Raw genomic sequence first — 56,541 nt, 5'->3', positions numbered from 1 at the left:
CATCGGCGCTACCATCATCGTCGGCTCCGGCCTCTACGCACTTTACCGCGAACGCATCGTTGGCCGTCGGCAGACTGCCGCCGAAAGCGCTGGACCGGACATGGCGCCGGACGGCATATAGGCCGGATGGATCGGAGCATTGCAGGGATCATTCTGGCGGGCGGCCAGTCGCGCCGCATGGGCGGCGGCGACAAGCCCCTGCTTTCGCTCGGCAGCAACAGGCTGATCGATCACATAGCCGCGCGATTGATGCCGCAGGTTGAAACTCTGGCACTCAATGCCAATGGCGACCCGGCACGGTTTGCCGGCATCGATCTGCCGGTGCTGGCCGATACGGTGCCGGGCTATGGCGGGCCTCTGGCCGGCATTCTCACCGGCCTCGAATGGGCGGCAACGAACACGGCATGCCGGTCGCTGGCGAGCGCAGCCGGCGACACCCCATTCTTCCCCCTCGATTTCGTCGAACGGCTGGCCGTCGCCGCCCGCGCCCAGCCGGGCGCGATCGCCGTCGCCAGTTCCGGCGGCAGATGGCACCCGACCTTTGCGCTGTGGCCGGTCGGCCTGCGCGAGAGCTTGCGTGATTTTCTGGCCGACGAGGGCAACCGCCGGGTTTCGACCTTCATGGAGCGGCACGGTTTCGTCGCGGTGGATTTCCCGATGCTGAAAGCCGGCGGCCAGCGGATCGACCCGTTCTTCAACGTCAACACGCCGGACGATCTTGCGGCGGCGGAGCGACTGTTGCAAAGCCTTCAACGATGAGACGCGTATTCGGCATCACCGGCTGGAAGAACTCCGGCAAGACGACACTGACCGAAAAGCTGGTCGCCGAACTGGTGCGCCGCGGCTGGACAGTCTCGACCGTGAAGCACGCCCACCATGACTTCGACATCGACAAGCCGGGTGCCGACAGCTTTCGTCATCGCCAGGCCGGCGCCACGGAGGTGGCGGTCGTGTCCGGTCGACGCTGGGCGCTTATGCACGAACTGCGCGACGAGGACGAGCCGTCGCTGGATGCCATCCTGGCGCGGCTGGCTCCGAGCGACATCGTGCTGGTCGAAGGCTACAAGCGCGAAGCCCACCAGAAGATCGAGGCGAGACGGCTCGAGGCCAAGGACCGGACGCCGCTTTCGGCCAATGACCCGCACATCGTCGCAGTGGCGGCCGACTTCACCGTCGAAGGCGAAAACCTGCCCGTCTTCGACCTCGACGACACCAAAGCGATAGCCGAGTTCATCGAACGCCACACCGGCCTTGTCGCCTAAATCAGGTAACGCAACGGCAGTTGGCGATTGTCGTTTCCCGTTGTTTTGCAGTTGCTTTTCTCGGAAAGAGTGGGAGTATCCGGCCAGCGGGCGGTCGACAGCTCCGCCCACAAAGAGCCGCACGGAACAGCGGCCATGATATGAGAGGATCATCATGCGTATTGCACTGCGTATTGCGCTTGCCGCTTCGGCCGCGCTGCTGACACTTGGCGTCGCCCAGGCTCAGGAAAAGACCCTGCGGATCGGCACCGAAGGCGCGTACCCTCCCTTCAACAACCTGACGTCGGACGGCCAGCTGGTCGGCTTCGACATCGACATCGCCAAAGCGCTTTGCGACGAGATGAAGGTGAAGTGCACCTTCGTCGCGCAGGACTGGGACGGCATCATCCCGGCGCTGCAGGCCGGCAAGTTCGACGCCATCGTCGCCTCGATGTCGATCACGCCTGAGCGTCAGGAGAAGGTCGACTTCACCCACAAATACTACAACACCCCGTCGGCGATCGCAGTGCCGAAGGATTCACCGCTCAAGGGCGTGACCAAGGAAGATCTCGCCGGCAAGTCGATCGGCGTCGCCACCACGACGACGCATTTCAACTATGCCTCCAAGACCTACACCGACAGCACGATCAAGGGCTATCCGAGCAGCCCCGAGGAGCAGGCCGACCTCGCCAACGGCCGCCTCGACGCCATCGAGGACGATATCGTGGTGCTGCAGCAGTGGCTGGATTCGCCTGACGGCGCCTGCTGCAAGATCCTCGGCCAGCCGTCGCCGCAGCCGGTCGAGATCTTCGGGCCTGGCGCCGGCATCGCCGTGCGCAAGGGCGAGACCGATCTGGTCAACAAGTTGAATGCCGCGATCGACGCCATCCGCAAGAATGGAAAGTACAAGGAAATCAACGACAAGTACTTCAAGTTCGACGTCTACGGCGCCGAATCCTGATAGCTCAGGCCAGGGCGGTGAGGAAATCCTCGCCGCCCTTCCTTCATTCCGGGATCGCCACGGAGACCCGACCCGTCAATGCCAGCCCAGAGCATATGGACACTTCTCAGTTGGGGACCGGACGGCTGGCTTGACGACATCGCCTCTGGCGTGCTGGTCACGATCGCACTGGCGCTCGCCACATTGCCGATCGGCCTGGTGATCGGCTTTTTCGTCGCCTTCGCCAAGCAGCACGAGGAGCCGTCGCTGCGCCTGGCGGCCAATATCTACACCACCGTGTTTCGAGGCCTGCCGGAACTGGTGACGCTGTTTCTGTTCTTCTTCGGCATGCCGATCCTGCTGCAGCACCTTATACGCCTGTTCTGGCCCGACACGACGGTCGACGTGAACAGCTTTCTTGCCGGCCTGATCGTGCTCTCGCTGATCTTCTCGTCCTACACCAGCGAGGTCTTCCTTTCCGCCTTTCGCGCCATCCCCAAGGGCCAGTATGAGGGCGGCTACGCCATCGGCCTTTCGAAATGGCAGACCATGTTCAAGGTGATACTGCCGCAATTGCTGCGCATCGCCTTTCCCGGCCTTGAGAATTGCTGGCTGATCCTGCTCAAGGACACCTCGCTGGTCTCGGTCGTCAATCTCGCGGAAACCCTGCGCAATGCCGGGGTCGCGGCCCGCGTCACCAAGCATTCCTTCCTCTTCTACAGCGTCGCGGCGCTGATCTTCCTTGTGCTGGCCATTCTGTCGTCGATCGCCACCGGCTTCATTCTGCGTTCGCTGTCACGGAGGACGGCGCGATGAGCGTCAGCCAGGCCATCGTCGTCGAGCGGCCGCCGCCCCAGGCGCGCGGCTGGCCGCGCGCTCGCATCGTCGGTTACGCGCTCGTGGCCATGTGGGCCCTCTTCGGCCTCGGCATCGTTGCCTATCTGGTCACTGCCTGGAACCCCGAGTTCTTCGCCAGATACGCGCCGGCCTATCTGCAGGGACTGGGAACGACGCTTGCCCTGGTGATCATTTCGATGATCGCCGGCGCGATCTTGTCGCTTCCCGTCACCTACGCCCGCATGTCGAAGAGCCAGCTGCTCTCCGGGCTGGCCTACTGCTATGTCTATTTCTTCCGCGGCACCCCGCTGCTGGTGCAGGTCTATCTGGTCTATTACGGCGTCGGCTCGTTCCGGCCGCAGCTCGAAACCGTCGGCCTCTGGTGGTTCTTCCGCGAGGCGTTCTATTGCGGCGTGTTCGCCTTCGCGCTCAACACCGCCGCCTACCAGGCCGAGATCCTTCGCGGCGCCATCGAGAGCGTGCCGAGGGGCCAATGGGAGGGCGCAGCCTCGCTTGGTCTGCACCGGCTGCAGACGCTGCGCAAGATCATCCTGCCGCAGGCGATCGTCGTGGCCTTGAGACCCTACGGCAACGAGCTCGTCCTGATGATCAAGGCGTCGGCGATCGTCGCCATCATCACCGTCTACGACCTGATGGGCAACGCCAAGCTCGCCTATGCCAGGTCCTTCGACATCCAGGCCTATATCTGGGTGGCGATCGTCTACCTGGTGATGGTCGAGATCCTGCGCCACGGCGTCGAATGGATCGAGAGGCGCATCACCATCCATCTGCACCGATAGAAGCTTCCGGTCCGCGCCAGGCGATGCGGCTTTCCGCGCCTTGACGAATCCGCTGCAGGGCATAGAGCTTCCGCAACTGAAAATTCGTTCTCGGAAGGTGGCCTATGGCATCGGTTGCATTTCTCGGTCTCGGCGTCATGGGCTACCCGATGGCCGGGCACCTGAAGAACAAGGGCGGCCACCTCGTCACCGTCTACAACCGCACCGCCGCAAAAGCCGAGCAGTGGGTCGCACAGCATGGCGGCAAACTGGCGCTGACGCCGGCCGAAGCGGCCGAGGGCATGGACTTCGTCTTCTCCTGCGTCGGCAATGACGACGATCTGCGCTCGGTGACGACCGGCGCAAACGGCGCCTTCGCCGCGATGAAGAAGGGCTCCGTGTTCGTCGACAACACCACGGCCTCTGCAGAGGTCGCGCGGGAATTGGCCGAAGCCGCTGAAAAGGCCGGCTTTTCCTTCCTCGACGCGCCGGTGTCGGGCGGCCAGGCCGGCGCCGAGAACGGCGTCCTGACGGTGATGGTTGGCGGCGAGCAGGCTGCCTTCGACAAGGCCAAGCCCATCATCGACGCCTATGCCCGAATGGTCGGGCTGATGGGGTCGGCGGGCGCTGGCCAGCTCACCAAGATGATCAACCAGATCACCATTGCGGGGCTGGTCCAGGGACTGGCCGAAGGCATCCATTTCGGCAAGAAGGCAGGCCTCGACATCGAGAAAGTCATCGAGGTGATCTCCAAGGGCGCCGCCGGCTCCTGGCAGATGGACAACCGCCACAAGACGATGAATGCGGGAAAATACGATTTCGGCTTTGCCGTCGATTGGATGCGCAAGGATCTCGGCATCTGCCTGGCCGAAGCCAATCGCAACGGCGCCAAGCTGCCGGTGACGGCGCTCGTCGATCAGTTCTACAAGGATGTGCAGGAAATGGGCGGCAGGCGCTGGGACACGTCCTCGCTGCTGGCTCGTCTCGAAAGATAAAGGGCGATGTCCCTGCCCGATCCGAACTGGAGCGCCGACGATATCGTCGCCCACCTGCGCGCGATCGGCAAAGCGGAAAACCGCGCCGGAATGGCGCGGTTCGGCATCACGACCACGACCGCGTTAGGCGTCGGCAATTCTGATCTGCGGCCGCTGGCGCGCAAGCTGAAGAAGAACCACGACCGGGCGCTGCTGCTTTGGGCCAGCGGCATCCGCGAGGCCCGGCTGATGGGTGCCTTCACCGGCGACCCGAAAAAGCTCACCGTCGAGCAATGCCGGCGCTGGGCCGCCGATTTCGACAGCTGGGAGGTCGTCGACAGCGTTGCTGACCTGTTTGCGGAAACGCCCTTCTGGCGCGAATTGATCGACGAGTTCGCCGAGGACGAGCGCGAATTCGTCCGCCGCACCGCCTTTGCCATGCTGGCTTGGGCCGCGGTGCATCTGAAGAAGGAGCCGGACGCGACCTTTCTTTCCTGTCTGCCGCTGATCGAAAAGCATTCTCGCGATCCGCGCAATTTCGTCCGCAAAGCGGTCAACTGGGCGCTGCGGCAGATCGGCAAGCGCTCGCTGGCGTTGCACGCCCCTGCCCTTGCGCTCGCCGAAGAACTGGCGGCATCGTCCGACAAGACGGCGCGCTGGATCGGCAAGGATGCGGTCAAGGAAATGACAGATCCCAAACAGCTCGAGCGGCTCGCTGCCAGAAAAACTTGATCTCGACCGCATCCGCTTCATCGAAGCGACGCCGACGATGCCGTGGACCATGCCTTCGCCGCAGGCGCGACTGCCATTGAGGCCTATCCGGTCGACGAGGCCTCGCCCAGCTACAGGTTCATGGGCTTTCGCGAGATGTTTTCGGCGCGTGGCTTCCAGGAAACTGGCATGGCGGGATCGCGCCGGCACGTGATGCGGCTGGAGCATTGAGCCTGGAACGGTAACGCCGCTTTTACTCGATTCCGGAAATCGAGTGGCGGAGGATGGAGCGACCATGACAAACCATTTCAAACCACGGGCGATGCTGGCGGCCGTGCTGGTCCTCGCGTCCACCGGAGCCGATGCCGCGGCCGACGTCGCACATATCTTCTGGAAGGATCTGCGCCCGAAGACACAGGCTATCGCGGAAGACTCCAATCTGCCGATGATCGCGGCAAAACTGCCGGACCACGGCGAGACGCTGTCGCTCAACCTCCAAGACAAGACCATTCAATTGGCCGGCTATGCTTTGCCGGTCGATCGCGACGGCGACCTCGTCTACCAGTTCCTGCTGGTGCCTTGGACCGGCGCCTGCAGCCATATGCCGACGCCGCCGCCGAACCAGATCGTGCTGGTCACGCCGGCGCAACCTTACAGAGTATCGGAGGCCTACCAGCCGGTCTCGGTTACCGGCGTGCTGAAGCCCGGCATGGAGAAGAGCCAGCTCTTCATCCTCGACGGCGTGCTGATCGTCCAGTCAGGCTACACGGTGCGCAAGGCCGAGGTGGCGAGCGTCGAGACCGTGCCTGATGCCGTCGCGCCACCCATCAATTCTCCTTGGAATTTCCTGAATAAAAGCAAGAAGTAAGACTTATCACCTCGTGCAGCCCTTACGCCGCATTTGCGCCCGACTCCTTGTCCAGGATCATGTAGTCGAGCGGCATCTCGGTCGTGTACTTGATCTGCTCCATTGCGAAAGACGACGACACATCGCGGATCTCGATCTTGGCGATCAGCCGCTTGTAGAAAGCGTCATACGCGGCGATGTCGGGCACCACCACGCGCAAGAGATAATCGACGTCGCCGCTCATCCGGTAAAATTCGACCACCTCGGGAAATTCCTGGATGACTTCGGAGAAGCGCCGTAGCCATTCGTGGCTGTGCGAATTGGTGCGGATCGACACGAAGACGGTGACGCGGACATTGACCTTCTCATGGTCGAGGATGGCCACGCGCCGCTTGATGACGCCCTCTTCCTCGAGCTTCTGGATGCGCCGCCAGCACGGCGTGGTCGACAGGCCGACTTTCTTCGCGACGTCGGCGACCGCGAGTGTCGCGTCCTCCTGAAGAAGGCGCAGAATTTTTCGGTCAAGGCGATCCATTTCGGGGCTCCAGAGGAATGGTTTGGCTATATTCCCTTTTATTGGGGCTGTTCACAAGAAAGAAATTCTGCTCAACGCGGTAAAAGCGAGTGATTTCTTGCAGAGCCACTAATCAAGGCGATAGCGGATTTCCGACCTCAGGAACGGCAGCAAATCCATTTCAAACCATGGATTCTTCTTCAGCCAGCCGGTGTTCCGCCATGATGGATGCGGCAGCGGCAGGACCTTCGGCGCGGCTGCGGCGTGCCATAGGGCGCGCCAGTCCTTCACCGTGTCGGTTAGCGAGGTCCGGCGTGCAGGGCCCATGTGCCAGGCTTGGGCGTAGCCGCCGATCGTCAGCACCAGATCGATCTGCGGCATCAGTGCCATGAGCTCGGCCCGCCAGGCCGGCGCACACTCGCGGCGCGGCGGCAGGTCGGCGCCCTTGGCGTCCTGCCCTGGAAAACAGAAACCCATCGGCACGATGGCGAATTTGTCGATGTCGTAGAACTCCTCGCTGCTGACGCCGAGCCAGCTTCGCAGCCGGTCGCCCGAAGCGTCGGTGAACGGCATCCCCGAAACGTGCACCTTGGTGCCCGGCGCCTGGCCGGCGAGCAGGATGCGGGCCCGCGATGACGGCCTGAGCACGGGGCGCGGTTCATGCGGCAGGGGCCGGCCGCGCGGATGCTCGGCGCAGATGCGGCAGCTCTGTACCCTTGCGGCCAGGCGCGCCAGTTCTTCCTTCATTCCAGGCGGCCGGTCCACGCTTTCACTCAGGCAGCGGCGCTCGGCCGGCTGGAGATCGCGGCGTGCCAGCGCTGCACATTGGTGCATTCCTCCGGCAGCTTGATACGCGCCGGTTTCATGAAATCGATGGCGATCAGCCCGGTGATGTCGGCGACCGAATAATGATCGCCAGCGGCGAATTCCCTGTCCGCCAGTTCGCGGTCGAGTTGATGCAGGAACTCGATTGCCTTGGGCTTGTTGGCTTCGCCCCATTCGGGGATCTGCGGCACCTCCCAATCCTTCATCGCCGGATGGATGTGCCGGAAGGCGGCGGCCACACAACTCAGCAGGTTGAACTCCATGCGCCTTTGCCACATCTCGACCTTCGCCTTGCCGAGCGCGCCCTGCCCGAACAAGGCAGGATCCGGATGCAGTTCCTCGAAGTAGCGGCAGATGGCGATGGATTCGGTGATGATCGTGCCGTCGTCGAGTTCCAGGACCGGCAGACGCCGCAGCGGATTGCGCGAAGCCACGGCTTCTGCGCGATGCTCCAGTGCGCGCATGTCGATGGGCACCAGCGGCACCGTCAATCCTTTTTCCGCTAGGAAGACCCGAACGCGCCTCGGATTGGGCGCGCGACCGCCATCGAACAGCTTCATTCCATTCTCCCGATTTTCCAACCGATCATAGGGCGTGCCACGAAGCATCACCACAGCCGGAAGAGTTCACGCAGCGAATCGCCGAGCGAAGCCAGCAGGCCGTGCTTCCTTTCGATCCGGTGGTGATGACTGTCGCGCCAGTCCTGCGGCGCCTCGAACGTGCCGGCCCAGATACCGACCTTGGCCGCCCTCGCGACAGCCTGCTCGGCCTCGAAGTCGCCATAGGCGACGGCCCATCCAGCCTGCACCTGAGCCCGGTTCAAATCGGTCTCTCCCGCCTTGCAATCGCCGAGCAGCCGGCCGTAGCGATCGCGCTGCCAGCCGCTGCAGGATACCGGCCTATCAGCGATAAGACGCACGAGAGCCTGCCTCGCCAGCATGCCGCAGAGATAGTCGGCGCCGTCCTTGCGGCAGACCTGCGTATACTCCGGCGCATCGATGCCCCGCATACGGATGCGCACCGCCCCCAGCGTGATCGAATCGCCATCATTGACGATCGCCGCGCCCTCCTCCCTGCGCAACTCGAAACGATCGATCCGAGCCGCCACCAGGATGAGCAGGCCAAGCACAAGTACGGTCAACCCGTAGTCCAGCAGCCTTTGCCGAAGGCTCCGCGGCTGGCTAGGCGCGTAGCGCCGGCGCGGCCCTCGCGACCAGGAACGGCTCATATGGCAAACAGTCTCTTAATCATTCGAACGTAGCTTAACGAATTGAAATCGCTGCGCGCAGAATTGAACTTTTGATGCCTTTGCTACGCTCGGACACAGCGGACAAATTCATTGTGGATCGCAGGAGACCGCACCGCAACAGCGACGTTGCGCGCGCGGTGCGTAGGACGCGTGACCGTCTCTCGCAGCAGGCGGGCAGCCCCGACTTCGACCGGGAACTGCTGAAGCTCCACGCTCGCGCCATGGTGGTGAGCGCTGCAGCCATCCCGCTTCTGGTGCTTGCGATCGCGACGGTCGGCCTGTTCGCCGGCCTGGGCAGGCAGATCCCCGTCTGGGCCTTGCTCACGCTGGTCTGCTACACGGCCGTCGCCTTCCTGGCGCGCCGTGTGGAACGGACGGAAGCATCGGCAATCGCCCCCTCCCGGACGCGCCGGGAATTCCTGATCGGTCATTTCCTCTGTGGACTGTGCTGGGCCTGGTTCGCATGGCTGGGTTGCGGCGCATGCCAGGTCGACCAGTTCCAGGTGATCAAGGCCATGCTGCTGTTGGTCGCCATGGCCATCACGGCGGTGATGGCGTCCTCCCTGGGCGGCGTCATGGTGGCGACCTTTGCCATACCGGTAGGCGTCTATGCCTATGCCGTGGCAGGGCTGTGGTTGCCGATCGGATCGGTGATGGCAGCGCTGCTGATCGTCGCCCTGCCCTTCTTCGCCTATGTCGCGCGCCAGCTGAACCAGTCGTCATGGATGCTGCTTTCCTTCCGCTCGGAGAAGGATGCGCTTGTCGCCGAGGTGGAGACGGCGAAGTCGATGTCTGACGAGGCGCGCCGGCGCGCGGAGGATGCCAATCTGGCCAAGTCGCGCTTTCTTGCCTCGATGAGCCATGAACTGAGGACCCCGCTGAACGCCATACTCGGCTTCTCGGAAGTGATGGCCAATGAGGTGCTGGGCCCCATGAACAATCCGACCTATCGCGAATACGCACGCGACGTCCACGAATCGGGCCAGCACCTGCTCGACCTGATCAACGAGATCCTCGACCTGTCGCGCATCGAGGCCGGCCGCTATCAGCTGAACGAGGAACCGGTGATGCTGGTGACGGTGGTCGAGGATTGCTGCCACATGATGGAACTCAGGGCCCGCAACAAGGATATCCGCGTCGTCCAGGAATTCGAGACGACCCTGCCGCGCCTGCTCGCCGACGAGCGGGCCGTGCGGCAGATCACGCTCAACCTGTTGTCCAACGCGATCAAGTTCACCCCGTCGGGAGGCGAAGTGCGGGTGCGTGTCGGCTGGACAGCGGGCGGCGGCCAGTATGTCTCGGTCAAGGACAATGGTCCCGGCATACCGCAGGAGGAAATCCCGGTGGTGCTTTCCGCCTTCGGGCAGGGCTCGATCGCCATCAAGAGCGCGGAGCAAGGTACCGGCCTTGGCCTGCCGATCGTCCAGGGTCTGCTCGCCATGCATGGCGGCGAATTCGAGCTGAACTCCAAGTTGCGCGAAGGTACCGAGGCCATCGCCACCTTCCCGTTGAGCCGGGTGATGGAGGAATTGCCGGCACTGCCGACCAAAGCGGTGGCAGCGCGCCGGCGCTAGCGTTGGAAACTTCCCCTACCGCACAGCAGCCGCCATGCCGGAACTGGTGAGCGCGGCGGCCTTCACCAGGCCCGCGGCAAGCGCGGCCCCCACCCCTTCGCCGTGGCTGACCCCGAGATCGAGCAGAGGTCGCAGCCCGAGCCGGTCAGCAGCTTTCGCATGGCCGGGTTCGGGCGACAGGCTGGCGAGCAGGCAATGGTCGAGCGCGGCCGGATTGCCGGCATGCAGGACCGCCGCCGCAGCGGTCGCGGCAAATCCGTCGAGCAGCACCGGAATCTTCTCCATGCGGGCTGCCAGGATGGCGCCGCAGATCGCCGCGAACTCGCGCCCCCCGACCCGGCGCAGCGCCTCGAAGGGATCGGCGATACCGGCACGATGGAGAGCCAGCCCACGGTCGACCACGTTAGTCTTGTGCGCCATCATCGCCGCGTCGGCCCCGGATCCCGGCCCGACCCAGTCGACGCCCTTGCCGCCGAACAGAGCCGCGCAAAGCGCCGCGGCGATCGTCGAATTGCCGACGCCGAGATCGCCCAGACAAAGCAGATCGGAACCGCCGGCAACGGCCTCCATGCCGAAGGCCATGGTTGCGGCACAGCCGCGCTCGGCGAGCGCCGCCTCTTCCGTGATGTCCCCGGTCGGAACGTCCAAGGCTAGATCGAACACCTTCAGCCCTAGGTCGTTGGCGATACAGATCTGATTGATGGCAGCGCCACCGGCGGCGCAGAGTTCGACGGCATTGGCGGTCGCCGCCACCGGCCGCGGCGAGATGGCGTGACGGACGGCGCCATGATTGCCGGCAAAGATCGCGACCAGCGGGCGGTTGACCGCCGGCGGCGCCCGCCCGCTCCAGGTGGCGAGCCAGGCGGCGATATCCTCGACGCGGCCGAGCGAAGCTTTCGGTTTGTCGGCCTTGCCGAACAGCACGTGCACGCGCCGCTCGGCCGCGCCGTCGGCCGGCGGCAGTTTCGAAAGCAGGCTGCGGAAATCATCGAAGGGCGTCGGGCTGGTCATGTTCATCGCGGCTGTTTGAGAAGGTCGCGACGGGATAGCCGCCTTCTCCAATCGACACAACCGTTCGGAATGCCGCGAAATCGCCGCTTGGCGACGCTTCGCGGAGGGCTTGCATTGGCTGCGCCGTTGCACCATGTGGAGTGAAGCCGCGAGCAAAGCATGAGCGCCATCGAGTCTCCCTGCATCCTGGTCTGTTCGATCGACATGAAAACTGGCTTCTGCTTCGGTTGCGGCCGCACGCGCGATGAAATCGCCGGCTGGATCGCGATGACCCCGGAAAGCCGGCGAGCGGTCCTGGCCGATCTGCCGGCCAGGCTCGAAACCGTCGAGCGGAGGCCGCGCCGGGAAACGCGGCGCGCCCGCATGGCGCGTGAGCGCGACGCTCTGTCATGACACGGGACGCATCATGAACCGGCTGTTCTGGATCGTGATGGCAGTGATCGGCATCGCGGTGGTGCTGCTGATGCTCAATGATTCGTCCGGCCGTACCCTGGGGTTCGCCAACGACGATTTCGGCCGGCTGATCTGGCTTGGTGCGCTCGGCACGCTGATCGGCGCCAGCTTTCTGCGTTCGGGCAGGCCGCTGGGCGACATGGCGCGCAGTCTCGGCGTCTGGGCGGCTATCGTGCTGGCCCTGATCGCCGGCTATCAATACCGCTATGAGTTGCAGGATGTGGCCAGCCGCGTCACCGCTGGTTTGGTTCCCGGCAGTCCTCTGGCGCTCGGGGTGGACAATGGCCGCGCCACGGTCGCCCTCGAGAAGGCCGACAACGGCCATTTCGAAGCCCGCGTCCTGATCAATGGCACCCCTGTGCGGGCAGTGGTCGACACCGGCGCGACCACCACGGTGCTGACGGCCGAGGACGCCCAGGCGGTCGGGTTCAACCCGGCGGCGCTTGATTTCACCACGCTGGTATCCACCGCCAATGGCATGGCGCGCGCCGCCACCGTCAAGACCGACGAACTGGCGATCGGTGGCATCGTGCGCAAAGGCATGCCGGTCATGATTGCCGCACCCGGCATGCTGGAGCGAAGCCTGCTCGGCATGAATTTCATCGGCTCGCTGTCGGGTTTCGACGTGCGCGGCGACCGAATGATCCTGCGGGACTGACTCCCGATTTGCCTCAGGCGGCCTCGGCTTCCGCCGCCGCAGAATCGATCGCCGCGAAGGCTTTCTTGAGCACCTGCGGCCCGGCACCCGGCCTGGTCGCATCGGTGGACAGGATCTGCCGATAGCGGCGCGCGCCCGGCAGGCCATGGAATAGCCCGACCATATGGCGCGTGACATGGCCGAGCCTGCCGCCTGCCTCGATATGCCGTGCCGCGTAACCGGCCATGGCCTCGATCAGCGCTGCATAATCGAACGCGACGGACGCCTCGCCGTAGAACGCGGCATCGATACCGGCAAGCACGCCCGGCGTATGGTAGGCGGCGCGGCCGAGCATGGCACCATCGACATGGCCGAGATGCATCGAAACTTCTTCCAGCGTTTGAATACCGCCATTGATGCCGATGAATTCGTTAGGCTTTCTGTCCTTCAGACGATAGACGCGCGGATAATCGAGCGGTGGGATCTCGCGGTTTTCCTTCGGGCTCAGCCCCTCCAGCCACGCCTTGCGGGCGTGGACCCAAAGCGCATCGGCACCCGCCGCGAAAACGCCGTCGGCGAGCATATCGAGCGCAGGTTCGGGATCCTGGTCGTCGACGCCGATGCGGCATTTCACCGTGACGGGGATTTTCACCGCCGCCTTCATCGCCGCGACGCATTCGGCAACCAGCGCCGGCGTCTTCATCAGGCAGGCGCCGAACGTGCCCGACTGGACGCGATCCGACGGACAGCCGACATTGAGATTGATCTCGTCATAGCCAAAGCCCTCGCCGATCGCCGCCGCCTCGGCCAGTTTTCCCGCGTCGGAGCCGCCGAGTTGCAGCGCCACCGGATGCTCCGCATCGTCGAATCCAAGCAGCCGCTGGCGCGCACCATGAATGACCGCGTCCGCCACCACCATCTCGGTGTAGAGCAGCGCGCGGCGCGTCAACTGACGGTGGAAGAACCGGCAATGCCGGTCTGTCCAGTCCATCATGGGTGCTATGGCAAGCGTAGTCTGCATCGGCTTCAAAGTTCTTTCCCAGCGCCTCCCGGTCAACGACCAGGCGCCTGACCTATCATATTCTCGTTTGTTTTCAGACAGTTTCCCTTGAGCTGGGACAAAGGTCTCACACCCAAGGGACCATTTCTGCCTCACGCATTTTTCAGGAAATCAATAGTTCGCGTTGAATTTTCCACAAGTTGGAGTAAACTTTTTGTGCTCATATCGTGAGCTGTGTGGGGCGGTTTACCCAAAGTTCGTTGCGTTTTCTACGGACGGTGTTCGCATGTCGACGGTGGTTGTCGCGGACCCGCGCGGCGTGTATCTCGCCGGTCTGGGCTGGGTGTTGCGTAAGGCCGGACACGACGTTGTCGCCGAGTGTCATCGCGTTGTTGACGTGCTTCCCCCTGTGGCACGCCACCGGCCCGATATTGCTATCCTCGGCCTGGACATTGCGGACCCGCAAACGACGAGTCTCTCCGCCACGTTGAGGGCCAGCCATAGCGGTATCGGCATAATCTTCATCCTGCAGCCCAGCAGCGGCCTCAACGTTGAGGAAATACGGGCGCTCGACGTCGACGGGCTGCTGTTCGACGGCATAAGCAATCGCTTTCTTCTCGATTGCGTCAACGCGGTGGCCAGCGGCAAGAGGTGGATCGACAACAAGATCGTCCAGCATCTGCTCATGCCGCGGGCGCAACCTCAGACGACATCGAGGCTTACGGGGCGCGAGACCGAAATCGCCGACCTCGTCTCGCGCGGCTTGCGCAACAAGACCATTGCCAAGCAACTGCATGTGTCCGAAGGCACGGTGAAGATGCATCTGCATCATGTCTACACCAAGCTCAACCTCGGCAGCCGTGCGGAACTGGCCTGGGCGGCGCACCGCAAGAGCGCCGGCCACACGGCAACAGATCTGATCTGATCGATCGCCCCTTCCCTGGGTCGCCAAGCTCAATCAAGCCATTACTGGAGTCTTGCCTGGCGATCCACCCGGATCACCGACCTGCGCAAGCCGACAATATCGAAGGATATATACCGTTCGATCAGGCACGGCATTGATCGAAATACTATCCAACCGTGAATGGACGCGCCCGCTTCCCCGACAGAACAATAGAGGATCAAGGCCGCATTCAGTGCGCGACGCTCCGTGCATGGACCACTCAGGACCGATCTTGAGCGCGGGCGCACCTCAAGGGGGAATTTGAGCGACCGGCCAGTCATTCGATGGGGAGCACAACAATGGCTATCACCTTCATTCTCAACGACGAAGCCGTCAACGATCAGACTGCTGGTTTGCAAACCGCGGACGGCGCCGACGGCTTTACCGACACCGACGTGGCGTACACTTCTCTCTCAGCAGCGTTCCGGACTTATCTGGAGACCACCCTGGGGTTAAACCCCGCGTTCCCGACCAATGTCGGCGTCGCGACCAAGACGAACTCGGTCACCGTCAACGCTACCTCTGGTTCACAGCTCGCCGGCACCACGTTCACCGACAGCAACGGTGGCGCCCTCAACGGCGACGACAGCCTGCTCAACACAGCCGACGGCAAGGATATCCTGCTCTTCGCTGATGGGAACGACACCGTGATCGGCAGATACGACAGCGATGGCAACGGCAGCGCCGACGCGATCGCCTTCGTCATCTTCAAGCAGGACGTGGTGAACGCCGGCGCGACCAGCGACCAGGTTACCTTCCATATCGTCACCTACGTTCCGATCTTCCATAACAACAGCACCGACCCGGATGACGCGGTCGATCTCGGCAACACCCTCAAGCTCGCGGCGAGCGAGACGCTGAACTTCGGCTTTGCCGGGGCACCGTCGGGCAGCAACTTGTTCATGACCTTCGGCGATCCAAACTCCACCCAGATCGTGGTGATTGGGAAAAACCCGCTCAATCAATCCCAGGGCGGGAACATCACGACCAAGGATGTGCTCAACATCAGCCAGGCCGGAAGCACCACCTCGTTCGGCGTCAACGGCAACCAGATCAACCCCAACGAAGGCGCGTTCATCACCTACGTCACGGGCGCGGACACGAACTTCCTCGTGCCCAATCTGGACCAGAACGAGGCCGACGTCGAAGCCAACATCGCCTTCACGAACGTCGTCAATGCAACCGGGGCGTCGTTCACCGTCAACCAAACCAATCCGGGCGTCGGACCCGTCACCGTCAAGATCACGGCCTTCACCACCGCCGCGGAGCCGGGGGTGAATTTTGTCGACGGGCTCACCAACGACACCCAAGTCAACATCACATCGGCCTCGGTCACCGACTTCGTCGTCAAGACAGGCAATACGCAATTTACTCCGGTTGCCACGGTCAACGCCGACGGTACGTTGACGATCACCGGCCTGAGCACCGGCGATAAGGTGACGTGGACGACGACCTCTACCCACGACCGCGTGCTGATCGAAAACATCAGCAACGCGGATACCGATGCCACCAATGACAACAATACTTTCGACATTGGCGGTTTCGGTATCGTGACATCCAGCGGCTCCTCGACCTTCGTCGGCCAACAGATCGTCATCGAGGACGATGGGCCGACGGCAGGCATCGTGCAAGGCGCCCCCACAGTGGCCCATGACGAGACCGCCGGCAATCAGGGCGATGCCGACGACACCACCGCCGCGGGCGTTATCAGTCTGTTCGCCGGTGTCAGCAATGTCAGCACCGATCTGAGCCCAACCGGGTACGCACAGGACGCAAGCGCGGTCGTGAGTTCAACCGGGAGTTCCACGGGCACAGATGGCGGAACGATAGCATTCTCGCTGGATGTGTCCGCCTCAGGAGTTGATTCAGGCCTCGATACGACCGCGGGCGTAAGCATCTTCCTGTTCAAGGAAGGTAACCTGGTGGTCGGCCGCATCGGCGGAGCCGGAGGGCAGGCAGCCTTCGCGGTGGCCATCAACAGCACCACCGGGGTCGTCAGCGTGGCGCAATACGCTTCGATCCATCATCCGACTCCGGGCGGCAGTTACGACGAGTCAGTGAGCATCACCGACAGCGCGCTGCGGGCGGTGGTCACGGTCACTGACCGCGACAACGATACCGCGACCAGTTCGACCGGCATCGGCGATGCCGTGCAGTTCCAGGACGATGGGCCGACGGCAGCGATCGTCCAGCTTGCCGCGACGGTGACGCATGACGAGACGGCGGGCAATGACGCAGATGCCGATGACACCACTGCCGCAGGAGTGGTCAGCCTGTTCGCGGGTGTCGCCAATGTCAGCACCGATTTGAGCCCAGCCGGTTATGCGCAGGATCCGAACGCGGTCGTGAGCTCCACCGGAAGCTCGCTCGGCGCCGACCAGGAGGGCGGGACGACGGCATTCTCGCTGGCGGTGTCCGCCGCAGGCGTCGATTCCGGCCTCGACACCACCGCTGGCGTAAGCATCTTCCTGTTCAAGGAAGGCAACCTTGTGGTCGGCCGCATTGGCGGGGCCGCGGGGGCGGCGGCGTTCGCCGTCGCGATCAACAGCACCACCGGGGTCGTCAGCGTGGCGCAATATGCTTCGATCCTTCATCCGACCCCGGGCGGCAGCTACGACGAATCGGTGAACATTACCGACGGCGCGTTGCTGGCGGTGGTCACGGTCACCGACGGTGACGGCGATACCGCGACCAGTTCGACCGGCATCGGCGATGCAGTGGTGTTCCAGGACGACGGACCCACAATTGCAGTAGCGGACGCCGCCGCAGGCGGTGACTATGACAGCGGTGCCCACGGCACCTGGACTCACGACCCCGGCGCCGATGGATTCAACCTGCTCAGCGTGACGCTGGACAGTTATGAGATCGACGCCAATGGCACAGTACCGTCAGGCGCCTCTCTGACGCAGACAGGGGCCTACAGCTTCACAGGGTCGATCACGGACGACTTCAACGGCGATAACGTTGACGATACTGTCAACTTCACGCTGACCTTCGATCCAGTCGCGAACACCTATGCCCTGGCGGTGACGCAGCTACCCCCAACCATCGAAAATTTCGATACCTCAGAGGGATCGCTGAAGGCCGGCGGGCCGGACGCTGTGCAGACGCTGCAATTCCCGCCGGATGGGCCCTCGCACGACGTCATCTTCTTCGGCGCCGTTCCGACCGCTCCCCTGGAGAACGGAAGCGTTGGCAGCGACCCGAATGACATCGAGGATCTTGTCCAGCCAGATCCGGATCTGACCGAAGCGCAGCTTGAAGCACTCAGCGCCACGAGCCTGATCAACAGTTCATTCAAGATGAACGTGTCTACCTCAGGCATTGGCATCAACAACAACAACCTCGATGGCGTGAGCGGAGGGACTCCAGCGTTCCCCAACACCACCATCACCTCGGGCGACGAGAGCTTCGTGGTCAATCCTGAGCAGGACGTCGACAAGGTCACGGTCTATATCGACAATTCCGTGGGTGGCTACACCCCGGCCACAGAGGATCTTTACTACATCGCCTACTACACTGATGGGACTGTCAGCGGTCCGATCGAAGTGACGCTACCCATGCTGAACGACGCTCCGCGTCACGACCCACTCATCCCGGATGTTGCGGAGGGCGGCAAGTATTTCGTGATCGACGGCGGCTCCAAGCAGATCGAGGCGATCCAACTCACCATGGGTGTAGGCACCGTCAAGATCCCGGTCATCCAGTTCAGCATCGAGCAGCCGATTAATCCCGATCCCCTCGACCTGGACTTCACGGCCCATCTGTCTGACGGCGATAACGACAGCGCTTCGGATACGTTTACGATCCACCTGGATGTCGCGGACGGCATTGTCTGACGTGACAGCGGCCGGGCGCCCTTGTTGTGGGCGCCCGTCCGGGTACACCAAAATCGCAATCGGGGGGATCCGTGATGCAGGCAAGACCGACCTTCCAGGAGGTAATGCATCTGGCGCGCCATCAGGCGCCAGCCCTACTCCTCTTCAGCCTGCTCGCCAATGTCCTCCTGCTCGCCAGCACCGTCTACATGCTGCAGATCTACGACAGGGTGCTGTCGAGCGGCTCGATCGATACGCTGCTGTGGCTCACCCTTGCCGTTATCGGCGCCATTGTCGTCTATGGCCTTCTGGAACACGCCCGCCGAATGATGCTGGCATATATAAGCCAGTGGCTGGACGACCAGCTCAGCGTTCCCGTGATCGAGCGCGGCATGGAAGCGCGCCTCGCCGGCAACGGCATAGAGGGCGGCCTCAAGGATCTCGGGGATCTCCGCGGTTTCGTCGCCGGCGACGGCATTCTGACCTTTCTCGACGCGCCATGGACGCCGGTATTCCTGGCCTTCATGTGGCTGCTGCATCCGGTATTGGGCGCGGTCGGCATTGCCGGCGCGATATTCTTGTTCGGCGCTGCGCTCGCCAATGACTTCTTCACCCGCCGCAAAGGCCAGGAAGCGGCCGCGGGGTTGCGCCGCAGCCAGGCCGCCGTAGGCCAATATATCGAGGCGTCCGAGACATTGCGCTCGCTCGGCATGTCCGAGCCGGCACTGCGGCGCTGGGAGGAAAACCAGCAGTCGCTGATGGAGCTCCAGGGTCGGCTTTTCCGGCGCACCACCATCATAAGCAGCCTGTCGCGCTCACTGCGCCTTGCGCTTCAGGTGGCCGTGCTGGGGCTCGGCGCCTATCTCGTCCTGCGCCGCGAACTCACGGCGGGCTCGATGATCGCCGCCTCCATACTGCTCAGCCGCGCCCTGGCGCCGATCGAGCGCTCGATCGGCGCATGGCGCAGCCTAGTCAGCGCGCGGGCCGCCCGCCGCAACCTGATGAGACTCTTCGCCGAGACCGTTTCCGTGCAAAACGCTGGCGTGACCCTACCGCGCCCGCAGGGCGGGCTGAAGCTCGAGGATTTGCACTACCGCGCGCCGGGCACGTCGCAGCCGCTTATAAGCCGGATAGACTTCGGCGTGGAGCCCGGGCAGACCTGCGGCGTGATTGGACCGTCCGGTTCCGGCAAGACCACGCTCTGCCGTCTCATTGTCGGCGCGCTGCGGCCGTCGTTCGGCCATGTCAGGCTTGACGGTGCCGAGGTCTGGACTTGGGCTTCGGACCAGTTGGGCCAGTATGTCGGCTATCTGCCGCAACAGGTCGAACTGTTTCCCGGAACGATTGCCGAGAACATTGCGCGTTTGCGCGACGTCGATAGCGAAGCGGTGATCGCCGCGGCGCAGCTTGCCGGCATCCACGAGATGATTCTGCGGCTGCCGAGCGGCTACCGCACCGAAGTCGGGCCGCACGCGACACGGATTTCCCGTGGCCAGTGCCAGCGCATCGCATTGGCCCGGGCTCTGTTCGGCGATCCGCCGCTGATCGTTCTCGACGAACCGAACACCGGGCTTGACGGCGAAGGAGAGGTGGCGCTCTTCAACGTGCTCCAGCAGCTGAAGCGGCGAGGCCGTACAGTCGTTATCGTCAGCCATCGGACCAATCTTCTGCACACGGCCGACCATATCGTTCTGCTCCGCGACGGATCCGTCTCGATGTTCGGCACGCGCGAGGAGGTGCTGAGCGCGCTCAACGGACAGGCCAGACGTATCCCGGGGCCGGCCGTCATACGGGAAAAGGTTGCCGCCAACGAGCCAAGAGACCTGAAGGCAGCGGAGTGAGCCATGGGCGTTCGATCTGGTGACTTCTCGACGATGCTCGACGGGCTGGCGGACAGCGTGCGAGGACTGGGGGAAACGCTCACTACCGGCGCCAGGGATCTAATCGCGGAGGTATCGATCTGGTTTGACGGGCAGGTTCAACCAGCACAAATCGCCATGACGGCAGCTGCCGGGGCGATGCTCCTGCTCCTGGTGGCAGGGCTGGTCCGGCGACGGACACCTGCCCTCCAAGTCAGCAGGCGCGACCTGAACCGGCGGACGCGACCCGCGCGCATGCTGGGCTACGTCTCGTCCATCGTTTTCGTCGGCGGCGTCGCGGTGTGGTCCAGCGTTGCCCTCTTGGCGAGCGCAGTTGTGGCTAATGGCATCGTCAGCCCGGAAGGCTACCGTAAGACCGTTCAGCATCTGGAGGGCGGCATCATCGGCAAGATCTATGTCAAGGAAGGCGACAGGGTCGGCGCTGGCCAAGTCCTGATTAGTTTGAAGACCACCCAGGCTCGAGGCCGCTACGACGAATTGCAGACACATTACGTCCGTCTTCTGGCGACCGAGGCCCGCCTTGTCGCCGAGCTTTCCGGCCAGACCCAGATCGCTTTCCCTAAGGAACTAACGTCAATTGACAGCGATTTGGCGCGAAAGGTTGTCGTTGAGGAGCAGGCGCTGCTCGCCAGCCGGCTCGCTACCCGTGCAGGGCGCACGCGAATCCTTGAAAAGCGCATTGCGCAGATCCAGGAGCAAAGCACGGGATCGCGGGAAGTGCTCGCCGCTCAGGCCGAGCAGCTCGGCCTGATCGAGCAGGAGATTGCCTCTGCCAAGGTGATGTACAAGAAGGGTCTCGAACGCCTGCCCCGGATACTGGCGCTGCAACGCGCCCAGGCCGATATCCGCGCCAATCAGGCAGAGAACCGCGCACAAGTGGCGCGCAACGACCAGCAGATCGGCGAGACCGAGTTCCAGCTCCTCAACCTGCGCCAGCAGGACAGCGAGAGAGCCAATGAGGATCTTGCCAAGGCGCGCGGCGATCTCGCCGAACTGCGCAGCCAGTTGCCCTCGCGCGAGGACGTGCTGGTCAGGACGGACATCGTCGCGCCGATCGCCGGAACGGTGATGAACCTGCGCGTGACGACCGAATCGGGCGTGATCGCCAGCGGCCAGCCGCTCCTCGATATCGTGCCCAACCAGCCCAATTTGGTCATCGATTCACGCATCAGGCCGGCCGATATCGACGTGGTGCATCCGAACATGCCGGCCCGCGTGGTTCTGACAGCCTATCCGACCAGGCATCTGCCGCAGATCCATGGCCTGCTCACTTCAGTGTCGGCCGACCGGCTGACCGACGAGAAAACCGGCGAGCCCTATTTCCTCGCCAAGGTCAAGGTCTACCCGGCCGATCTCGCACAGCTGCATGATATCCGCTTGTCCCCCGGCATGCCGGCCGAGGTCATGATCCTGACGGGCGAGCACACATTGCTCGACTATATGCTGGCACCAGTGGAGGCCTCCCTCACGCGTACGTTCCGGGAAAATTAGGGCGGCGCGGAGGCGCAGACTACCTGCCGCCGACCCTAGAGCCGGCGCTCTATCGATGCGGTGTCCGACCTCGTCAGGAGCCGGAGCGCCTTTGGAGCGATGTCAGCGTCTCAGCGCGTAGACATTGTCCATCGAAGCGCCACCAAGCGGCATTGCCATCTCGTCGTCGAGCAGCCGGGTGATGCGGGCAAAGCCGACGAAGGCCTTTCTGGCCTCCTCCGCCGACATGTTGCCGGACATTGCCGCCGAGCAGCAATTCAGGGCGCATTGATAAACCGGTCCGCGCCTGCCTGCCGGCCACTTCCGCAGGAACACCATGGCTTCGGAGACACTGTCGACTTCCTCCACGGGGTATCCCTGCCCACGCGCGATCCGCACTGGGGTAAAGAAATGCAAGCGATCCATACTATCCTCCCGGTCGACCGCAACGCAGTCGAACCACTTCAAACGCGCACCGAACGCTTTGGTTCCCAAAAAAATTCGCCCTGCTGCAAAAATTCGACGATCCGTGAAGATCGCCGACCGGCAGATCAGTTTGCCTCAAACCGTCAGGGTGAGTCGTCAAGGCGATCCCTGTTTGAGGCCGACGAGAAGCGCGATTCTCGTTGAATGTCTTTAAGGTCAAAGCCGGCAAATGGATTGCTTGCCGGTTCCCCAGCGTCAGGCTTACCCTCCTCAGTTAACGCGTGACGGCGCGTTTTGCAAAAGGGGACACTTGCAATGACCATACAAGGCGCTTCGCCCGACCTCTACAACGAGGATCTGGCTCCTGCAACGGTCAGGAACTGGGGACCGTTCTCCATCTTCAACGTCTGGACCTCCGACGTGCACAGCCTCTGGGGCTATTACCTGGCGGCGAGTCTGTTTCTGTTCTGCGGCGGCTTCGTCAACTTCATCATCGCCATCGGCATCGGCTCGCTCATCATCTATTTCCTGATGAACCTCGTCGGCTATGCCGGCGTGAAGACCGGCGTGCCCTACCCCGTGCTTGCCCGCGCCTCCTTCGGCATCTGGGGCGCGAACATCCCGGCGCTGGTGCGCGCCGTCGTCGCCTGCTTCTGGTACGGGGCGCAAACGGCCGCGGCCTCCGGCGCGATCGTGGCTCTGCTGACCCGCCTGCAATGGTTCAACGAGTTCAACCAAAGCTCCCATCTTCTTGGCCATTCCACCCTGGAAGTGATCTGCTTCGTCGTCATCTGGGCGCTGCAACTGCTGATCATCCAGAAAGGCATGGAAACGGTGCGCCGCTTCCAGGACTGGGCGGGTCCGGCCGTCTGGGTGATGATGCTGATTCTGGCGATCTATCTCTGCCTCAAGGCGGGCACCTTCGCCTTCACCAGTGACATTCCGATGGATGTGCTGCTCGAAAAGACCAAGGATGCCGGCGTGCCGGGCGAACCGGGTTCATGGACGGCGCTGTTCGCCGTGGCGGCGATCTGGGTGACCTACTTCTCGGCGCTCTACCTGAACTTCTGCGACTTTGCCCGCTACGCGCCCGACAATGCGGCGCTGCGCAAGGGCAACATCTGGGGCCTGCCGGTCAACCTCATCCTGTTCTCGCTGGTCGCCGGCGTCACCACCATTGCCGCCTACGACGTCTACCACGAGGTGCTGCTCCATCCCGACCAGATCTCGGCCAAGTTCGACAGCTGGTTCCTGGCGGCTCTTGCGGCGCTGACCTTTGCGGTGGCCACGCTCGGCATCAACGTGGTGGCGAACTTCGTCTCGCCGGCCTTCGACTTCTCCAACGTCTTCCCGCGCCAGATCGACTTCAAGAAGGGCGGCTACATCGCGGCACTTATTGCGCTTGTGCTCTACCCCTTCGCGCCGTGGGAAGGCAGTGCGGCTTCCTTCGTCAACATCATCGGCGCGACAATGGGGCCGATCTTCGGGGTGATGATGGTCGACTACTATCTGATCCGCAAAAGCGAGGTCGACGTCGCGGCGCTCTACCGGGAAGACGGCGAGTTCCGCTTCCAGGGCGGCTGGCACGTCAATGCTTTCATCGCGGCTGGCGTTGGCGCGATCTTCTCCTCGATCCTTCCCAACTTCACCAACTGGCTGCCGTCTTGGTGGGGCGTCTATGGCTGGTTCTTCGGCGTGGCGATCGCGGGCGCCGTCTACTACGTGCTGCGCACCATGGCGCTCGGTGCCGGGGCGCGGATGGCGAAGGCCTGAAATAAGGCGGCGGGCAGTAGGACCTAGGCAAAAGAGAATACTCCCTACTGCCTACTGCCTACTGCCTACTGCCTACCATCTCGGCCAGCTTTCGCACGGTGTTCCAGTTGCGCGAGGTGCCGATCCCAAGACGCTTGTGATTGGTTGCCGCAAGAAGCCTTGAGCTCGGCCTCTCGCGCGAAAACACCACCCAGACGTCGCCGCCGACCAAACGCACTTTCTCGTCATCGGCGGCACGGGGCTGCAGCATTGCGATACTCGCTTCAGTAACCGGCTCGCGCATCACCCGCACCGCGACTTGGTCAGCGGCTTCCGCCGATTCGGCCGGGAACGGATTGCCGGCCGCGAGCTTCAGCCAGTCCTCGGCGCCGCGTACGATGATGTCGACATGGCGGCCGAAACTCTTTTCGAAGGCCTTTTCCAGCCGCTGCTCGAGGTTGGAAATCCTGCTCGCCCGCGTCTCGAAGACCAGATTGCCCGTCGCCACAAGGGTGCGGACATTCTTCAGCCCGAGCTCCTCAGCCATCGTCTTGAGGTCGGTCATGACGACGCGCCGTCCCTCGCCGAGGACAATGCTGTAAAGCAGCGCGACATAGGTCTGCATCGCCGGTCCACCAGCCGGTCGGTCAAACCAGCCGCGACTGTTCCACCGCCGCCGAAATGAAGCTCGCGAACAGCGGGTGCGGTTCGAGCGGCCGGCTCTTCAACTCAGGGTGATATTGCACGCCGATGAACCAGGGATGGTCCGGGTATTCGATCGTTTCCGGCAGCACGCCGTCGGGCGACATGCCGGCGAACACCAGGCCGCAGTCTTCCAGCCGCTGCTTGTAGTCGATATTGACCTCGTACCGGTGCCGGTGACGCTCCGAAATCTGGGTGTCGCCGTAGATCTCGGCAATCTTCGAGCCCTTGGCTAGCTCGGCCTGATAGGCGCCCAGCCGCATCGTGCCGCCGAGGTCGCCGCTCGCCTTGCGCTTTTCCAGCATGTTGCCCTTCAGCCATTCGGTCATCAGGCCCACGACCGGCTCCTCGCTCGGACCGAACTCCGTAGACGACGCGTGGTCGACGCCGGCCAGCGACCGCGCCGCCTCGATGCAGGCCATCTGCATGCCGAAGCAGATGCCGAAGTAGGGCACCCTGCGCTCGCGCGCGAATTTCGCGGCCAGGATCTTGCCCTCCGAGCCACGCTCGCCGAAGCCGCCGGGAACGAGAATGCCGTGCACCTTCTCCAGCCACGGTGTGGGATCTTCCTTTTCGAAGATCTCGCTCTCGATCCAGTCGAGCTTGACCTTGACGCGATTGGCCAGGCCGCCATGCGAAAGTGCCTCGATCAGCGATTTATAGGCATCCTTGAGGCCGGTATACTTGCCGACGATGGCGATGGTCACCTCGCCTTCCGGATTGTGGATGCGGTTGGAAAGCGCCTGCCAGGGCTCCATGCGCGGCTTCGGCGCCGGGTCGATGCCGAAGGCGGCCAGCACTTCCGAATCGAGCCCTTCCTTATGGTAGGCCATCGGCACGTCATAGATATGCGGCACGTCCAGCGCCTGGATGACGGCGCTTTCGCGCACGTTGCAGAACAGCGAAAGCTTTCTGCGCTCTTCCTTGGGAATCGGCCGGTCGGCGCGCACCAGCAAAATGTCGGGCGCAATGCCGATGCCGCGCAGTTCCTTCACCGAATGCTGCGTCGGCTTGGTCTTCAATTCACCCGCGGTCGGGATGTAGGGCATCAGCGTCAGGTGCACATAGACGGCGTTGTTGCGCGGCAGATCGTTGCCGAGCTGGCGAATCGCCTCCAGGAACGGCATCGCCTCGATGTCGCCGACCGTACCGCCGATCTCGCAAAGCACGAAGTCGTAGTCGTCATTACCGTCGAGGACGAAATGCTTGATCTCGTCGGTGACGTGCGGGATCACCTGTACGGTGGCGCCGAGATAGTCGCCGCGGCGCTCGCGCTCGATGATGTTCTTGTAGATGCGGCCGGTGGTGATGTTGTCCTGCTGGTTGGCCGAGCGGCCGGTGAAGCGCTCGTAATGGCCGAGATCGAGATCGGTTTCGGCGCCATCGTCGGTGACGAACACTTCGCCATGCTGATACGGCGACATCGTTCCGGGATCGACATTGAGATAGGGATCGAGCTTCTTGATCCGTGCGCGATAGCCTCGCGCCTGCAGAAGAGCCCCAAGAGCTGCTGCGGCGATGCCTTTTCCGAGGGAGGAAACCACGCCGCCTGTGATGAATACATATCGCGCCATGGGAGTCATCGCTTAACGCGGCCTGATTGATTCCGCCAGAGAAAAAACCGCCGCGAAGGCTTTTTCCCAAATGGCACCGATGCCCGTGATGGGCTTTTCCCAGAAGCGCGTCGCCCAAATCGCACAGCGGTTTTGGGCGAACGACATGCATGCGAACAAAGGTTCGAAAGCGCGTCGCTGGATCCGTCAGCGCCGCGCCGGGATCAAAACAAAAGGGCCGGCGATGCCGGCCCTTTCGGCATTCTGCCCGAACGCGTCAGATGATGACGACCTTGGTGCCGACCTTGACCCGGCTGTACAGATCCATGACGTGCTCGTTGATCATGCGGAAGCAGCCATTGGAGGCGCTGGTTCCGATCGACTGCGGCGCAATGGTGCCGTGGATGCGCAGATGCGTGTCCTTCTTGCCGTCATAGAGGTAGATGGCGCGCGCGCCGAGCGGGTTCTCGCCGCCGCCGGGCATGCCGTCCTTGTACTGGCCATAGTGCTTCGGCTCGCGCTTCTGCATGTCGAGCGTCGGGATCCAGCGCGGCCATTCCTGCTTGTCGCCGACGGCCACCGTGCCCTTGAACTGCAATCCCTCGCGGCCCACTGCGATGGCGTAGCGGCGCGCAGTCGAATAGCTCTCGACGAGATAGAGACGACGGGCATTGGTGTCGATGACGATCGTGCCCGGATCATAGCCTGAGAAGGTGACCTCCTGCGGCACATATTCCGGCTTCACCTTGAAAGGTCTCTTGGCGTCCTTTTTGGCGAGCGCGGAATCCAGCGCACGGGTCTCGGGCAGATAGTTGATCGAAGACACCGACGAGCCACCGAACAGGCCGGCAAACAGTCCGCGACCGCTCGACTGCTTCTGCCCGGGCTGTTCGCTGCGCAGCTCGCCATTGTTGCCCGTGGCTGCGATGTTCATCGCCTCCGCCGAGAGCGGCTCGTCCGTCTGGATCGGCGCTGCGGGCTCGAGCGACTCGATGATCTTGGTGGTCTTCTTGACCGGCTTGGCGTCGGCGACCTGCGCTGCCGAGCCCTTCTTGGCAAGCCATTCCTGACGAGCCGCGTCCGCCTTGGCCTTCGCCGCCTCGCGCATCGCCAGCTTGCGGGCTTCCAGCGCCTTGACCTTGGCGGCTTCCTTGTCGGCCGCGATCTTGGCCTCGAGCTTGCTGATCTGGGCGAGGTCGTCCGCGGTTGGGTTTTTCTTCTTCTTGAGGAGCTTCAGCTGCGATGCATCGCTCTTGACGGCGACTTTGATGGCATCAGTCGTTTCGAATGATGGCGAGGTGGCCAGGTTTGCCGGCGAGGCAAAGGCCGCGGACCCCATGCCGAACACGGCACAGAATCCCAAAAGAATGAAGCTGCGAAGCTGCATGGCGAAGATCCGATCGTTCAATGCTTGTTGCCCACGGCGGCGCCCGGCGCCCCCCAAGGACGCCGAATGTGCCGCGCGCAATCTATAGTCGATTAGCCGGTGGCCTCTCAAGCTAAGGAAAGCGCGACGCTTGGTTGAATCTTCGTGATAGAGCGGCATTTGCCGCGACTGTGTTCAAACGACAACAGATCGCGGCAGCAATGCTTGCCGACTACTGGTTCGGAACCTGCGGGGTGACCGGCAACGTCACGCCGTTCGCGGCCGGCGGCGCGGCGGGATTCGCGGGGGCCGGCGTGGCGGGAGCAGGCGCCGGGGCGGTCGTGGCGGCGCCATTCGAAAGCGGAGTCGTAGTGGTCGCGCCACCAGACGGAGCTGCCGGCGGGGTGCCGCCGGCCGGCACTGCGGGCTGCGAGCTGCCCACCGGACCGTTTGCCCCCGGCAGCTGGTTGAGCACGCCCTTGCCGGCATTATCCGAGGTGGAGGCCGGAGCGCGGTCGAGGATGTCGATCGGCTTCTCGCCGTAGCGAGCCAGTATCGACAGCGCCAGCGAGGTGACGAAGAAGGCCGCCGCCAGGATCGCCGTGGCGCGGGTCAGCGCATTGGCGGCGCCCCGCGCCGTCATGAAACCGGAACCGCCGCCAATGCCCAGGCCGCCGCCCTCGGAGCGCTGCAGCAGCACCACGCCGACAAGGGCGAGCACGACCATGAGGTGGATGACGATCAGTACGGTTTCCATAATTTATCCTGGCGAGGCCTTGCGCGGCCGCGCATACGACCGGTGATTTGGAGGCGGCTCCTTACAATGCTTTGGTGGCATTTCCAAGCCCGTGGCCGGAATATGAGAAGCAATCCGGTCATTGCAAGGATTTCGGCGGAGCGCTTGGCTCCGCGGATGAGCGCCAGCGGCTATGAGAGATGCATATAGGCTTCGGCGATGGCGAGAAAGTCCGAGGCCTTGAGGCTGGCGCCGCCGACCAGGGCCCCGTCCACATTCTCGACGCCCAGCAGTTCCGCCGCGTTGGACGGCTTGACCGAGCCGCCATAGAGAATGCGCATCTTCGTCGCCGTGTCGCCGAGCAGTTCGGCGAGCTTCGCGCGAATATGCGCATGCGCCTCGGCGACGTCGGCGGCCGTCGGCGTCAGGCCGGTGCCGATCGCCCAGACCGGCTCATAGGCAACGACGGTGTTTGCAGCGGTGGCGCTCGGCGGCACCGACCCGGCCAGCTGACGCGACAAGACCTCGAGCGTGGAGCCGGCTTCGCGTTCGGCTCTCGTCTCGCCGATGCAGATGATCGCGGTCAGCCCTGCCCTCCATGCGGCGGATGCCTTGGCGTGGACGGTCGCGTCGTCCTCGCCGAATTGCTCGCGGCGCTCCGAATGACCGACGATGACGTGGCTGGCGCCGGCGTCCTTCAACATCTCGGCCGAAATCTCGCCCGTAAAGGCGCCGCTCTCCTTGGAATGGCAATCTTCGCCGCCGGCTCGGACCGGCGTGCGCGAAAGGATTTCGGCGGCTTGGTGAAGCAAGGTTGCCGGAACACAGACCAACGATTCCGTCTCCGCGTCGAGCCCGCTCATGAAACCGTTGCCGATCATCCGCAATTCGTTGAGCGAGGCGCTGGTGCCGTTCATTTTCCAGTTGCCGGCAACGAGCGGGCGGATTCCAGGGGTCATGGCGTCGGTTCTCCAGGCGATGAAAGGCAGCGCCCTCACTACCAAAATCAGGCCACAAAGCAATCGACAGTGGACCGTAAGGGCGCTATTGCGCTTGTTTCAGACTCGGCGCAGGCGAAAATGCGCATAAATCGGAAGTAGGCATGCTTAGTGTATTGAGAAACGCGGCGGGCACCTGGGTCGCGAAGGCGTTGCTGTCCCTGCTGGTCATCAGCTTTGCCGTCTGGGGCATTTCCGGACGCCTGTCGGGAACTTTGGCCGGCCACCATTCCGTGATCACCGCCGGCGGCACGACCGTCTCGATCAACGAGTACCGCCTCGCCTACGATCGCCAGATCAACATGCTGTCGCAGCAATATGGCCAGCGCATCACCCAGGAGCAGGCCAAGCTCCTCGGCATCGACAACCAGGTGCTGGCGCAACTGGTCTCGGGCGCCGTGCTTGACGAGCAGGCGCGCAAGCTCGGGCTTGGCCTTTCCAAGGACCGGCTGGCGGCGCTGACGCGTGAGGATCCGGCCTTCAGGGGCCCCAGCGGGGAATTCGACCGCAGGACTTTCGAGTACCTGCTTCATCAGGTGGGCATGCGCCCGGAGGACTACCTCAAGAACCGCTCGCAGGTCGCCGTGCGCCAGCAGATCGTCGAGGCGATTTCTGACGGGCTCAAGGCGCCGCAGACCTTCCTGAAGGCGGTTGCTCTCTATCGCGGCGAAGACCGCACGATCGACTATCTCGTGCTGCCGAAGACGCTGGTGCAGCCGATCCAGGCGCCGTCCGACAGCGCGTTGAAGGCCTATTTCGAAGCCAACAAGAAGAACTATGCGGCGCCGGAATACCGCAAGTTCTCCTATGCCCGCCTGGAGCCGCAGGACATCATGGACCCCACGGCGGTGACCGACCAGCAGGTCGCTGACGACTACAACAAGAACAAGGCTCGCTATACGACGCCCGAAATGCGCACCATCGAACAGCTGGTGTTCAAGACGCCGGATGCGGCGAAAGCGGCATATGATTCGCTGAAGGCCGGCGCCACCTTCGACAAGATCGTCACCGCCGAAGGCAAGACCCCGGCCGACACATTGCTCGGCACGCTGGCCAAGGACAAGATCGCTGACAAGGCTGTCGCCGACGCCGCTTTCTCGCTCAACGTCAATGAGGTCAGCCCGGTGGTTCAGGGCGCCTTCGGCCCGGTGCTGCTGCGCGTCACCGAGGTCAAGCCGCAGGTGATCAAGCCGCTTTCCGAAGTGTCCGAACAGATCCGCAAGGATCTGGCGCTGGGCGAGGCAAGCCGCATCCTGCTCGACGTGCATGACAGCTACGAGGACACCCGCGCCTCGGGTGCCACGCTCGCCCAGGCCGCAGAAAAGCTGAAGCTCAAGGTCGTCACCGTCGACGCCATCGACCGCACCGGGCAGCGGCCCGACGGCACGATCGTCAACGATCTCCCGGAATCGGCCGAACTTATCAAGTCGGTCTTTGCGGCCGAGCCGAACACCGAGAACGAGGGCCTGACCACCGCCGACAACGGCTTCGTGTTCTACGAGGTGCAGTCGATCACTCCGGCGCGCGACCGCACGCTGGACGAGGTCCGCCAGAAGGTGGCGGCGGACTGGACCGCCGCCGAGACCGACAAGCGTCTCGACGCCAGGGCGCAGGAGTTGGAGAAGCGCCTCAAGGCCGGAACGACGCTCGACGTCATCGCCGGCGAGCTGAAGCTCGAGAAGCAAACCAAGCGGGGCTTGAAGCGGGATGCCGACGATGCCGATTTCGGCAAGGAAGGTGCCGCCGCGATGTTCGGCGTCGGCGAAGGCGGTACCGGTCTGATCCCATCGCCAACCGGCGATGGTCAGATCTTGTTCAAGGTCGCCGAAGTCTTCGAGCCGGCGGGCGCGGATGGCAGTTCGGTCCCGGAAGACGCGCAGAAATCCTTCGCCGCCGGCATGTCCGACGACCTGCTCGACCAACTGGTCGCGCAACTGCAGTCGCAATATGACGTTCGCATCGACCCGGCCGCCGTTTCCCAAGCACAGACACGATGAGCGCTCTGAAGACACACATAGCCAAGGTCGCCTCCGGCAGCGCGCTTTCCTTCGAGGAGGCGCGCGAGGCTTTCGACATCATCATGTCGGGCGATGCGACGCCGGGGCAGATCGGCGGATTCTTGATGGCATTGCGCGTGCGCGGCGAGACGGTAAGCGAGATCTCCGGCGCGGTCGCCACCATGCGCGCCAAGATGCTGCGCGTCGAAGCCCCGCAGGGCGCGATCGACATCGTCGGCACCGGCGGCGACAATTCGCACAGCGTCAACATCTCGACCGGCTCCGCCTTCGTCATCGCGGCGGCAGGGGTTCCGGTCGCCAAGCACGGCAATCGCGGCCTCTCTTCGTTGACCGGCGCAGCCGATGTGCTGATGGCGCTTGGCGTCAAGATCGATATTTCGCCGGAGACGATCGGCCGCTGCATCCAGGAGGCGGGCGTCGGCTTCATGTTCGCGCCCGCGCACCATCCGGCGATGAAGCATGTCGGGCCGACGCGGGTCGAGCTCGGCACGCGCACCATCTTCAACCTGCTCGGGCCGCTGTCGAACCCGGCCGGCGTCAGCCGCCAGATGGTGGGCGTCTTCCTGCCGGAATGGATCGTGCCGGTGGCCGAGACACTGAAGGCGCTTGGCGCCGAGCATGCCTGGGTGGTCCATGGCGACGGCTATGACGAGATCACCACCACCGGCGAGACGCAGGTGGCCGAGCTTGCCGGCAGTGAAATCCGCACTTTCACCCTCACCCCCGAAGCAATGGGCCTGAAGCGGCACGCGAAGGAAGAGCTGCGCGGCGGCGATGCGGCCTACAACGCCAAGGCGCTGCGCGATATGCTGGGTGGCGCGGCCGGCGCCTATCGCGACACCGTGCTGATGAATGCCGGCGCCGGCCTAGTGGTGGCGGGCAAGGCGACGACGCTCGCCGACGGCATTGCGGCCGCCGCACAAGCCATCGACAGCGGCCGGGCCCTTGCGGTGCTCGACAAGCTCGTCGAGATTTCGAACGGTTAGAACCTTGTCCGACATTCTGCGCAAGATCGAGGCATACAAGCGCGAGGAGATCGCAGCGGCGAAGCTGGCCGTGCCGCTTGCCGAGATCCAGGCCAGGGCGAACGGCGCCGAACCGCCGCGCGGCTTCCTTGCGGCGCTCGAGGCGAGGCGGAAGGCCGGTGGCTTCGCGCTGATTGCCGAGATCAAGAAGGCCAGTCCCTCGAAGGGTCTGATCCGGGCCGACTTCGACCCGCCCGCACTCGCCAGGGCCTATCAGCAAGGCGGAGCGGCCTGCCTCTCGGTGCTCACCGACGGTCCGTCCTTCCAGGGCGCGCCAGGATTTCTGACCGCCGCACGGGCGGCCGTCGCGCTACCTGCCCTGCGCAAGGATTTCCTGTTCGATCCCTATCAGGTCTACGAGGCGCGCGCCTTGGGCGCCGACGCGATCCTGATCATCATGGCAAGCGTCGATGATGCGCTGGCCCGCGAACTGGAAGCGACGGCTTTCGGACTTGGCATGGATGCCCTGGTCGAGGTGCATGACGAAAAAGAAATGGAGCGTGCGCTCGCGCTTAAGTCCCGGCTGATCGGCATCAACAATCGCAACCTAAGGACGTTCGAGACCAGCCTCGAGGTATCCGAGCGGCTTGCAGCCATGGTGCCGGCCGAGCGGCTGCTGGTCAGCGAAAGCGGCATCTTCACCCATCAGGACTGCCGTCGGATGGAAGAGAGCGGCATCGGCACTTTCCTCGTCGGCGAGAGCCTCATGCGGCAGGATGACGTGGCGGCGGCAACGCAGCTGTTGCTCACCGGCAAGGCGCCTGCCGAGGCTGTTTGAGATGGCCGCCCTCACCCATCTGAGCGCCAAGGGCGAAGCCAACATGGTCGATGTCGGCGACAAGGCCGAGACGACACGCACGGCAATCGCCGAAGGCTTCGTCTTCATGCGGCCCGAAACCCTGGACATGATCCTGGCCGGCGACGCAAAGAAGGGCGATGTGCTGGGCACGGCCCGCATCGCCGGCATCATGGCGGCCAAGAAGACGCATGAGCTTGTGCCGCTCTGCCATCCGCTCCTTCTGACCAAGGTTGCCGTCGACATCGAGCCAGACCGTTCGCTTCCAGGCCTGAAGGTCACAGCGCTTGCCCGAGTCACCGGCAAGACAGGTGTGGAGATGGAAGCGCTGACCGCGGCATCGGTCGCCTGCCTCACTATCTACGACATGGCCAAGGCGGCCGACCGCGCCATGGTGATTTCCGGCATACGGCTGGTCGAGAAGACTGGCGGCAAGTCGGGCGACTACAAGGCAGGTGCCTAAATGGCGTTGGTGCCAGTCGCGGAGGCGCTCGAACGCCTGCTGGAAGGCGCCGCGCCACTGCCGGGTGAAAGCGTTCCGCTCGCCGATGCGGCAGGCCGTGTGCTGGCCGAGCCGGTGCTGGCGCTGCGCACCCAACCGCCCTTCGATGCTTCCGCAATGGACGGCTATGCCGCACGCTCCGCGGATGTGGCGTCGGTGCCGGCGCGTCTCTCCGTGATCGGCATGGCATCCGCCGGGCGCGGCTTCGCGGGGTCAGTCGGCCAGGGCGAGGCCGTCCGGATCTTTACGGGCGCACCAGTCCCCGAAGGCGCCGACACGATTGTCATCCAGGAGAACGTGCGCGACATCGGTGGCGGCAGCATCGAGGTGACCGAACCGACCAAAGCGGGCCGCAATATCCGCCTCCGCGGACTGGACTTCGGCCAGGGCGACATGCTGCTCGAGAAAGGTCGCCTGCTCGATCCGGCAGCACTTTCACTCGCGGCATCTGCCAATCATGCAAATGTCAATGTCGTCCGGCGGCCGCTGGTCGCGATCATCGCCACCGGCGACGAATTGCAGCCGCCCGGCAGCGAACTTGGACCCGACCAGATCATCTCGTCCAACGCCTATGGTGTCGCCGCCGTGGCGCAATCGGTTGGAGCACGCGCGCTCGACCTCGGCATCGCCGCGGACCGGCACGAAGCGATCGCAGCTCTGGTCAGGAAGGCCGTAGCGGCCGGCGCCGATGTCATCGTGACGCTCGGCGGCGCCTCGGTCGGCGACCACGATCTGATCCATGGCGTGCTGACCGGCGAAGGCATGCAGCTCGATTTCTGGAAAATCGCCATGCGGCCCGGCAAGCCATTGATGTTCGGCCGCCTCGGCAATACCCGCTGCATCGGCCTGCCTGGGAATCCGGTCGCAAGCCTTGTCTGCTCGCAGCTGTTCGTGAAGCCGCTTCTGGCGCGCCTCGCAGGCCGCAGCTTCAGCCAGGACGTTCGCAGGGCTCGGCTGGGCGCCGCATTGCGGGCCAACGATGTCAGGCAGGACTATGTGCGTGCCGTTGTGCGCGACGATCGCGGAGCGTTGGTTGCGACTCCGTTCGGCATCCAGGATTCCTCGATGCTGAGAATGCTGGCCGATGCCAACGGCTTGATCGTGCGCGAACCTTTTGCGCCGGCAGCTGAAGCCGGCGCCGAATGCAGCGTGCTGATGCTACGCTGAACAAAACGTCAACACATTCATTAAACTTTAAACGGTTGCGGAACACAACTGGAACAGATAGTGTTTGTTCTGGGTTTGTTTTTCCGATTCTGGTTCCAGAACCCGTTGGGGGCCGCCATGCTGACGCGTAAACAACATGAACTGCTGATGTTCATCCATGAACGGCTCAAGGAAAGCGGCATTCCGCCGTCTTTCGACGAGATGAAGGAGGCGCTCGACCTTGCCTCGAAGTCGGGCATCCATCGGCTGATCACGGCGCTGGAAGAGCGCGGCTTCATACGCCGGCTGCCGAACCGGGCGCGCGCGCTCGAAGTGCTGCGGCTGCCCGATTCGATCGCGCCCGGCCTCAACGCCGCCAAGAAGTTTTCGCCGAGCGTCATCCAGGGAAGCCTCGGACAAGGCAATCTCGGCCGGCAGATCAAGCCGGCGGCGCCCTCGCGCACACCCGCACCCAGCAATGACGATGACGCTGTTTCGGCGGTGTCCATTCCGGTGATGGGCCGTATCGCCGCCGGTGTGCCGATCGACGCCATCCAGCACCAGACGCATTCGATCACAGTGCCGCCGGACATGATCGCCGGCGGCGAGCACTATGCCTTGGAAGTCAAAGGCGACTCGATGATCGAGGCCGGCATCTTCGACGGCGATACGGTCATCATCCGCAACGCCAATACGGCGAGCCCCGGTGAGATCGTTGTGGCGCTGGTCGATGATGAGGAAGCGACGTTGAAGCGCTTCCGCCGCAAGGGCGCTTCGATTGCGCTGGAAGCCGCCAATCCGGCCTATGAGACCCGCATCTTCGGGCCGGACCGGGTCAAGGTTCAGGGCAGGCTCGTCGGGCTGATCCGCCGTTACTGAGCGGTTTGTGGCTTGGCGTCGGGCTTTTCGGGCCGCTTGTAAGGCGGCAGCCCCCTTGCCTCGCGCGAGTATTTTCGCTGCTCATGCCAGGGCCGATAGGGCCTGTGGACGGCATACTGAATCTCGGCTCGCGCGGTTGCCGATTGCGGGTCGAAGAAGACGGCAGCGCTTCCGTCGCGTGCCAATTGCCGCTTGGTCACGACGAGGATTCGGGGATCCCGGCAAGGATTGTAGGCCGTGGCGTCATTGATGACGATGAGATCGGCGAAGCCGCAGGCCGGCTTGGCGCTGTCGCGATTCTCTGCGAGCGCGACGATCGCACCGGAAGGATGCCGGCCGATGCAGAGGTCGCCGGTGCAATAGAAGGGCGAACCCGGCGGCAGGTCGACAGGATCGGCGATGTCCGTCGTCCCGTTTGCGAATGTCTCGGGCGGCACGATCGTTTCGGCCAGCAGCGCCCGTTTCCAGTTGTCGGTTATGAACTCGTTCGAGCTTGCTCGATTGATGGCGAGTTCGCCGCCGCCGATCGGCATCGCAACCAGATGCGCATCCTCGGAGATGAGCACATCCGGGGTACGGACATGCGGAATGGCCAACAAGGCCGCAATCGCGAAGGGAACGGCGCCGAGCCTGAGCCAGGTGGTCGCCATGGTCGCGATGACCAGCGCGACCGTCGCCAGCAGCACAGACTGTATCGAGATCAACCCCACTGCATCCACTGGTGAACGTTCGGAAAACCATCCCGAGATGGCGACCATCGCCGTCAGGCCTTTGCCCATCACATAGAGGAAAGGCCCGTCGAAGCCGAACGGCATCATCAGCACGCTGAAGACCGCGAACGGCATGACAACCAGCGAGACGATCGGCATCACTGCCAGATTGGCCAGCAGGCTGAGCGGCGATACGCGCTGGAAATGCCAGATGGCAAACAGCGCCGTTGCGCTTCCGGCGATGATTGATGTCATCGCGCCGCCGCCCACGCCAACCGCCAGCTTCCGGGACAGGTATCCGAGAAACGAGCGCTTTGCCGGTGGCGCTCTCACTTTGTCGGCGCGGTAGTCAGCCCAACCGGCATAGGCGCCGACAAGGGCGGCGGTCGCGGCGAACGACATCTGAAAACTTGGGCCGACCACTTCATGCGGCGAAACCACGATCACCGCGATTGCCGAAATCGCCAGGTTGCGCATGGTCAGCGCCGCCCGGTCGAAGACAACGGCAACCAGCATCACCGCCAGCATGATGAAGCTTCGTTCGGCGGCCACAACGATGCCGGAAATGACCAGATAGGCTGCAATCGACAGCAGCGCGATCGCCGCAGCATATTTCTTGACCGGCCGGCGGGAAGAGAAATCGGGAAGCAGCGCGAAGGCGCCGCGCAGCAAAAGCATGATCGTGCCGGCGACCAGCGCCATGTGCAGTCCCGAAATCGAGATGATGTGGTAGATGCCGGTCCTTCGCATCGCCTCGTTGATGTCTTCTGGAATGCCGGCGCGAACGCCAACGATCAGCGCCGCCGCGATCTCGCCTTCGGGACCGCCGACGGTGCTTCTGATGTGATCGGCAATGGTCTCGCGCGCGTTTTCTATTGCGGACGCGGTGCGTGCGCCGAACGGTGCCTCCGTTGCCGTCACAACCTTCGGATCGCCCAGGAAAAACCCGCTGGCGCCGATACCAGAAAAATAGCTGTCGAAGGAAAAGTCGTAGCTGTCGGGGCGAACGGGGCCTGTTGGCGATAATAGGCGTGCATAACCCGTCACCAGCGATCCAGCCGTCAAGCCTGGCGGGATCCGCCGTGCCGAAAGTCGGACGCGGTCGGGTGCATAGCGCAGCTTCGGGTGCGCGGTTGAGACCAGGTCGATGGTCAGCCTTACGCGGCCATTGGCCATCGGCTCCGCGATGACGACGCGACCTGTCAGCCTTGTCTGGATTTCGCCGCCGAGCATCGGCGTTGCCGCTCGCAAAGTCTCGACCTTCGCAGCGACAAAGCCGACCGCGCAAAACAGCGCGGCCATGAAGAGCAGATGCGTCTTCGGCCAGGAGCGCGAAACCGCGGCGCAGGCGGCCATAAGCGCGACTGTCGCCAGCGGCCTGTAGAGATCTGGTTCCGTAGACAGCGAGAAGTAGAGGATCACGCCGGCGGCAAGGAAAACCGGCACGAGCAGGAAGCCAATGCCGCGATCCAGCTCCTTCGTGCCTGCGGCAGCGACGCTTTGGCCGAACGCGGACAATGAGGCACGGCGGAACTGCCGGCGGACGCGATCGATGGTGGCCGGCGGAGGGCGGTCGACCGTGCCGTCGGGAGAAACAATCTGCGCAGGCTGGCGCGGCTCCAGGAGCAAGACCGGTCCTGCTTCAATCGGCGCAGTGCCGGCAAACAGCAGGCGTTCGCTGACGCCAGCTGCCGTCCCACCGCCATCCTCCGCACCCCGGCCACGTCCAGCCATCGGGCCTGCCCCTTGCGCCCCAGACCTCCTATGCTACATGAACGCCGTCCGCGCGAAAGCCCGCCGCAATCACGCCTGCTTCAGTGCTTCTTCGAGAGTCCCATGTCCGACAAGGTCGTCACCCGCTTTGCCCCCTCGCCCACAGGCTACCTGCACATCGGCGGGGCGCGCACCGCGCTGTTCAACTGGCTCTACGCCAAGCACACGGGCGGCACGATGCTGCTGCGCATCGAAGACACCGATCGTGAGCGCTCCACCGAGGCCGCGACCGCTGCAATCCTTGATGGATTGACCTGGCTCGGTCTTTCATGGGACGGCGAGGCGGTTTCGCAGTTCGAGCGCGCGCCGCGCCACCGCGAGGTGGCCGAGGAGCTCGTGCGCCTGGGCAAGGCCTATTACAGCTACGAAACCCCGGCAGAACTCGAGGCGATGCGTGAGGCGGCGCGCGCCAAGGGCCTGCCGCCGCGCTACAACGGACAGTGGCGCGACCGCGACCCGTCCGAGGCGCCCGCCGGCGTCAGGGGCGCGATCCGCATCAAGGCGCCGACCGAGGGGGAAACCGTGGTTCACGACCGCGTGCAGGGCGAGGTGCGCTTTCCGAACAAGGATCTCGACGACTTCATCATCCTGCGTTCGGACGGCAATCCGACCTATATGCATGCCGTCGTCGTCGACGATCACGATATGGGCGTCACCCACATCATCCGTGGCGACGATCATTTGACCAACGCTGCGCGCCAGACCGTGATCTACAACGCCATGGGCTGGGCCGTGCCGTCGATGTCGCACATCCCGCTGATCCATGGCGCCGACGGCGCCAAGTTGTCGAAACGCCACGGCGCGCTCGGCGTCGAAGCCTATCGCGCCATGGGCTATTTGCCTGAAGCGCTGCTCAACTATCTGGCCAGGCTCGGCTGGAGCCATGGGGACGATGAGGTGATGTCGATCAAGGACATGGTCTCATGGTTCGACATCGGCGATGTCAACAAGGGCGCGGCCCGGTTCGACTTCGCCAAGCTCGAGGCGCTGAACGGCGTTCATATCCGCAGGATGGACGATCAGGCTCTCCTGGACATCTTCGTCGCCACCCTGCCCTATCTCGAAGGCGGTCCGGCGCTTGCCGCGCGGCTCGACGATAAGCGCAAGGCACAGTTGCTCGCCGCCATGCCTGGTCTGAAGGAGCGGGCAAAAACCCTGGTGGAACTGGTGGACGGCGCCGCCTTCCTGTTCGCGGAGCGGCCGCTGACGCTGGATGACAAGGCTGCCGGCTTGCTCGGCAGCGATGCCCGCGCCATCCTGCGCAGCGCGCACGCCGCGCTGACCGCGCTGTCGGGCGATTGGTCCGCCGCGGCCGCGGAAGCTGCCGTCCGTGACGTTGCGCAGGCAGGCGGCCACAAGCTCGGCGCCGTGGCCCAGCCGCTGAGAGCAGCCTTGACCGGCCGCAGCACATCGCCGGGGGTGTTCGACGTGCTTGCCGTTCTCGGCCGCGAGGAGAGCCTGGCGCGGATTGGAGATCAAATCGATTAGCTGTGAACTGGCCCAAAAAGATTGGCATTGAAAGGATTGTTTCGCAGTGCAACATTAGGCCTTGGCCCAATCTGGCACGCACCTCCTAAAATGCGGTGGGTAGTTCGCGCATTCCGGTGATTTCGACGTGTCGTTTGCAGGAATTGCCTTGCCGGCATGAGAAACATAAAGGAGTTTGCAATGAGCGAAGCTGCGACGAAACTGGAACCGGCCGGCGAACCGCGCGAATCCACCGCAAGGCTGGAACTCGCGGGCAAGACGCATGAGCTCAAGGTGCGAAGCGGTTCGGTTGGGCCTGACGTCATCGATATAGGCTCGCTCTACAGCACCACCGGCGCCTTCACCTACGATCCTGGCTTCACCTCGACGGCAAGCTGCGAGTCGGCGATCACCTTCATCGACGGCGACGCCGGAATCCTGCTGCACCGCGGCTATCCGATCGACCAGCTTGCCGAACATGGCGACTTTCTCGAGGTCTGCTACCTCCTGCTCTACGGCGAACTACCGACCAAGGCGCAGAAGGACGACTTCGACTACCGCGTGACGCGCCACACCATGGTGCATGAGCAGATGTCGCGCTTCTTCACCGGTTTCCGCCGCGACGCCCACCCGATGGCGGTCATGTGCGGCGTGGTCGGCGCGCTGTCGGCCTTCTATCACGACTCGACCGACATCTCGGATCCGTACCAGCGCATGGTCGCCTCGATGCGGCTGATCGCCAAGATGCCGACGATCGCGGCGATGGCCTATAAATACCACATCGGCCAGCCCTTCATTTATCCGAAGAACGATCTCAGCTTCGCGGCAAACTTCCTGCACATGTGCTTCGCCGTGCCCTGCGAGGAATACAAGATCAATCCGGTGCTGGCGCGCGCCATGGAGCGCATCTTCATCCTGCACGCCGACCACGAGCAGAACGCCTCGACCTCGACCGTGCGCCTCGCCGGCTCTTCGGGCGCCAATCCGTTCGCCTGTATCGCCGCCGGCATCGCTTGCCTGTGGGGTCCGGCGCATGGCGGCGCCAACGAAGCGGCCCTCAACATGCTGAGCGAGATCGGCCATGTCGACCACATCCCGGAATTCATCGCCCGCGCCAAGGACAAGAACGACCCGTTCCGCCTGATGGGCTTCGGCCACCGCGTCTACAAGAACTACGACCCGCGCGCCAAGATCATGCAGAAGACCGCGCATGAGGTGCTTGGCGAGCTCGGCATCAAGGACGATCCGATGCTCGACATCGCGATGGAACTGGAAAAGATCGCGCTGACCGACGCCTATTTCATCGAGAAGAAGCTTTATCCGAATGTCGATTTCTATTCCGGCATCACGCTGAAGGCGCTGGGCTTCCCCACCACGATGTTTACCGTGCTGTTCGCAGTCGCCCGCACCGTCGGCTGGATCGCGCAGTGGAAGGAAATGATCGAGGATCCGCACCAGAAGATCGGCCGCCCGCGCCAGCTCTACACCGGCGCCACGGAGCGAGACTACGTGCCGATCGCGAAGCGGTGAACGATGAATGGTGAATGGTGAATGTGAATGGTGAAATAGTATAGCGAGGGACACCTTCTCACTCACTATTCACTATTCACTATTCACTCTTCACTATTCACCACTTCCTCTTGATGCATTCCAGCACCACCTCGGCGGCGAGTTCTCCGGAGGGCTTCTCGGTCGCCATTCGCCTGGCGATCTCTGCGAAGCCGGCCTTCTGCCACGCCCGCATGCCGCTATCGGCGAACAGCGCTTCCAGCTGACGTGCCAGATTCTCGGGCCTGACAAACTGATTGTAGAATTCGGGAACCAGGACTCGATCGGAGATCAGATTGGGCAGCAGCGCTGACCAGGTCGTGATCAGATGCGGCAGCAATTGCCTCGCTATCGGATCGACCTTGTAGGTAGAGATCATTGGGACGCTGCAGAGCGCAAGTTCCAGCGAAACGGTTCCCGAGGCGATCAGGGCAGCATCGGCCTTGCCGAAAGCCTGCCATTTGCGCTCCGCATCGGTGATGATCTCGGGCTTCTCGTCCCAGGTCGCGATCGACGCCCTGACCAGTTCGGCGACATGCGGCACCGTCGGCAGCAATAGGCGCAATCGGTGGCCGCGCTGGTGCAGGACCGAGATTGTCTTGCCGAATGGCTCGAGCAGCCGGCGCACCTCACCGCGGCGCGACCCCGGCAGCACGAGCAGCGTCTTCACGCGGTCGGCGGAAAGGTCGCGCGGCGCCGCTTGCGCCTTGGCAGCACCAAGCACACCCTGATCCCGTGTCAGGCGGTGACCAACATATGTGCCGGGCGGGCCGCCGAGGGCAGCGAGCGCCTTGACCTCGAAAGGCAGGATGCAGAGGATGTGGTCGACATAGGGCTTCATCGCCACCGCCCTGCCCGGCCGCCAAGCCCACACGCTTGGGCAGACATAGTGGACGATCGGTATGGCCGGATTGGCGGCACGAACCTTCTTCGCGACGCGCAGCGAAAAATCCGGGCTGTCTATGGTGATCAGGCAGTCCGGCCGCTCGGCGGCGATTGTCGCGGCCGTCTGGCTGATGCGCCGCATCAGGCGCGGCAGGTCGCGCAACACCGCGCTGAAACCCATCAGCGCGATATCGCTGCCGTTGAAGAGCGGCGCGAGCCCCAGTTCCTGGAGATGGCGGCCGCCGATGCCGAGGAGTTGGATTTTGCGGCCCGTCGCCCGTTCGAGCGCCCGCACGATGTCGGCGCCCAGCAGGTCGCCGGATTCCTCCCCGGCCACGATCGCGATCCTGAGTGCCTTCTCACCGGCCATCGGCCGGCTCCGTCGCGGGCAGGCCGACGATGAACAGACCCAGCGCGTTGGCACGCGCCAGCGTCGCCGGGCCTTCGAGGATAAGCGAGCGACCGGCTTCGACAGCTATGCCGGCCAGGCCCGCGGCATGCGCCGCCTCGACCGTCTGCGGGCCGATCGAAGGCAGGTCGGCGCGCAGTTCCTGGCCGGGCTTGGCGCATTTGACCAGCACGCCGCGCGTCTTTCCGGCGAGCCTGCCGTGTCCCCGCAACTCCCGTGTTCTTTCGAGCAGGCCGTTGGTGCCCTCAATGCCTTCCAGCGCGATGGCCCGCCCGCCGATCGCAATCGCAGCCTGGCCGACATCCAGCGCGCCTATGGCCTTGGCCGCCGCGCGGCCCGCCTCGATGTCGCGCCAATCGGATTGCCTTGGTCCGGCCGTGGTGAGTGTGCCCTGGCTGGCAGCAAGCTCAGGAACAATCTCATGGGCACCGACAACCGTGATGCCGCGCCTTTCGAGCCAGCGTGTGAGAACTTTCAACAGCCCGTCGTCGCCACGCGAGAGTCCCATGATCACGGTGGGGATCATCGCCAGCAGACCCGGGGTGGGACGCAGTCTGGTCAGCCGTGGCCTGCGCCTGATCTCGCCGGCAAGAACCAGATGGCTGATGCCTTGACGTCTCAGCACGGGGAGCAGCGAACCGATGTCTTCCAGCGCGAGGGTCGCCTGTTCGTAGACGGCGAAGTCCGCCTCGCGATCCACCTCGCCTTCGGCGAGGATGACGAAAGGCGAATGTCCCTGGCTGGCCAGACCTTCCGCCACTTCAACCGGCAGGCTGCCGCCACCGGCGATGATGCCGACCCTGGAACCCGGCGCGAGTGCAGGCCCTTGTCCAGCGGGCTCAGCCCTCGTCATCGCCATCGTCATCGTCGCCGCCACCCTTGAGCGGCGGGACGGCATAGTGCCGCTTGCCACGACTGGTGATGAAGTCGATCATCTTCATCGCCGTCGGCGACGAGCCGAACTCCGCCTTGGCAAATTCGACATTCTCTCCGACGGTGCGGGAATGGTCGAAGATCATCCTGTAAGCCTTGCGCAGCAAATAGATTTCGGCACGCGGCAAACCTGAGCGCTTCAGGCCGACGATGTTGAGCCCGCGCAGCTTGGCGCGATTGCCGACGGCGATCGCAAAGGGAATGACGTCGCCGACTACGGCCGAGCAGCCGCCGATGAAAGCGTTGTTGCCGATGCGGACAAACTGATGAACGGCAGTGAGGCCGCCGATATAGACGTTGTCGCCGATCTCGCAATGTCCGCCGAGCGTCGCCCCGTTGGCGAAGGTGGCGTTCCTGCCGACGACGCAATCATGGGCGATGTGGGCATAAGCGAGGAAGTTGCCATTGTCGCCGACCGTCGTCTCGCCGCGGCTGGAATCCGTGCCGAGATGCATCGTGACGCCTTCGCGGATGGTGCAATTCTCGCCCACGACCAGTGTGGTGCGCCCGCCCTTGTGCTTGGTATTCTGCGGCGGCGCTCCGAGCGTCGCCATCGGATAGACCTTCGTCGCCGCGCCAATGGTCGTCGCGCCCATCACTGAGATGTGGCTGACCAGTTCGACCCGGTCCCCGATCACGGCGTCGGCGCTGACGTGACAGAAGGGCCCGATACGCACGCCCTCGCCAAGTTGGGCGCCCTCTTCGACGATCGACGAAGGATGGATTGATGTCTGGAGTTTCATAAGCATTTCAAACCGTCAGCCGGTGACCATCATAGCCGAAACCTCGGCTTCAGCGGCCTTTGCGCCATCCACCATCGCCTCGCAAGCGAATTTGAGCAGATTGCCGCGCTTCTTGATTTTCTTGACCTGGATCCTGAGCTGATCGCCAGGCACGACCGGCTTGCGGAATTTCGCGTTGTCGATCGTCATGAAATAGACCAGCGACGGCTTTTCCGTATTGAGGCTGCGGATGCAGATCGCGCCCGCCGTCTGTGCCATCGCCTCGATGATCAGCACCCCGGGCATCACCGGCTGTTGCGGGAAATGGCCCTGAAAATGCGGTTCGTTGATGGTGACGTTCTTGATGCCAACGGCGGAGTCGTCGCCGTCGATGTCGACGATGCGGTCGATCAGGAGAAACGGATAGCGGTGTGGCAGGAGCTTCATGAGCTCCATAATGTCAACCGCTTCCAGCGTCGTCGTCACCATGTCAGCCATTTCCATCGCCCTGCTTGCGCGTCCTTGCCAGCCTGCGCAGCATCGCGATTTCGCGCATGGCTTCCGCCATCGGCTGCGCCGGATAGCCGCCCCACACCTCGCCTGCCGGAACGTTGCTCATGAATCCGCTTCTTGCAGCAAGCTTGGCTCCTGGTCCAATCGTCAGATGATCGGCGAGGCCAACGCCGCCGCCCATGGTGACGCCGTCGCCGACGACGACGGACCCGGAAATACCCGAAAGCCCGGCTATGATGCAATTGCGGCCGATGCGAACGTTGTGGGCGATCTGCACGAGATTGTCGATCTTGGTGCCCTGGCCGATAATGGTGTCGGACATGGCGCCGCGATCAACTGTGGAATTTGAACCGATTTCCACGTCGTCCTGGATGATGACGCGGCCGATCTGCGGGACGCGCTCCGGGCCTTTGGCGCCGCCCACAAAGCCGAAGCCATCCTGGCCGATCCGCGCGCCGCCATGGATGATGACGCGATTGCCGATCAGCGCGTATTGGATGCTGGCGCCCGGGCCGACATAGCCGTCGCGGCCGATCTTGCAGGAACGGCCGATGACGGCATGCGGCGCAATGACGGTGCCGCTGCCTACCGATGCGTCCGGTCCGATCACGGCGCCGGCCTCGATGACCACGCCCTCTTCGACATGCGCCGACCGATCGATGTGTGCATGCGGCGAAACGCCGGTTTCGCCGGTCATCGGACCTGGTGTGGCGGCCAGCGGAAACAGCAGGCGTCCCACCATTGCGAAGGCCTGTTGCGGACGCGGATGCACAAGCACGGCAACGCCTTGTGGCGCCTTGCTGGCAAAGTCGGCTGGACACAGGACCGCGGCCGCCTTGAGCGACTGCATCAGGGCGAAATTGCGCTTGCCGTCAACGAAGACGAGCGCACCCTTGCCGCCCTCGTTGGCCGGGGCGAGCGCTTCGATAGCGATATCGGCCTGACCGGAATCGACCAGGGTCGCGCCGGTCAGATTCGCGACTTCGCCAGCCGTATACCGGCGTGAGGGCGCGAAGAACACCGGATCGGTCATCCAGAAGCAATATCCAGCTAGGTCGGATCAGTCACTTCCAGGCCGCCTGGCAGCCCGGAAGATCGCAACCCGCGGATCAGAAGCGGGTCGCTATGCCGAAGTTGAATTCCTGCACGTCGTCGGTCGGCTCTTTCTTGACCGGGACCGCGTAGTCGATGCGGATCGGGCCGAACGGCGAAGCCCACATCAGGCCGACACCAACCGATGCGCGCCACTTCATGTCGGTCGAGGACTGGGTGACACCAGGAGTGTCGATCGCGCTGCCATAAAGCGTCGCGGCATCGGCAAATACTGCACCGCGCAAACCGAAGCTTTCCGGTATGACAGGCAGCGGAAACTGTGCTTCGGCCGAGGCATTGAAATAGGTCGTACCGCCGAGATGGTCACCGGTGTTGGTATCCACAGGGCCGATGCCGCCATATTCGAAGCCGCGGATCATGCGATCGTTGCTTTGGAATTGATCGAAGATCCGCAGGCCATCATCGCCATAGCCCGAGACATGGCCAGCGCCGCCTGAGACGAGGCCGACGAGGTCGAGCTGCTCGGACAAGGTCTGGTAGACGCTCGCGCGTCCGGTCACCTTCACCCACTTGGCATCGCCGCCCAGACCGGCGACCTCGGTCGTGCCGTTGACGTATAACCCTTCATGCGGGTTCTTCATGTCGTCGATGGTGTTGTAGACCAGGCCAAGGCTGACCGACGACTTTATCCACGGGCTATCGGCGACGCCCTCCTGAATGGCCGCGGAGACATCGCACTTTGCTGGATCCAGCACGCCGTTGGTCAAACAGCTATCCGGATAGGAATATTCTTCCTTGGAGATGTTGTAGGCGAGCTGCGTCGAGACGCTGTCGGTGATCGGAAGACCGAAGCGGATAGTCGCACCGGTCGTTTCGGTGTCATAGTGATCGTATTCGCGGGTGGACTGATAGACATCGAAGCCCGCGGCGATACGCCGCCCGAGGAAATAAGGCTCGGTGAAGGAAATGCTGTAGTCGCGGGAGTGCTTGCCGCCGCCGGCCGCCAGCTTGATGTACTGGCCGCGCCCGAGGAAATTGCGCTCGGTGATCGAGCCTTCCACCGAGGGACCGGGCGTGTCGCCGCCGGTCGAATAGCCGGCGCCGATGGAGAATTCACCGGTCGACTTCTCGACCACGTCCACCACCAGGACCACCTGGTCGGGGGCAGAACCCGGAACGGTCGAGATTTCGACTTTCTCAAAATAATTGAGCGCTTCCAGGCGCTTCTTCGCACGCTGGATGAGCACCTGGTTGAAGGCGTCGCCCTCGCTGACGTCGAATTCGCGGCGAATGACATAGTCGCGGGTGCGGTCGTTGCCGCGAATCTCGATGCGTTCGACATAGGCCTTGGTGCCCTGGTCGATGGTGTAGACGACCGAGATCGTATGGTTCTCGAAATTGCGGTCGCCGCGCGGCGTCACCTGGGCGAAGGCATAGCCCGAACCCGCAACCTTCTCGGTCAGGGCTACGATCGTATCCTCGACATCCTTGGCGTTGTAAACGTCGCCCTTGTGGGTCTCGACCACTGATTCGAGCGACTTCGAGTCGACTTCGGGAATGGTGCTCTCGACACTGACGTCGCCGAACGTGTACCGCTCGCCTTCCTGCACGGTGATGGTCACCGTGTATTTGTTGGTCGCCTCGTCGAGTTCGCCGACGGCGGAGACGACCTGGAAGTCGGCATAGCCGTGATTGTAGTAGAACCGGCGCAGCAACTCCTGGTCGGCGCGCAGCTTGTCCTCATCATAGACGTCGTCACGCAGCACGAACGAAAGCCAGGTCGAGCGCTTGGTGTTGATGACGTCGGACAGGCGGCGGCTGGAATAGGCATGATTGCCGACGAAATTGACAGCCGCGATCTGGGTACGCGCGCCCTCGACGATGTTGAAGACGACGTTCACGCGGTTGTCGCCGAGATCCATGATCTGGGTCGTTACCGCGGCATCGTCACGGCCAATGCGCCGGTACGCCGCCTTGACCGATTCGACATCGGCATCAAGCGCTTGCTGCGAAAAGGTCGCGCGCGGCTTCAACTGGATCGCGGCCTGGAGCGCGTTGTCCTTGAGCTTCTTGTTGCCCTGGAAGAGGACCTGGTTGACGACCTTGTACTCGGAAACCTTGACGACCAGCGTGGAGCCGACCTGATTGATCTGCACATCCGAGAACAGTCCTGTGCCGAACAGCGCCTTCACGGCGTCGTCGATATCGGAACTGGAAAACGGCTTGCCAGGCTTGATCGTGATGTAGTTGCGGATGGTGTCGGCATCGACACGCTGGTTACCGCTGACCTCAACCCTCGAGATGACGGCCGCTTCGGCTGCCGATGTCGCAACGAACTGCATTGCGACCGCGCCTGGCAAAACCAGGGCGGCGGACAAAGCCGCCGCGGACGCGGCGCTTAAAAACTTGGATGCTGCCTTCATCGGGCTTTGGTACCTTTTTCTCGTAGTCCCCACGGCGAGAAAACCGGACGTGCGGTAATTTCCCGTACCGTATTAACCGGATTTTCCCTACACGCAAGGCTCCGGGTTAATTTGTATTTACTTAACCGTGATGCGTGGCTTTCGCGTCACGCATATCCCCACGCATGGTAAACGGCGTCTCAACATAGGTGGTGCCGAAGCCAAATTCCTTCATGATTTCAGCACCCAAACAGATCATTCCAGAAAACGAAGAGCATGAACCCGAGCACCAGAAACAGTCCTGTCCGGTAGGCCATTTCCATCATCCGTTCCGACACCGGGCGCCGGATGACCGCCTCGACCCCGTAGAACAACAGATGGCCGCCGTCGAGAGGGGGAATCGGCAGCAGATTGAGAATTCCTATCCCGACCGACAGGAATGCAACAAGCTGTACCAACCACTCGAAGCCGAGCCTTGCTGCCTGGCCAGACATTTTTGCGATCTTGATCGGCCCCCCCAGCTGGCATTTATCCTCGCGGCCGGCAACGAAACGCTTCAGGAACTGACCGGTCCGCTGGATGACATGGCCGGTTTCCTCGACCGCCGCGGCCAGCGCCCCGGCAGGACTGTAGGAAATCAGCCGGGGTTGGCCGAGTTCGGTGTTGTTCACCACTCCGATCACGGCCATTTTGACCTTGTTGCCCAGCGCGTCCTCTTGCTCCATGGGCTCTGGCGTCGCGGTTACGGTGACCTCCTTGCCGTCGCGCAGCATGGTGAAAGCGATGGCGTCGCCGGCGCGGCCGGAAACCATGCGCTGCACGTCGGCAAAGGTTTCCACCTTGCTGCCGTCGACTTTGACGAATCGGTCGCCGGGCTGGATTCCTGCGCGTGCCGCCGGGCTGCCGGTCGTGACCTCGGCTACCATCGGCTCCATGACCGGGCGGCCATAGACAGTGAACAGCACCGCGAAGACAGCTATCGTGAGCAGGAAATTGAACAGCGGGCCGGCGACCACGGTCACCGCTCGCTTCCAGATCGGCTGCGTATGGAAGGCAACCCGGCGCTCGGCCTCGCTCAGTGATTCGATGTCTTCGGCACTCGGCTGGCTCGATGTCGCGTTCATGTCGCCGACAAATTTGACGTAGCCGCCGAGGGGGATGGCGCACAGCTTCCAGCGCGTGCCATGGCGATCATTGAACCCCAGCAGCTCGGGACCGAACCCGATCGAGAAGGCCTTCACGCCAATGCCGCACCAGCGGCCGATCAGGTAATGGCCCATCTCGTGCACGAACACGACGACTGTCAGCACGAACAGAAACGGCACCAGCGTGCCGAGGACAAAGCCTTGCGTGCTGAAGACCGCGTGAAGAATCTCGTTCAACTCATGACCTCAAATTCGCCCGCAGCGAGCGACACTCTCCGCGACTGTGGCATCAATCCGGGCAAATGCGTGGCGCGCCCGGATTTTCGCCAAACGGCAACGCACTCAGTTCGGAAACAGCCCCAGTGCCGGATGGTCGGCGCCCGCCGCAATCCAACCAATGACGTACAGGGCGAAAGCCGCCGCGACAAGCCCGTCCACCCGGTCCATGACGCCGCCGTGGCCCGGGATGAGGTTGCTTGAATCCTTGCAGTCGTGCCGACGCTTGACCCAGGATTCGAACAGGTCGCCGATCTGAGAGACGATCGAGAGCGCCAGCGCAACGAAGCCAAGCTGAACGAGGTTGCCGGCTCCAGCCAGAACTCCCAGCAGCAGGCCGGCGACCACGCCGCCGACCGCGCCGCCAAGCGCGCCGCTCTGTGTCTTGCCTGGCGAGATCGATGGCGCCAATTTCGGTCCGCCGACAGCGCGACCGACGAAATAGGCGGCGATGTCGGTCGCCCACACCACCGCGAACAGGAACAGTATGGCGACCAGGCCGGAATGGTCGTCACCGCGCAGATAGGCCAGCGCAAAGCCGGAAAGTGCCGCATAGGCCAGCCCCGCGGCTTCCCACTGCGCAGTCCGCTGCATGCGTGTGGCGAAAGCCGCGACGGCGACGAGGATCGCGGCAAGGAGCAGCAGCCACAGGGCTGGCAGGCCGGCAATGAGCGCGCCGATGAAAACCAGAATCAGTGCTTCCGGGAGCAAGCCGAGCACGCCGCCCGCGGCGGTCGGACGCGACATGCGCGTCCATTCATAGAAGATGACGGCTGCGATCGCCGCGCAGAACAGGCGGAAAGGCAGTCCGCCAAGCCAGGTGAGCATCAGCGTGACGGCCGCCATAACGATGGCCGAGATGACGCGCTGCTGGAGGTTGCTCATCGCGCGGGTAGCTACGAGGCGACTTCATGGGCGGCCAGCCCACCATAGCGGCGCTCGCGGCCAGCGAAATTGCGAAGGGCCTCGGCGAAATACTCTGCGTTGAAGTCGGGCCAGTAGCAAGGCAGGAAGACGAGCTCGCTGTAGGCCGCTTGCCAGAGGAGAAAATTCGACAGCCTGAGCTCGCCGCTGGTGCGGATGACAAGGTCTGGATCGGGAATGTCATTGGTGTCCAGCGAGCCGGCGAAGCTCTCCGCCGTGATCGCATCGCAATCCATGTCGCCGCGCGCGACGGCAGCAGCCAGCTTGCGCGCCGTGCGCACGATCTCGTCGCGGCCGCCATAGTTGAAGGCAATGACCAGCGTCAGCGCCTCGTTGCCGGCGGTCAGCGACTCGGCCTCCTGCAGCAGCCCTCTGATGTCGGGCTGCAGCCCTTCCCGGTCGCCGATCACCCTCACCCGCACGCCGTTCTGGTGCAGTTCGGCGAGATCGCGGCGAATGAAGAGCTTCAGCAGGCCCATCAGGTCGCTGACCTCGGATTTCGGCCGCGACCAGTTTTCCGAGGAGAAGGCGTAGACGGTCAGGAACGAGATGCCGAGTTCGGGAGCCGCTCGCACCGTCTTGCGCAGGGCTTCGACGCCGGCGCGATGGCCGGCAAGCCTCGGCATGCCGCGCGCTTTGGCCCAGCGTCCATTTCCGTCCATGATGATCGCGACATGCGCGGGCGTTGTCATGGTCTCGCTTTCGAGCCGGTGAGCGACCGACTCTAAACCTGCATGATTTCAGCTTCCTTATCGGAAAGCAGGTGGTCGATGGTGCTGATCATCTCGTCGGTCAACTTCTGGACCTGATCGGAGCGCTTGCGGTGATCGTCCTCGCTGATGTTGCCGTCCTTTTCAGCCTTTTTCAGGAAGTCCATGCCGTCGCGGCGGACATGGCGAACAGCGACGCGGGCGTTCTCGGCATAGCCATGCGAGATCTTGACCAACTCCTTGCGGCGCTGTTCGTTCAGTTCGGGCAGCGGAATCCTCAGATTGGTGCCGTCGACGATCGGATTGAAGCCGAGATTGGCTTCACGTATGGCGCGGTCAACCGCGCCGACCATCGACTTGTCCCAGACCGAGACCGACAGCATGCGCGGCTCCGGCACCGAGATGTTGGCCACCTGGTTGATCGGCATCGCCGTGCCATAGGCCTGAACCTGGATCGCATCGAGCAGGTTGCTGGAGGCGCGGCCGGTTCTCAGCGAGGCGAGATCGTGCTTGAAGGCGGCGATCGCCCCGTCCATGCGTCGCTTGAGGTCGTCGTACTCGCCACTCATGTTCATCTCCTCGACCCGTTCGCCGGGTTCACTGCTTCTCTTCTAGCCCAGTTCTCTTCCAGCCAGGTCCAAAACCGGCGGTCATTCGGCCGACCTGGTCTCGATCAGTTGTCGGCGACGATCGTGCAACGGCCGCCGCCCCTGAGAATGTCGCCGAAACCACCCTTTTCGTGGATCGAATAGACGATTATCGGAATGTTGTTTTCACGCGCAAGTGCAATCGCGGCCGTATCCATGATCGTAAGGCCGCGTTTGATGACTTCGGCATGGCTGATGCGGTCGAAACGTGCCGCATTCGGATCCTTCTTGGGATCGGCCGAGTAGACGCCGTCGACCTGGGTGCCCTTGAACAGCGCGTCGGCGCCGATCTCGGCGGCGCGAAGCGCTGCGGCCGAATCGGTGGTGAAGAACGGATTGCCGGTGCCGCCGGCGAAGATGACCACCTTACCCTGGTTCATATAGGCGGTCGCCTGGCGCTGGGAGAAGCTCTCGCAGAGCTCCGGCATGGCGATGGCCGAAAGCACGACGGCATCGACGCCGATCTTGTTCAGCGACGTGCGCAGCGCCAGCGAGTTGATGACGGTAGCCAACATCCCCATGTGGTCGCCGGTGACACGGTCGCCGCCCTTGGAGGCGACGGCCACACCGCGGAAGATGTTGCCGCCGCCGATGACGACGCCGACCTCGATGCCCAGCGCGCGCGCCTCGGCAATATCGGCCGCGATACGGTCGACGACCGAAACGTCGATGCCGAAATGCTGTTCCCCCATCAGCGCTTCGCCCGAAGCTTTCAGCAAGACACGTCGATAGAGGGGCTTCACCGTCATCTGGTTCCTCGAAAATCTCGGCGCGGCAAATCTGGAGGCGGAAACTGCTCGCCTCGCCTGGCGGCGCTGGCATGACGGGTTGACCCGATACACGAAGGCCGCCGCGATGTCACGCGGCGCCCTTGCGCAAAATACCAGGCTTTTTCGATCATTTGCCATGCTGACCGCGTCGCCTTCTGCCGGGATCGGCGGGGACAGCCGGCAGAGCATTCATCGCCCCCCAAAACGAAAATCGGCCAGGCATCCTTGCGGACACCCGGCCGAGTTGCCTGAGCTGCTTAGCCTTGCTGTGCTTCGGGCTATTTCTTGACCGCGGCCGCGACTTCCGCCGCGAAGTCGGTCTCTTCCTTCTCGATGCCTTCGCCGAGCGCGTAACGCACGTAGCCGGTGATCTTGGCCGGGGCGCCGATCTCTTTCTCGGCATCCTTCAGCGCCTTCTCGACGGTGACGTCGGGGTTGAGCACGAAGGCCTGCTTCAAGAGCACGACCTCTTCATAGAACTTGCGCAGGCGGCCCTCGACCATCTTCTCGATGATCGCTTCCGGTTTGCCGGACTGGCGCGCCTGATCGGAGAAGATTGCCTTCTCACGCTCGACCAGTGCCGGATCGACTTCTTCCGCCGTCAGCGCAACCGGATTGGAGTTTGCGACGTGCATAGCGACCTGGCGGCCAAAGGCATTTGCGGCCTCCGCATTGCCGGTGGTTTCGATAGCAACAAGCACACCGAGCTTGCCGAGGCCGTCCGCGACTTTGTTGTGCACATAATTCGCCACGACACCGTGCGCGACCGCAAGCTTGGCCGAACGACGGAAGCCCATGTTCTCCCCGATAGTGCCGACCGCGTCCTTGATGGTGTCGGTAACCGACTTTTCGGAGCCCGGGTACTTGGCCGCTGCCACGGCCTCGGTCGCGCCGTAAGCGAGCGCGACCTTGGCGACGTTGGCGACGATCTCCTGGAAGGCCGCGTTGCGAGCGACGAAATCGGTCTCGGAATTGACCTCGACGATCGCCGCCTCACGGACGCCGGCATCGACGCCGATCAGGCCCTCGGCCGCGGTGCGGCCGGCCTTCTTGTCGGCCTTGGAGATGCCCTTCTTGCGCAGCCAGTCGACGGCTTCTTCCATGTTGCCGTTGGTTTCATTCAACGCCGCCTTGCAATCCATCATGCCCGCGCCGGTCAAGTCGCGGAGTTCTTTGACCTGTGCAGCCGAAATGCTCATTTTCGCCTCTTTGTTTCAAAAGCGCCGACGCACCATCGAATCTCGATGATGCGCCCGGCAAAAGCGCTCTAGCGCGCCAATTTATTGGAAAGATGAAGGCCGCAGGCGGCCTTCGCTATCAAGCTTCCGGAGCCTCGGCGGCCGGGGTGTCGAGTGCAGGCTCAACCGGAGCCTCGGCCGACGCGCCGATATCCATGCCGAGCGCGCCCTGCTGGCGGGCGATGCCGTCGATCGCAGCCTTGGCGATCAGATCGCAATAGAGCTGGATGGCGCGCGCTGCGTCGTCATTGCCGGGGATCGGGAAGTCGATCTTCTCCGGGTCGCAGTTGGAATCGATGATGGCGACGACCGGAATACCCAGGCGCTTGGCCTCGAGGATAGCGATCGCTTCCTTGTTGGTGTCGATGACAAACATCAGATCCGGCGTCGAGCCCATGTCCTTGATGCCGCCCAGCGCCTTGTTGAGCTTCTCGCGCTCGCGGTCGAGGTTGAGGCGCTCCTTCTTGGTCAGGCCCTGGGCCTCGCCGGCGAGCGTCTCGTCGAGCTTGCGCAGGCGCTGGATCGAGTTCGAGATCGTCTTCCAGTTGGTCAGCATGCCGCCCAGCCAACGCGAGTTGACATAGTACTGGGCCGAACGCTGCGCGGCGTCGGCGACGATGTCCGACGCCTGGCGCTTGGTGCCGACGAACAGCACGCGGCCGCCCTTGGCGACGGTGTCGGAAACCTGCTTCAGCGCCTGGTGCAGCAGCGGCACCGTCTGCGACAGGTCGATGATGTGGATGTTGTTGCGGGCGCCGTAGATGTAAGGCGCCATTTTCGGGTTCCAGCGATGGGTCTGGTGGCCGAAGTGAACACCAGCTTCCAAAAGCTGGCGCATGCTGAAATCTGGCAGAGCCATTCTTTAGTTCCTTTCCGGTTGGCCTCCACGGACACAGGCATTTCGGATGGATTTCCTAGATGCCACCGGAGGTTTCAGCCGGATTTCTCCCGGGCAGACACCAAAGTCCGTGTGTGGAATGAGCGCGCATATAGAGGGGAAGCGCCACAAACGCAAGCCGGGCGCCGGCAAACTGTCGTAAGCACATGGTTGTCCGGATTAGGCAGCAGATGATCTGTCCGGTTTTATCGGCAGTCCGATGGAGGCTGCGGACGGGCCGGACGGCATGGCAGAAGTTTCGGGACGTTTTGAGCCCGCTGGAACGCGGGGCGCCGTTTTGCCTGCGGCGATATGCGCAGCCAAAGCATGTGCGCCCAGAAACGTGCTGCGGTTCTGGGATAACGATATGCAGTCAGCGTCTTATCTTGCCGTTCGGCACCCGCACCCGGCGAAAGATAGCGACGATCTCCTCGCGGCTGCATTCGACCGCGCCCAGCCGCACGGCGCGGTCGCGCTCGAAACCGGTGATATCGTAATGGGGGGCCGAAGTCTTGGGCGGCCCCTGGTAGGACGAACGCTTGAGGCCGAGTTCGGCGGCAAAGCGATGGAGTTCGTCCGTATCGTCCGCCAGCAGGTGGCACCAGCGATGGCCGGCCCATTTCCAGATCGCCGCATCGACATAGACCGCCATCAGGTCCACCGCCTCGCAGAAGCCTTACGCATGGCATCGGAGCCAAGCGCACAAGGCGGGCCACCTGTCGTCAAAGCGCTGCTATTTGGAAGCCGGGCAAGGCTTGGTCTGATCGAATAGCGACAGGTTGACCAGCTTGCCGGTCATCGAGAAGTCGCCATAGTCCATGACCAGGTCGCGTGTGATGCCGTTCTCGTGCAGCTTGAAGCTGATCCGGTACTCCGGCACCTCTTCGCCGCTCTTGTCGGTCTCGTCGAAATAGGCGATGTCGACGGGCCAGTATTTGTCGGTCGCGAGCTTCGCCAGCGCCGGCGCTTCCGGGTCGGACTTGTCGGAATCCGTCTTCTTGCCGACCACGACCGTGGTCGTCATCACCTTGTTGGCGTCCTCCGAGCCGTCGAACAGATTGGTCTGGTAGAAGTTCTGGCCCTCCTCGGCCTTGCCGATGAGTTCGACGAGATGCTGGGTGGGAAACTGGGTGGCGGCGAGCTCGAGGGTGTTCTTTTCGGGCTTGTCGATATCGACCTTTAGGCCCTTGGCCTCTCTGATCGCGGTGCCCTTGACCTCCTTGTCGAGGTTCTGGTCGACGAAGGACTTTGTCACGAAGGAAAAGGTCTTGCCTTCCGCGTCCTCGAAGGTGGTCGTCTGCTGGTCGGTCAGCCTTGTGTTGTCGTTGGTCACGATCTGGGTGACGAAGCGAAACTTCACCGTGTAGCCCTCGCAGGGCGAGCCGTTGAACTCATACACCATGCGGCCGGAAATGCCGGTTATCCCCGAGCGGTCGGACGCCTTGTTGAGGGTCAGATCGTAAACGGCCCGATGCGCCTGCAGCGCGGGCACGGCAAAGGCCGGAGCCATCGGGATGGCCGTCGACAGGAGAGCGGCGGAAAGGAAAAGGCGCGTCACGCGCATGAAGTGCTCCGATCGTCGCGGCCGATGGCAAGCCGCAGGGAAAGATGGTCCAGCTTAAAAAAAGTCGTGGCGGAAGCGAGGCAAAAATAGCAATTTCGGCCCCACCGACGCGCCACCTTCCAGCAATAGGGAAAACCAATGAGCGAAACAATCGAAAAGCGGCTAAGCGATCTCGGCGTCACCATTCCGGCCGCCGCAGCCCCTGCCGCCAACTATGTGCCTTATTGCAGGACCGGCAACACCTTGTTCACCGCCGGCCAACTGCCCATCTTGGACGGCAGGCTGGTAACCGGGCTGCTTGGCCGCGACATCGACACGGCCGCCGCCAAGGAGGGGGCGAAGTTCTGCGCCATCAATATATTGGCGCAGGCTA

At 63.3% G+C, this 56,541-nt stretch carries 55 protein-coding genes (2 of these 55 only partly in view); 27 read left to right on the top strand and 28 right to left on the bottom strand.

The window, feature by feature from the left end:
* The 10 genes from EN818_RS01955 to EN818_RS01910 form a co-directional block, all read left to right on the top strand.
* On the top strand, positions 1–121 hold the end of the coding sequence (locus tag EN818_RS01955) for a DMT family transporter (protein ID WP_095805858.1). The gene continues 800 nt to the left of window position 1, outside the view; the window shows 121 of its 921 coding nt (coding positions 801–921); its start codon lies off the left edge, out of view; it ends in the stop codon at positions 119–121.
* Between the two features lie 5 nt (positions 122–126).
* Positions 127–759, top strand: coding sequence for a molybdenum cofactor guanylyltransferase MobA (mobA, locus tag EN818_RS01950; protein WP_095805859.1), 633 nt, complete (start codon positions 127–129; stop codon positions 757–759).
* Positions 756–1,262 carry a molybdopterin-guanine dinucleotide biosynthesis protein B gene (gene mobB / locus EN818_RS01945; RefSeq protein ID WP_095805860.1) on the top strand — a complete coding sequence of 169 codons (507 nt, stop codon included), beginning with the start codon at positions 756–758 and terminating at the stop codon, positions 1,260–1,262. Before mobA ends, mobB begins: the two co-directional genes overlap by 4 nt.
* Before the next feature lie 154 nt (positions 1,263–1,416).
* Positions 1,417–2,202 (top strand): ABC transporter substrate-binding protein, encoded by a 786-nt coding sequence (locus EN818_RS01940; protein WP_095805861.1) that lies wholly within the window; start codon positions 1,417–1,419, stop codon positions 2,200–2,202.
* 78 nt (positions 2,203–2,280) lie between these two features.
* The gene (locus tag EN818_RS01935; RefSeq protein WP_095805862.1) at positions 2,281–2,997 is read left to right on the top strand and encodes an ABC transporter permease; all 717 of its coding nucleotides are present in this window, start codon (positions 2,281–2,283) and stop codon (positions 2,995–2,997) included.
* Positions 2,994–3,818 carry an ABC transporter permease gene (locus tag EN818_RS01930; RefSeq protein ID WP_095805863.1) on the top strand — a complete coding sequence of 275 codons (825 nt, stop codon included), beginning with the start codon at positions 2,994–2,996 and terminating at the stop codon, positions 3,816–3,818. Before EN818_RS01935 ends, EN818_RS01930 begins: the two co-directional genes overlap by 4 nt.
* Before the next feature lie 104 nt (positions 3,819–3,922).
* Complete coding sequence (locus EN818_RS01925; protein ID WP_095805864.1) at positions 3,923–4,792, top strand: NAD(P)-dependent oxidoreductase; 870 nt, start codon at positions 3,923–3,925, stop codon at positions 4,790–4,792.
* A gap of 6 nt (positions 4,793–4,798) precedes the next feature.
* Positions 4,799–5,503 (top strand): DNA alkylation repair protein, encoded by a 705-nt coding sequence (locus tag EN818_RS01920; protein ID WP_095805865.1) that lies wholly within the window; start codon positions 4,799–4,801, stop codon positions 5,501–5,503.
* A gap of 42 nt (positions 5,504–5,545) precedes the next feature.
* Entirely contained in the window at positions 5,546–5,713 is a 168-nt protein-coding gene (locus tag EN818_RS01915) for a hypothetical protein (protein WP_245420336.1), read from the top strand.
* 64 nt (positions 5,714–5,777) lie between these two features.
* Entirely contained in the window at positions 5,778–6,350 is a 573-nt protein-coding gene (locus EN818_RS01910; protein ID WP_095805866.1) for a DUF3299 domain-containing protein, read from the top strand.
* A gap of 22 nt (positions 6,351–6,372) precedes the next feature.
* Here EN818_RS01910 and EN818_RS01905 read toward each other — a convergent pair whose 3' ends face one another.
* The 4 genes from EN818_RS01905 to EN818_RS01890 all read right to left on the bottom strand — a co-directional run bounded on the left by EN818_RS01905 (position 6,373) and on the right by EN818_RS01890 (position 8,896).
* Entirely contained in the window at positions 6,373–6,864 is a 492-nt protein-coding gene (locus EN818_RS01905) for an Lrp/AsnC family transcriptional regulator (protein ID WP_095805867.1), read from the bottom strand.
* 108 nt (positions 6,865–6,972) lie between these two features.
* Positions 6,973–7,677, bottom strand: a complete 705-nt coding sequence (locus EN818_RS01900) for a uracil-DNA glycosylase family protein (protein WP_095805868.1) — start codon at positions 7,675–7,677, stop codon at positions 6,973–6,975.
* Positions 7,617–8,228 carry a glutathione S-transferase gene (locus EN818_RS01895; RefSeq protein ID WP_095806139.1) on the bottom strand — a complete coding sequence of 204 codons (612 nt, stop codon included), beginning with the start codon at positions 8,226–8,228 and terminating at the stop codon, positions 7,617–7,619. Before EN818_RS01895 ends, EN818_RS01900 begins: the two co-directional genes overlap by 61 nt.
* Before the next feature lie 47 nt (positions 8,229–8,275).
* Entirely contained in the window at positions 8,276–8,896 is a 621-nt protein-coding gene (locus tag EN818_RS01890) for a thermonuclease family protein (RefSeq protein ID WP_095805869.1), read from the bottom strand.
* A 74-nt stretch (positions 8,897–8,970) separates the two neighbouring features.
* Here EN818_RS01890 and EN818_RS01885 point away from each other — a divergent pair, with 74 nt between their 5' ends.
* Positions 8,971–10,491, top strand: a complete 1,521-nt coding sequence (locus EN818_RS01885; RefSeq protein WP_095805870.1) for a HAMP domain-containing sensor histidine kinase — start codon at positions 8,971–8,973, stop codon at positions 10,489–10,491.
* Positions 10,492–10,506: 15 nt separating this feature from the next.
* Here EN818_RS01885 and EN818_RS01880 read toward each other — a convergent pair whose 3' ends face one another.
* Positions 10,507–11,502: a nicotinate-nucleotide--dimethylbenzimidazole phosphoribosyltransferase gene (locus tag EN818_RS01880; RefSeq protein WP_135903932.1), complete on the bottom strand. Its 996-nt coding sequence runs from the start codon at positions 11,500–11,502 to the stop codon at positions 10,507–10,509.
* Between the two features lie 159 nt (positions 11,503–11,661).
* Between EN818_RS01880 and EN818_RS01875 the strand changes: the two genes are divergently transcribed.
* Together EN818_RS01875 and EN818_RS01870 are read left to right on the top strand one after the other, a co-directional pair.
* Positions 11,662–11,895: a DUF1289 domain-containing protein gene (locus tag EN818_RS01875; protein WP_095805871.1), complete on the top strand. Its 234-nt coding sequence runs from the start codon at positions 11,662–11,664 to the stop codon at positions 11,893–11,895.
* A 13-nt stretch (positions 11,896–11,908) separates the two neighbouring features.
* Entirely contained in the window at positions 11,909–12,613 is a 705-nt protein-coding gene (locus tag EN818_RS01870; RefSeq protein WP_095805872.1) for a TIGR02281 family clan AA aspartic protease, read from the top strand.
* A 13-nt stretch (positions 12,614–12,626) separates the two neighbouring features.
* On the opposite strand, the gene dusA is transcribed toward EN818_RS01870, so the two are convergent.
* A complete protein-coding gene (dusA, locus tag EN818_RS01865; RefSeq protein WP_095805873.1) occupies positions 12,627–13,613 on the bottom strand; it encodes a tRNA dihydrouridine(20/20a) synthase DusA in 987 nt (328 codons plus the stop codon).
* 163 nt (positions 13,614–13,776) lie between these two features.
* Between dusA and EN818_RS01860 the strand changes: the two genes are divergently transcribed.
* The 4 genes from EN818_RS01860 (at position 13,777) to EN818_RS01845 (ending at position 21,724) form a co-directional block, all read left to right on the top strand.
* Complete coding sequence (locus tag EN818_RS01860) at positions 13,777–14,517, top strand: response regulator transcription factor (protein ID WP_245420337.1); 741 nt, start codon at positions 13,777–13,779, stop codon at positions 14,515–14,517.
* A 317-nt stretch (positions 14,518–14,834) separates the two neighbouring features.
* Positions 14,835–18,374 carry a DUF5801 repeats-in-toxin domain-containing protein gene (locus tag EN818_RS01855; RefSeq protein WP_095805875.1) on the top strand — a complete coding sequence of 1,180 codons (3,540 nt, stop codon included), beginning with the start codon at positions 14,835–14,837 and terminating at the stop codon, positions 18,372–18,374.
* Positions 18,375–18,448: 74 nt separating this feature from the next.
* Positions 18,449–20,194 carry a type I secretion system permease/ATPase gene (locus EN818_RS01850; protein WP_245420338.1) on the top strand — a complete coding sequence of 582 codons (1,746 nt, stop codon included), beginning with the start codon at positions 18,449–18,451 and terminating at the stop codon, positions 20,192–20,194.
* Positions 20,195–20,197: 3 nt separating this feature from the next.
* Entirely contained in the window at positions 20,198–21,724 is a 1,527-nt protein-coding gene (locus EN818_RS01845) for an HlyD family type I secretion periplasmic adaptor subunit (RefSeq protein WP_095805876.1), read from the top strand.
* 102 nt (positions 21,725–21,826) lie between these two features.
* On the opposite strand, the gene EN818_RS01840 is transcribed toward EN818_RS01845, so the two are convergent.
* Positions 21,827–22,129, bottom strand: a complete 303-nt coding sequence (locus EN818_RS01840; protein ID WP_095805877.1) for a DUF982 domain-containing protein — start codon at positions 22,127–22,129, stop codon at positions 21,827–21,829.
* A 315-nt stretch (positions 22,130–22,444) separates the two neighbouring features.
* Here EN818_RS01840 and EN818_RS01835 point away from each other — a divergent pair, with 315 nt between their 5' ends.
* Positions 22,445–23,902, top strand: coding sequence for an NCS1 family nucleobase:cation symporter-1 (locus EN818_RS01835; protein WP_095805878.1), 1,458 nt, complete (start codon positions 22,445–22,447; stop codon positions 23,900–23,902).
* A gap of 58 nt (positions 23,903–23,960) precedes the next feature.
* Here the strand turns inward: EN818_RS01835 and EN818_RS01830 are convergent, their stop codons facing one another.
* The 5 genes from EN818_RS01830 to tpiA form a co-directional block, all read right to left on the bottom strand.
* Complete coding sequence (locus tag EN818_RS01830; RefSeq protein ID WP_095805879.1) at positions 23,961–24,506, bottom strand: DUF1697 domain-containing protein; 546 nt, start codon at positions 24,504–24,506, stop codon at positions 23,961–23,963.
* Positions 24,507–24,528: 22 nt separating this feature from the next.
* Positions 24,529–26,166 carry a CTP synthase gene (locus EN818_RS01825; RefSeq protein ID WP_095805880.1) on the bottom strand — a complete coding sequence of 546 codons (1,638 nt, stop codon included), beginning with the start codon at positions 26,164–26,166 and terminating at the stop codon, positions 24,529–24,531.
* Positions 26,167–26,413: 247 nt separating this feature from the next.
* Entirely contained in the window at positions 26,414–27,523 is a 1,110-nt protein-coding gene (locus EN818_RS01820; protein WP_095806142.1) for a L,D-transpeptidase, read from the bottom strand.
* A gap of 211 nt (positions 27,524–27,734) precedes the next feature.
* The gene (secG, locus tag EN818_RS01815; protein WP_095805881.1) at positions 27,735–28,259 is read right to left on the bottom strand and encodes a preprotein translocase subunit SecG; all 525 of its coding nucleotides are present in this window, start codon (positions 28,257–28,259) and stop codon (positions 27,735–27,737) included.
* A 170-nt stretch (positions 28,260–28,429) separates the two neighbouring features.
* The gene (gene tpiA, locus EN818_RS01810) at positions 28,430–29,197 is read right to left on the bottom strand and encodes a triose-phosphate isomerase (RefSeq protein ID WP_095806143.1); all 768 of its coding nucleotides are present in this window, start codon (positions 29,195–29,197) and stop codon (positions 28,430–28,432) included.
* Positions 29,198–29,340: 143 nt separating this feature from the next.
* On the opposite strand from tpiA, the gene EN818_RS01805 reads away from it, so the two are divergent.
* The 6 genes from EN818_RS01805 to lexA all read left to right on the top strand — a co-directional run bounded on the left by EN818_RS01805 (position 29,341) and on the right by lexA (position 35,602).
* Positions 29,341–31,233, top strand: a complete 1,893-nt coding sequence (locus tag EN818_RS01805; protein WP_095805882.1) for a peptidyl-prolyl cis-trans isomerase — start codon at positions 29,341–29,343, stop codon at positions 31,231–31,233.
* Positions 31,230–32,240: an anthranilate phosphoribosyltransferase gene (trpD, locus tag EN818_RS01800; RefSeq protein ID WP_095805883.1), complete on the top strand. Its 1,011-nt coding sequence runs from the start codon at positions 31,230–31,232 to the stop codon at positions 32,238–32,240. The genes EN818_RS01805 and trpD overlap by 4 nt, the downstream gene beginning before the upstream one ends.
* A gap of 4 nt (positions 32,241–32,244) precedes the next feature.
* Complete coding sequence (trpC, locus tag EN818_RS01795) at positions 32,245–33,057, top strand: indole-3-glycerol phosphate synthase TrpC (RefSeq protein WP_095805884.1); 813 nt, start codon at positions 32,245–32,247, stop codon at positions 33,055–33,057.
* Between the two features lies 1 nt (position 33,058).
* Positions 33,059–33,538 carry a cyclic pyranopterin monophosphate synthase MoaC gene (moaC, locus tag EN818_RS01790; protein ID WP_095805885.1) on the top strand — a complete coding sequence of 160 codons (480 nt, stop codon included), beginning with the start codon at positions 33,059–33,061 and terminating at the stop codon, positions 33,536–33,538.
* Positions 33,539–34,744 carry a gephyrin-like molybdotransferase Glp gene (gene glp / locus EN818_RS01785; protein ID WP_095805886.1) on the top strand — a complete coding sequence of 402 codons (1,206 nt, stop codon included), beginning with the start codon at positions 33,539–33,541 and terminating at the stop codon, positions 34,742–34,744.
* A gap of 117 nt (positions 34,745–34,861) precedes the next feature.
* The gene (lexA, locus tag EN818_RS01780) at positions 34,862–35,602 is read left to right on the top strand and encodes a transcriptional repressor LexA (protein WP_095805887.1); all 741 of its coding nucleotides are present in this window, start codon (positions 34,862–34,864) and stop codon (positions 35,600–35,602) included.
* Here the strand turns inward: lexA and EN818_RS01775 are convergent.
* A complete protein-coding gene (locus EN818_RS01775; RefSeq protein WP_095805888.1) occupies positions 35,596–38,046 on the bottom strand; it encodes a ComEC/Rec2 family competence protein in 2,451 nt (816 codons plus the stop codon). The two genes, lexA and EN818_RS01775, sit on opposite strands and share 7 nt — an antisense overlap.
* A gap of 102 nt (positions 38,047–38,148) precedes the next feature.
* Between EN818_RS01775 and gltX the strand changes: the two genes are divergently transcribed.
* Together gltX and gltA are read left to right on the top strand one after the other, a co-directional pair.
* A complete protein-coding gene (gene gltX / locus EN818_RS01770) occupies positions 38,149–39,573 on the top strand; it encodes a glutamate--tRNA ligase (protein WP_095805889.1) in 1,425 nt (474 codons plus the stop codon).
* A 180-nt stretch (positions 39,574–39,753) separates the two neighbouring features.
* The gene (gene gltA / locus EN818_RS01765) at positions 39,754–41,082 is read left to right on the top strand and encodes a citrate synthase (RefSeq protein ID WP_095805890.1); all 1,329 of its coding nucleotides are present in this window, start codon (positions 39,754–39,756) and stop codon (positions 41,080–41,082) included.
* A gap of 97 nt (positions 41,083–41,179) precedes the next feature.
* Here gltA and lpxB read toward each other — a convergent pair whose 3' ends face one another.
* The 15 genes from lpxB to EN818_RS01690 all read right to left on the bottom strand — a co-directional run bounded on the left by lpxB (position 41,180) and on the right by EN818_RS01690 (position 56,168).
* Positions 41,180–42,355 carry a lipid-A-disaccharide synthase gene (gene lpxB / locus EN818_RS01760; RefSeq protein WP_095805891.1) on the bottom strand — a complete coding sequence of 392 codons (1,176 nt, stop codon included), beginning with the start codon at positions 42,353–42,355 and terminating at the stop codon, positions 41,180–41,182.
* On the bottom strand, positions 42,345–43,253 hold the full coding sequence (lpxI, locus tag EN818_RS01755; protein ID WP_245420348.1) for a UDP-2,3-diacylglucosamine diphosphatase LpxI: 909 nt from the start codon (positions 43,251–43,253) through the stop codon (positions 42,345–42,347). The genes lpxB and lpxI overlap by 11 nt, the downstream gene beginning before the upstream one ends.
* Positions 43,234–44,070, bottom strand: a complete 837-nt coding sequence (gene lpxA / locus EN818_RS01750) for an acyl-ACP--UDP-N-acetylglucosamine O-acyltransferase (protein ID WP_095806144.1) — start codon at positions 44,068–44,070, stop codon at positions 43,234–43,236. The genes lpxI and lpxA overlap by 20 nt, the downstream gene beginning before the upstream one ends.
* Positions 44,071–44,085: 15 nt before the next feature.
* Complete coding sequence (gene fabZ / locus EN818_RS01745) at positions 44,086–44,547, bottom strand: 3-hydroxyacyl-ACP dehydratase FabZ (RefSeq protein ID WP_095806145.1); 462 nt, start codon at positions 44,545–44,547, stop codon at positions 44,086–44,088.
* Positions 44,540–45,595, bottom strand: coding sequence for a UDP-3-O-(3-hydroxymyristoyl)glucosamine N-acyltransferase (lpxD, locus tag EN818_RS01740; protein WP_095805893.1), 1,056 nt, complete (start codon positions 45,593–45,595; stop codon positions 44,540–44,542). Before lpxD ends, fabZ begins: the two co-directional genes overlap by 8 nt.
* 76 nt (positions 45,596–45,671) lie before the next feature.
* The gene (gene bamA / locus EN818_RS01735) at positions 45,672–48,038 is read right to left on the bottom strand and encodes an outer membrane protein assembly factor BamA (RefSeq protein WP_095805894.1); all 2,367 of its coding nucleotides are present in this window, start codon (positions 48,036–48,038) and stop codon (positions 45,672–45,674) included.
* A gap of 218 nt (positions 48,039–48,256) precedes the next feature.
* Positions 48,257–49,399 (bottom strand): RIP metalloprotease RseP, encoded by a 1,143-nt coding sequence (rseP, locus tag EN818_RS01730; RefSeq protein WP_095805895.1) that lies wholly within the window; start codon positions 49,397–49,399, stop codon positions 48,257–48,259.
* A 105-nt stretch (positions 49,400–49,504) separates the two neighbouring features.
* Complete coding sequence (locus EN818_RS01725; protein WP_095805896.1) at positions 49,505–50,323, bottom strand: phosphatidate cytidylyltransferase; 819 nt, start codon at positions 50,321–50,323, stop codon at positions 49,505–49,507.
* Positions 50,324–50,334: 11 nt separating this feature from the next.
* Positions 50,335–51,054 (bottom strand): isoprenyl transferase, encoded by a 720-nt coding sequence (locus tag EN818_RS01720; RefSeq protein ID WP_095805897.1) that lies wholly within the window; start codon positions 51,052–51,054, stop codon positions 50,335–50,337.
* A 32-nt stretch (positions 51,055–51,086) separates the two neighbouring features.
* A complete protein-coding gene (frr, locus tag EN818_RS01715; RefSeq protein WP_095806146.1) occupies positions 51,087–51,641 on the bottom strand; it encodes a ribosome recycling factor in 555 nt (184 codons plus the stop codon).
* Between the two features lie 104 nt (positions 51,642–51,745).
* On the bottom strand, positions 51,746–52,468 hold the full coding sequence (gene pyrH / locus EN818_RS01710) for a UMP kinase (protein WP_095805898.1): 723 nt from the start codon (positions 52,466–52,468) through the stop codon (positions 51,746–51,748).
* Between the two features lie 299 nt (positions 52,469–52,767).
* The gene (gene tsf, locus EN818_RS01705; RefSeq protein ID WP_095805899.1) at positions 52,768–53,688 is read right to left on the bottom strand and encodes a translation elongation factor Ts; all 921 of its coding nucleotides are present in this window, start codon (positions 53,686–53,688) and stop codon (positions 52,768–52,770) included.
* A 118-nt stretch (positions 53,689–53,806) separates the two neighbouring features.
* Positions 53,807–54,586 carry a 30S ribosomal protein S2 gene (rpsB, locus tag EN818_RS01700; protein ID WP_095805900.1) on the bottom strand — a complete coding sequence of 260 codons (780 nt, stop codon included), beginning with the start codon at positions 54,584–54,586 and terminating at the stop codon, positions 53,807–53,809.
* Positions 54,587–54,977: 391 nt separating this feature from the next.
* Positions 54,978–55,256, bottom strand: coding sequence for a DUF4031 domain-containing protein (locus EN818_RS01695; protein ID WP_095806147.1), 279 nt, complete (start codon positions 55,254–55,256; stop codon positions 54,978–54,980).
* A gap of 81 nt (positions 55,257–55,337) precedes the next feature.
* A complete protein-coding gene (locus EN818_RS01690; protein ID WP_095805901.1) occupies positions 55,338–56,168 on the bottom strand; it encodes a cell envelope integrity EipB family protein in 831 nt (276 codons plus the stop codon).
* Positions 56,169–56,306: 138 nt separating this feature from the next.
* On the opposite strand from EN818_RS01690, the gene EN818_RS01685 reads away from it, so the two are divergent.
* A protein-coding gene (locus tag EN818_RS01685) for a RidA family protein (protein ID WP_095805902.1) crosses the window boundary here: on the top strand, positions 56,307–56,541 show its 5' portion. Its footprint extends 227 nt past the window's final position; only the first 235 of its 462 coding nucleotides appear in the window; it begins with the start codon at positions 56,307–56,309; its stop codon lies beyond the right edge, outside the window.

The sequence above is a fragment of the Mesorhizobium sp. M3A.F.Ca.ET.175.01.1.1 genome (assembly GCF_004791945.1).
Classification (GTDB): Bacteria; Pseudomonadota; Alphaproteobacteria; order Rhizobiales; family Rhizobiaceae; genus Mesorhizobium.
The sequence above is the reverse complement of the archived record's forward strand: the minus strand, read 5'-3'. Positions and strand labels throughout refer to the sequence as shown.

Excerpts from the sequence above, each read along its gene's own strand:
- mobA (WP_095805859.1), top strand. The coding sequence starts at position 127 with ATGGATCGGAGCATTGCAGGGATCATTCTGGCGGGCGGCCAGTCGCGC.
- mobB (WP_095805860.1), top strand. The coding sequence starts at position 756 with ATGAGACGCGTATTCGGCATCACCGGCTGGAAGAACTCCGGCAAGACG.
- EN818_RS01940 (WP_095805861.1), top strand. The coding sequence starts at position 1,417 with ATGCGTATTGCACTGCGTATTGCGCTTGCCGCTTCGGCCGCGCTGCTG.
- EN818_RS01935 (WP_095805862.1), top strand. The coding sequence starts at position 2,281 with ATGCCAGCCCAGAGCATATGGACACTTCTCAGTTGGGGACCGGACGGC.
- EN818_RS01930 (WP_095805863.1), top strand. The coding sequence starts at position 2,994 with ATGAGCGTCAGCCAGGCCATCGTCGTCGAGCGGCCGCCGCCCCAGGCG.
- EN818_RS01925 (WP_095805864.1), top strand. The coding sequence starts at position 3,923 with ATGGCATCGGTTGCATTTCTCGGTCTCGGCGTCATGGGCTACCCGATG.
- EN818_RS01920 (WP_095805865.1), top strand. The coding sequence starts at position 4,799 with ATGTCCCTGCCCGATCCGAACTGGAGCGCCGACGATATCGTCGCCCAC.
- EN818_RS01910 (WP_095805866.1), top strand. The coding sequence starts at position 5,778 with ATGACAAACCATTTCAAACCACGGGCGATGCTGGCGGCCGTGCTGGTC.
- EN818_RS01905 (WP_095805867.1), bottom strand. The coding sequence starts at position 6,864 with ATGGATCGCCTTGACCGAAAAATTCTGCGCCTTCTTCAGGAGGACGCG.
- EN818_RS01900 (WP_095805868.1), bottom strand. The coding sequence starts at position 7,677 with ATGCACCAATGTGCAGCGCTGGCACGCCGCGATCTCCAGCCGGCCGAG.
- EN818_RS01895 (WP_095806139.1), bottom strand. The coding sequence starts at position 8,228 with ATGAAGCTGTTCGATGGCGGTCGCGCGCCCAATCCGAGGCGCGTTCGG.
- EN818_RS01890 (WP_095805869.1), bottom strand. The coding sequence starts at position 8,896 with ATGAGCCGTTCCTGGTCGCGAGGGCCGCGCCGGCGCTACGCGCCTAGC.
- EN818_RS01885 (WP_095805870.1), top strand. The coding sequence starts at position 8,971 with ATGCCTTTGCTACGCTCGGACACAGCGGACAAATTCATTGTGGATCGC.
- EN818_RS01880 (WP_135903932.1), bottom strand. The coding sequence starts at position 11,502 with ATGACCAGCCCGACGCCCTTCGATGATTTCCGCAGCCTGCTTTCGAAA.
- EN818_RS01875 (WP_095805871.1), top strand. The coding sequence starts at position 11,662 with ATGAGCGCCATCGAGTCTCCCTGCATCCTGGTCTGTTCGATCGACATG.
- EN818_RS01870 (WP_095805872.1), top strand. The coding sequence starts at position 11,909 with ATGAACCGGCTGTTCTGGATCGTGATGGCAGTGATCGGCATCGCGGTG.
- dusA (WP_095805873.1), bottom strand. The coding sequence starts at position 13,613 with ATGCAGACTACGCTTGCCATAGCACCCATGATGGACTGGACAGACCGG.
- EN818_RS01855 (WP_095805875.1), top strand. The coding sequence starts at position 14,835 with ATGGCTATCACCTTCATTCTCAACGACGAAGCCGTCAACGATCAGACT.
- EN818_RS01850 (WP_245420338.1), top strand. The coding sequence starts at position 18,449 with ATGCAGGCAAGACCGACCTTCCAGGAGGTAATGCATCTGGCGCGCCAT.
- EN818_RS01845 (WP_095805876.1), top strand. The coding sequence starts at position 20,198 with ATGGGCGTTCGATCTGGTGACTTCTCGACGATGCTCGACGGGCTGGCG.
- EN818_RS01840 (WP_095805877.1), bottom strand. The coding sequence starts at position 22,129 with ATGGATCGCTTGCATTTCTTTACCCCAGTGCGGATCGCGCGTGGGCAG.
- EN818_RS01835 (WP_095805878.1), top strand. The coding sequence starts at position 22,445 with ATGACCATACAAGGCGCTTCGCCCGACCTCTACAACGAGGATCTGGCT.
- EN818_RS01830 (WP_095805879.1), bottom strand. The coding sequence starts at position 24,506 with ATGCAGACCTATGTCGCGCTGCTTTACAGCATTGTCCTCGGCGAGGGA.
- EN818_RS01825 (WP_095805880.1), bottom strand. The coding sequence starts at position 26,166 with ATGACTCCCATGGCGCGATATGTATTCATCACAGGCGGCGTGGTTTCC.
- EN818_RS01820 (WP_095806142.1), bottom strand. The coding sequence starts at position 27,523 with ATGCAGCTTCGCAGCTTCATTCTTTTGGGATTCTGTGCCGTGTTCGGC.
- secG (WP_095805881.1), bottom strand. The coding sequence starts at position 28,259 with ATGGAAACCGTACTGATCGTCATCCACCTCATGGTCGTGCTCGCCCTT.
- tpiA (WP_095806143.1), bottom strand. The coding sequence starts at position 29,197 with ATGACCCCTGGAATCCGCCCGCTCGTTGCCGGCAACTGGAAAATGAAC.
- EN818_RS01805 (WP_095805882.1), top strand. The coding sequence starts at position 29,341 with ATGCTTAGTGTATTGAGAAACGCGGCGGGCACCTGGGTCGCGAAGGCG.
- trpD (WP_095805883.1), top strand. The coding sequence starts at position 31,230 with ATGAGCGCTCTGAAGACACACATAGCCAAGGTCGCCTCCGGCAGCGCG.
- moaC (WP_095805885.1), top strand. The coding sequence starts at position 33,059 with ATGGCCGCCCTCACCCATCTGAGCGCCAAGGGCGAAGCCAACATGGTC.
- glp (WP_095805886.1), top strand. The coding sequence starts at position 33,539 with ATGGCGTTGGTGCCAGTCGCGGAGGCGCTCGAACGCCTGCTGGAAGGC.
- lexA (WP_095805887.1), top strand. The coding sequence starts at position 34,862 with ATGCTGACGCGTAAACAACATGAACTGCTGATGTTCATCCATGAACGG.
- EN818_RS01775 (WP_095805888.1), bottom strand. The coding sequence starts at position 38,046 with ATGGCTGGACGTGGCCGGGGTGCGGAGGATGGCGGTGGGACGGCAGCT.
- gltX (WP_095805889.1), top strand. The coding sequence starts at position 38,149 with ATGTCCGACAAGGTCGTCACCCGCTTTGCCCCCTCGCCCACAGGCTAC.
- gltA (WP_095805890.1), top strand. The coding sequence starts at position 39,754 with ATGAGCGAAGCTGCGACGAAACTGGAACCGGCCGGCGAACCGCGCGAA.
- lpxB (WP_095805891.1), bottom strand. The coding sequence starts at position 42,355 with ATGGCCGGTGAGAAGGCACTCAGGATCGCGATCGTGGCCGGGGAGGAA.
- lpxI (WP_245420348.1), bottom strand. The coding sequence starts at position 43,253 with ATGGCGATGACGAGGGCTGAGCCCGCTGGACAAGGGCCTGCACTCGCG.
- lpxA (WP_095806144.1), bottom strand. The coding sequence starts at position 44,070 with ATGAAACTCCAGACATCAATCCATCCTTCGTCGATCGTCGAAGAGGGC.
- fabZ (WP_095806145.1), bottom strand. The coding sequence starts at position 44,547 with ATGGCTGACATGGTGACGACGACGCTGGAAGCGGTTGACATTATGGAG.
- lpxD (WP_095805893.1), bottom strand. The coding sequence starts at position 45,595 with ATGACCGATCCGGTGTTCTTCGCGCCCTCACGCCGGTATACGGCTGGC.
- bamA (WP_095805894.1), bottom strand. The coding sequence starts at position 48,038 with ATGAAGGCAGCATCCAAGTTTTTAAGCGCCGCGTCCGCGGCGGCTTTG.
- EN818_RS01725 (WP_095805896.1), bottom strand. The coding sequence starts at position 50,323 with ATGAGCAACCTCCAGCAGCGCGTCATCTCGGCCATCGTTATGGCGGCC.
- EN818_RS01720 (WP_095805897.1), bottom strand. The coding sequence starts at position 51,054 with ATGACAACGCCCGCGCATGTCGCGATCATCATGGACGGAAATGGACGC.
- frr (WP_095806146.1), bottom strand. The coding sequence starts at position 51,641 with ATGAGTGGCGAGTACGACGACCTCAAGCGACGCATGGACGGGGCGATC.
- pyrH (WP_095805898.1), bottom strand. The coding sequence starts at position 52,468 with ATGACGGTGAAGCCCCTCTATCGACGTGTCTTGCTGAAAGCTTCGGGC.
- tsf (WP_095805899.1), bottom strand. The coding sequence starts at position 53,688 with ATGAGCATTTCGGCTGCACAGGTCAAAGAACTCCGCGACTTGACCGGC.
- rpsB (WP_095805900.1), bottom strand. The coding sequence starts at position 54,586 with ATGGCTCTGCCAGATTTCAGCATGCGCCAGCTTTTGGAAGCTGGTGTT.
- EN818_RS01695 (WP_095806147.1), bottom strand. The coding sequence starts at position 55,256 with ATGGCGGTCTATGTCGATGCGGCGATCTGGAAATGGGCCGGCCATCGC.
- EN818_RS01690 (WP_095805901.1), bottom strand. The coding sequence starts at position 56,168 with ATGCGCGTGACGCGCCTTTTCCTTTCCGCCGCTCTCCTGTCGACGGCC.